56 protein-coding genes and 3 tRNA genes (1 of these 59 running past the window's edge) are annotated in these 54,105 nt (G+C 63.0%); 24 read left to right on the plus strand and 35 right to left on the minus strand.

Going from position 1 to position 54,105, the window contains the following annotated elements:
* From AC25M7_RS21925 to AC25M7_RS21975, 11 genes are all read left to right on the plus strand, one after another.
* Positions 1–650 carry the 3' portion of an HrpJ domain-containing protein gene (locus AC25M7_RS21925; RefSeq protein ID WP_028692485.1) on the plus strand. Its footprint begins 193 nt before the window's first position, so only the last 650 of its 843 coding nucleotides appear in the window; its start codon lies beyond the left edge, outside the window; its stop codon occupies positions 648–650.
* Positions 631–915 (plus strand): TyeA family type III secretion system gatekeeper subunit, encoded by a 285-nt coding sequence (locus AC25M7_RS21930; RefSeq protein ID WP_028692484.1) that lies wholly within the window; start codon positions 631–633, stop codon positions 913–915. Before AC25M7_RS21925 ends, AC25M7_RS21930 begins: the two co-directional genes overlap by 20 nt.
* 2 nt (positions 916–917) lie before the next feature.
* Entirely contained in the window at positions 918–1,289 is a 372-nt protein-coding gene (locus tag AC25M7_RS21935; RefSeq protein ID WP_051555750.1) for a type III secretion system chaperone family protein, read from the plus strand.
* Positions 1,286–1,642 (plus strand): type III secretion apparatus assembly protein SctX, encoded by a 357-nt coding sequence (gene sctX / locus AC25M7_RS21940; RefSeq protein ID WP_062361126.1) that lies wholly within the window; start codon positions 1,286–1,288, stop codon positions 1,640–1,642. Before AC25M7_RS21935 ends, sctX begins: the two co-directional genes overlap by 4 nt.
* Before the next feature lie 4 nt (positions 1,643–1,646).
* The gene (sctY, locus tag AC25M7_RS21945) at positions 1,647–1,976 is read left to right on the plus strand and encodes a type III secretion apparatus assembly chaperone SctY (RefSeq protein WP_028692481.1); all 330 of its coding nucleotides are present in this window, start codon (positions 1,647–1,649) and stop codon (positions 1,974–1,976) included.
* Positions 1,973–4,072, plus strand: coding sequence for a type III secretion system export apparatus subunit SctV (gene sctV / locus AC25M7_RS21950; RefSeq protein ID WP_028692480.1), 2,100 nt, complete (start codon positions 1,973–1,975; stop codon positions 4,070–4,072). The genes sctY and sctV overlap by 4 nt, the downstream gene beginning before the upstream one ends.
* 135 nt (positions 4,073–4,207) lie before the next feature.
* Positions 4,208–5,179, plus strand: a complete 972-nt coding sequence (locus tag AC25M7_RS21955) for a virulence-associated V antigen (protein WP_186595502.1) — start codon at positions 4,208–4,210, stop codon at positions 5,177–5,179.
* A gap of 8 nt (positions 5,180–5,187) precedes the next feature.
* Positions 5,188–5,694, plus strand: coding sequence for a SycD/LcrH family type III secretion system chaperone (locus tag AC25M7_RS21960; RefSeq protein ID WP_081791636.1), 507 nt, complete (start codon positions 5,188–5,190; stop codon positions 5,692–5,694).
* The gene (gene sctE, locus AC25M7_RS21965) at positions 5,684–6,844 is read left to right on the plus strand and encodes a type III secretion system translocon subunit SseC family protein (RefSeq protein WP_158216128.1); all 1,161 of its coding nucleotides are present in this window, start codon (positions 5,684–5,686) and stop codon (positions 6,842–6,844) included. The genes AC25M7_RS21960 and sctE overlap by 11 nt, the downstream gene beginning before the upstream one ends.
* 14 nt (positions 6,845–6,858) lie before the next feature.
* Positions 6,859–7,680, plus strand: coding sequence for a hypothetical protein (locus tag AC25M7_RS21970; protein WP_139121072.1), 822 nt, complete (start codon positions 6,859–6,861; stop codon positions 7,678–7,680).
* Between the two features lie 255 nt (positions 7,681–7,935).
* Complete coding sequence (locus tag AC25M7_RS21975) at positions 7,936–9,168, plus strand: hypothetical protein (protein ID WP_028692476.1); 1,233 nt, start codon at positions 7,936–7,938, stop codon at positions 9,166–9,168.
* Positions 9,169–9,222: 54 nt separating this feature from the next.
* Here AC25M7_RS21975 and AC25M7_RS21980 read toward each other — a convergent pair whose 3' ends face one another.
* The 5 genes from AC25M7_RS21980 to trhP form a co-directional block, all read right to left on the minus strand.
* Positions 9,223–9,660, minus strand: a complete 438-nt coding sequence (locus AC25M7_RS21980; protein ID WP_028692475.1) for a YqaA family protein — start codon at positions 9,658–9,660, stop codon at positions 9,223–9,225.
* A complete protein-coding gene (locus tag AC25M7_RS21985) occupies positions 9,660–10,088 on the minus strand; it encodes a DUF411 domain-containing protein (RefSeq protein ID WP_028692474.1) in 429 nt (142 codons plus the stop codon). The genes AC25M7_RS21980 and AC25M7_RS21985 overlap by 1 nt, the downstream gene beginning before the upstream one ends.
* Before the next feature lie 66 nt (positions 10,089–10,154).
* Complete coding sequence (locus tag AC25M7_RS21990) at positions 10,155–11,060, minus strand: copper resistance protein B (RefSeq protein WP_182323359.1); 906 nt, start codon at positions 11,058–11,060, stop codon at positions 10,155–10,157.
* Complete coding sequence (locus tag AC25M7_RS21995; protein ID WP_486971465.1) at positions 11,053–12,789, minus strand: copper resistance system multicopper oxidase; 1,737 nt, start codon at positions 12,787–12,789, stop codon at positions 11,053–11,055. The genes AC25M7_RS21990 and AC25M7_RS21995 overlap by 8 nt, the downstream gene beginning before the upstream one ends.
* Before the next feature lie 79 nt (positions 12,790–12,868).
* Positions 12,869–14,203: a prephenate-dependent tRNA uridine(34) hydroxylase TrhP gene (gene trhP / locus AC25M7_RS22000; protein WP_486971466.1), complete on the minus strand. Its 1,335-nt coding sequence runs from the start codon at positions 14,201–14,203 to the stop codon at positions 12,869–12,871.
* 124 nt (positions 14,204–14,327) lie between these two features.
* Here trhP and AC25M7_RS22005 point away from each other — a divergent pair, with 124 nt between their 5' ends.
* Positions 14,328–15,392: an AI-2E family transporter gene (locus AC25M7_RS22005; RefSeq protein WP_486971467.1), complete on the plus strand. Its 1,065-nt coding sequence runs from the start codon at positions 14,328–14,330 to the stop codon at positions 15,390–15,392.
* Between the two features lie 44 nt (positions 15,393–15,436).
* On the opposite strand, the gene AC25M7_RS22010 is transcribed toward AC25M7_RS22005, so the two are convergent.
* The 17 genes from AC25M7_RS22010 to AC25M7_RS22090 all read right to left on the minus strand — a co-directional run bounded on the left by AC25M7_RS22010 (position 15,437) and on the right by AC25M7_RS22090 (position 36,494).
* Positions 15,437–17,488 carry a TonB-dependent receptor family protein gene (locus AC25M7_RS22010; RefSeq protein ID WP_486971468.1) on the minus strand — a complete coding sequence of 684 codons (2,052 nt, stop codon included), beginning with the start codon at positions 17,486–17,488 and terminating at the stop codon, positions 15,437–15,439.
* A gap of 151 nt (positions 17,489–17,639) precedes the next feature.
* The gene (gene nuoN / locus AC25M7_RS22015; RefSeq protein WP_028692468.1) at positions 17,640–19,109 is read right to left on the minus strand and encodes an NADH-quinone oxidoreductase subunit NuoN; all 1,470 of its coding nucleotides are present in this window, start codon (positions 19,107–19,109) and stop codon (positions 17,640–17,642) included.
* A 7-nt stretch (positions 19,110–19,116) separates the two neighbouring features.
* Positions 19,117–20,649 carry an NADH-quinone oxidoreductase subunit M gene (nuoM, locus tag AC25M7_RS22020; protein WP_028692467.1) on the minus strand — a complete coding sequence of 511 codons (1,533 nt, stop codon included), beginning with the start codon at positions 20,647–20,649 and terminating at the stop codon, positions 19,117–19,119.
* Between the two features lie 40 nt (positions 20,650–20,689).
* Positions 20,690–22,543 (minus strand): NADH-quinone oxidoreductase subunit L, encoded by a 1,854-nt coding sequence (gene nuoL / locus AC25M7_RS22025; protein WP_028692466.1) that lies wholly within the window; start codon positions 22,541–22,543, stop codon positions 20,690–20,692.
* Positions 22,540–22,848, minus strand: coding sequence for an NADH-quinone oxidoreductase subunit NuoK (nuoK, locus tag AC25M7_RS22030; protein ID WP_008096201.1), 309 nt, complete (start codon positions 22,846–22,848; stop codon positions 22,540–22,542). The genes nuoL and nuoK overlap by 4 nt, the downstream gene beginning before the upstream one ends.
* Before the next feature lie 3 nt (positions 22,849–22,851).
* The gene (gene nuoJ / locus AC25M7_RS22035) at positions 22,852–23,352 is read right to left on the minus strand and encodes an NADH-quinone oxidoreductase subunit J (protein WP_023631348.1); all 501 of its coding nucleotides are present in this window, start codon (positions 23,350–23,352) and stop codon (positions 22,852–22,854) included.
* Positions 23,353–23,362: 10 nt separating this feature from the next.
* Entirely contained in the window at positions 23,363–23,911 is a 549-nt protein-coding gene (gene nuoI / locus AC25M7_RS22040; protein ID WP_003251442.1) for an NADH-quinone oxidoreductase subunit NuoI, read from the minus strand.
* 11 nt (positions 23,912–23,922) lie between these two features.
* A complete protein-coding gene (gene nuoH / locus AC25M7_RS22045) occupies positions 23,923–24,930 on the minus strand; it encodes an NADH-quinone oxidoreductase subunit NuoH (protein WP_028692465.1) in 1,008 nt (335 codons plus the stop codon).
* Positions 24,927–27,641, minus strand: a complete 2,715-nt coding sequence (gene nuoG / locus AC25M7_RS22050; RefSeq protein ID WP_062361143.1) for an NADH-quinone oxidoreductase subunit NuoG — start codon at positions 27,639–27,641, stop codon at positions 24,927–24,929. The genes nuoH and nuoG overlap by 4 nt, the downstream gene beginning before the upstream one ends.
* Positions 27,642–27,773: 132 nt before the next feature.
* Positions 27,774–29,141, minus strand: coding sequence for an NADH-quinone oxidoreductase subunit NuoF (nuoF, locus tag AC25M7_RS22055; protein WP_028692463.1), 1,368 nt, complete (start codon positions 29,139–29,141; stop codon positions 27,774–27,776).
* Positions 29,138–29,635 carry an NADH-quinone oxidoreductase subunit NuoE gene (gene nuoE, locus AC25M7_RS22060; protein WP_012313767.1) on the minus strand — a complete coding sequence of 166 codons (498 nt, stop codon included), beginning with the start codon at positions 29,633–29,635 and terminating at the stop codon, positions 29,138–29,140. Before nuoE ends, nuoF begins: the two co-directional genes overlap by 4 nt.
* A gap of 2 nt (positions 29,636–29,637) precedes the next feature.
* The gene (gene nuoC, locus AC25M7_RS22065; protein WP_486971469.1) at positions 29,638–31,419 is read right to left on the minus strand and encodes an NADH-quinone oxidoreductase subunit C/D; all 1,782 of its coding nucleotides are present in this window, start codon (positions 31,417–31,419) and stop codon (positions 29,638–29,640) included.
* A gap of 79 nt (positions 31,420–31,498) precedes the next feature.
* The gene (locus tag AC25M7_RS22070) at positions 31,499–32,176 is read right to left on the minus strand and encodes a NuoB/complex I 20 kDa subunit family protein (RefSeq protein ID WP_008096180.1); all 678 of its coding nucleotides are present in this window, start codon (positions 32,174–32,176) and stop codon (positions 31,499–31,501) included.
* A 9-nt stretch (positions 32,177–32,185) separates the two neighbouring features.
* Entirely contained in the window at positions 32,186–32,599 is a 414-nt protein-coding gene (locus tag AC25M7_RS22075) for an NADH-quinone oxidoreductase subunit A (RefSeq protein WP_028692461.1), read from the minus strand.
* Positions 32,600–32,980: 381 nt separating this feature from the next.
* Entirely contained in the window at positions 32,981–33,643 is a 663-nt protein-coding gene (locus AC25M7_RS22080) for a lysoplasmalogenase (RefSeq protein WP_088851789.1), read from the minus strand.
* 266 nt (positions 33,644–33,909) lie between these two features.
* The gene (gene aceA, locus AC25M7_RS22085) at positions 33,910–35,235 is read right to left on the minus strand and encodes an isocitrate lyase (protein WP_050706488.1); all 1,326 of its coding nucleotides are present in this window, start codon (positions 35,233–35,235) and stop codon (positions 33,910–33,912) included.
* Positions 35,236–35,729: 494 nt separating this feature from the next.
* On the minus strand, positions 35,730–36,494 hold the full coding sequence (locus tag AC25M7_RS22090) for a secretin N-terminal domain-containing protein (RefSeq protein ID WP_232108948.1): 765 nt from the start codon (positions 36,492–36,494) through the stop codon (positions 35,730–35,732).
* Positions 36,495–36,636: 142 nt separating this feature from the next.
* On the opposite strand from AC25M7_RS22090, the gene AC25M7_RS22095 reads away from it, so the two are divergent.
* From AC25M7_RS22095 to AC25M7_RS22105, 3 genes are all read left to right on the plus strand, one after another.
* Complete coding sequence (locus tag AC25M7_RS22095) at positions 36,637–38,079, plus strand: SulP family inorganic anion transporter (protein WP_307944948.1); 1,443 nt, start codon at positions 36,637–36,639, stop codon at positions 38,077–38,079.
* A gap of 158 nt (positions 38,080–38,237) precedes the next feature.
* A tRNA-Val gene (locus AC25M7_RS22100) sits at positions 38,238–38,314 on the plus strand.
* A gap of 155 nt (positions 38,315–38,469) precedes the next feature.
* Complete coding sequence (locus AC25M7_RS22105; protein ID WP_028692457.1) at positions 38,470–39,039, plus strand: SPOR domain-containing protein; 570 nt, start codon at positions 38,470–38,472, stop codon at positions 39,037–39,039.
* 56 nt (positions 39,040–39,095) lie between these two features.
* Here the strand turns inward: AC25M7_RS22105 and AC25M7_RS22110 are convergent, their stop codons facing one another.
* Complete coding sequence (locus AC25M7_RS22110; protein ID WP_486971470.1) at positions 39,096–40,115, minus strand: PAS domain-containing protein; 1,020 nt, start codon at positions 40,113–40,115, stop codon at positions 39,096–39,098.
* 136 nt (positions 40,116–40,251) lie between these two features.
* On the opposite strand from AC25M7_RS22110, the gene AC25M7_RS22115 reads away from it, so the two are divergent.
* Positions 40,252–41,073 (plus strand): class I SAM-dependent methyltransferase, encoded by an 822-nt coding sequence (locus tag AC25M7_RS22115; RefSeq protein ID WP_028692456.1) that lies wholly within the window; start codon positions 40,252–40,254, stop codon positions 41,071–41,073.
* Positions 41,074–41,128: 55 nt separating this feature from the next.
* On the opposite strand, the gene AC25M7_RS22120 is transcribed toward AC25M7_RS22115, so the two are convergent.
* From AC25M7_RS22120 to AC25M7_RS22135, 4 genes are all read right to left on the minus strand, one after another.
* A complete protein-coding gene (locus AC25M7_RS22120) occupies positions 41,129–41,896 on the minus strand; it encodes an SDR family oxidoreductase (protein ID WP_028692455.1) in 768 nt (255 codons plus the stop codon).
* A gap of 27 nt (positions 41,897–41,923) precedes the next feature.
* Positions 41,924–42,991, minus strand: coding sequence for a phosphotransferase family protein (locus tag AC25M7_RS22125; RefSeq protein WP_028692454.1), 1,068 nt, complete (start codon positions 42,989–42,991; stop codon positions 41,924–41,926).
* Between the two features lie 196 nt (positions 42,992–43,187).
* Positions 43,188–43,505 carry an SCP2 sterol-binding domain-containing protein gene (locus AC25M7_RS22130; protein ID WP_028692453.1) on the minus strand — a complete coding sequence of 106 codons (318 nt, stop codon included), beginning with the start codon at positions 43,503–43,505 and terminating at the stop codon, positions 43,188–43,190.
* A gap of 54 nt (positions 43,506–43,559) precedes the next feature.
* Positions 43,560–44,273 (minus strand): histidine phosphatase family protein, encoded by a 714-nt coding sequence (locus AC25M7_RS22135; RefSeq protein ID WP_486971471.1) that lies wholly within the window; start codon positions 44,271–44,273, stop codon positions 43,560–43,562.
* 199 nt (positions 44,274–44,472) lie between these two features.
* Here AC25M7_RS22135 and sohB point away from each other — a divergent pair, with 199 nt between their 5' ends.
* The 3 genes from sohB (at position 44,473) to AC25M7_RS22150 (ending at position 46,084) form a co-directional block, all read left to right on the plus strand.
* Positions 44,473–45,489, plus strand: coding sequence for a protease SohB (gene sohB / locus AC25M7_RS22140; RefSeq protein WP_028692451.1), 1,017 nt, complete (start codon positions 44,473–44,475; stop codon positions 45,487–45,489).
* Positions 45,490–45,633: 144 nt separating this feature from the next.
* Positions 45,634–45,707 (plus strand) — tRNA-Cys (locus tag AC25M7_RS22145).
* 161 nt (positions 45,708–45,868) lie between these two features.
* Complete coding sequence (locus AC25M7_RS22150) at positions 45,869–46,084, plus strand: hypothetical protein (protein WP_028692450.1); 216 nt, start codon at positions 45,869–45,871, stop codon at positions 46,082–46,084.
* 69 nt (positions 46,085–46,153) lie between these two features.
* Here the strand turns inward: AC25M7_RS22150 and AC25M7_RS22155 are convergent, their stop codons facing one another.
* On the minus strand, positions 46,154–46,360 hold the full coding sequence (locus tag AC25M7_RS22155; protein ID WP_486971472.1) for a DUF6434 domain-containing protein: 207 nt from the start codon (positions 46,358–46,360) through the stop codon (positions 46,154–46,156).
* Positions 46,361–46,448: 88 nt separating this feature from the next.
* Positions 46,449–47,345 (minus strand): LysR family transcriptional regulator, encoded by an 897-nt coding sequence (locus AC25M7_RS22160; protein WP_062361159.1) that lies wholly within the window; start codon positions 47,343–47,345, stop codon positions 46,449–46,451.
* 258 nt (positions 47,346–47,603) lie between these two features.
* Between AC25M7_RS22160 and AC25M7_RS22165 the strand changes: the two genes are divergently transcribed.
* Together AC25M7_RS22165 and AC25M7_RS22170 are read left to right on the plus strand one after the other, a co-directional pair.
* Positions 47,604–48,107: a DsbA family protein gene (locus AC25M7_RS22165; RefSeq protein ID WP_486971473.1), complete on the plus strand. Its 504-nt coding sequence runs from the start codon at positions 47,604–47,606 to the stop codon at positions 48,105–48,107.
* On the plus strand, positions 48,104–48,496 hold the full coding sequence (locus tag AC25M7_RS22170; protein WP_028692446.1) for a nuclear transport factor 2 family protein: 393 nt from the start codon (positions 48,104–48,106) through the stop codon (positions 48,494–48,496). Before AC25M7_RS22165 ends, AC25M7_RS22170 begins: the two co-directional genes overlap by 4 nt.
* Before the next feature lie 66 nt (positions 48,497–48,562).
* Here AC25M7_RS22170 and AC25M7_RS22175 read toward each other — a convergent pair whose 3' ends face one another.
* Together AC25M7_RS22175 and AC25M7_RS22180 are read right to left on the minus strand one after the other, a co-directional pair.
* Positions 48,563–49,282 carry a DUF4377 domain-containing protein gene (locus tag AC25M7_RS22175; RefSeq protein WP_486971474.1) on the minus strand — a complete coding sequence of 240 codons (720 nt, stop codon included), beginning with the start codon at positions 49,280–49,282 and terminating at the stop codon, positions 48,563–48,565.
* 336 nt (positions 49,283–49,618) lie between these two features.
* Positions 49,619–49,975 (minus strand): hypothetical protein, encoded by a 357-nt coding sequence (locus AC25M7_RS22180; protein WP_028692444.1) that lies wholly within the window; start codon positions 49,973–49,975, stop codon positions 49,619–49,621.
* A 184-nt stretch (positions 49,976–50,159) separates the two neighbouring features.
* On the opposite strand from AC25M7_RS22180, the gene AC25M7_RS22185 reads away from it, so the two are divergent.
* Entirely contained in the window at positions 50,160–50,585 is a 426-nt protein-coding gene (locus tag AC25M7_RS22185) for an anti-virulence regulator CigR family protein (RefSeq protein WP_028692443.1), read from the plus strand.
* 233 nt (positions 50,586–50,818) lie between these two features.
* Here AC25M7_RS22185 and AC25M7_RS22190 read toward each other — a convergent pair whose 3' ends face one another.
* A complete protein-coding gene (locus AC25M7_RS22190) occupies positions 50,819–51,250 on the minus strand; it encodes a hypothetical protein (RefSeq protein WP_062361166.1) in 432 nt (143 codons plus the stop codon).
* Between the two features lie 144 nt (positions 51,251–51,394).
* Positions 51,395–52,069 (minus strand): polysaccharide lyase family 7 protein, encoded by a 675-nt coding sequence (locus AC25M7_RS22195; protein WP_207852484.1) that lies wholly within the window; start codon positions 52,067–52,069, stop codon positions 51,395–51,397.
* Positions 52,070–52,307: 238 nt separating this feature from the next.
* Between AC25M7_RS22195 and AC25M7_RS22200 the strand changes: the two genes are divergently transcribed.
* A complete protein-coding gene (locus tag AC25M7_RS22200; protein WP_486971475.1) occupies positions 52,308–52,496 on the plus strand; it encodes a hypothetical protein in 189 nt (62 codons plus the stop codon).
* A 17-nt stretch (positions 52,497–52,513) separates the two neighbouring features.
* Here the strand turns inward: AC25M7_RS22200 and AC25M7_RS22205 are convergent, their stop codons facing one another.
* Together AC25M7_RS22205 and AC25M7_RS22210 are read right to left on the minus strand one after the other, a co-directional pair.
* On the minus strand, positions 52,514–52,927 hold the full coding sequence (locus AC25M7_RS22205) for a DoxX family protein (protein ID WP_028692439.1): 414 nt from the start codon (positions 52,925–52,927) through the stop codon (positions 52,514–52,516).
* Between the two features lie 500 nt (positions 52,928–53,427).
* A tRNA-Leu gene (locus AC25M7_RS22210) sits at positions 53,428–53,512 on the minus strand.
* A 73-nt stretch (positions 53,513–53,585) separates the two neighbouring features.
* Between AC25M7_RS22210 and AC25M7_RS22215 the strand changes: the two genes are divergently transcribed.
* Positions 53,586–54,041, plus strand: a complete 456-nt coding sequence (locus AC25M7_RS22215; protein WP_486971476.1) for a hypothetical protein — start codon at positions 53,586–53,588, stop codon at positions 54,039–54,041.
* Positions 54,042–54,105 lie beyond the last annotated feature (64 nt).

The raw sequence follows: 54,105 nt of genomic DNA on the forward strand, positions 1-54,105 counted from the left end.
CGCGCCAGCATGGCTTGCAGGCAGGCCAGGCGGCCGAGGAGATGCTGGCCAAGGTGCCGGATGTGCAGCGTCGTGCCCTGGATGAACTGGTGGCCTGGTTGCGCCAGCATCCCGATCTGACGCCGGGAGAGTTGCAAGCACGGCTGGATGGGTTTTCAGGCGAAGCCTGCCATCGCTACCTGGCCTTGGCCTATGCCCGTGCCGCATTGGGCAATATGGCTGATGACAGCGGCTTGCCTGGGAAGCTAGATCAGGCCATGGCGGGCATGGCGCAGGCGCAGGGCCGGATGATCGAGCTGGGAATCGAGATCGGTCCGCTGGCCCAGGCTACCCAGGAACAGGGGGTCGCCGAAGTGGCCGCGCTGCGTGGGGTGTACTGCGATTTTTTGTGTGGTTATCGCGGTCTCAAGCACGCCTGGGACGAGCTGCGCGCACGCTTCGGTGACGCGGCCATCGGCGATGTCGCCCAGTTCATGCTCAACGGCCTGGCCAGTCATATCAGCGGGCCGTCCTCGCACCTGGACAGCAATCAGCTGCAGCAGGTCATCGGCGACATGAAACTGGTGCAGGCCCTGAAGAAACTGGAAAGCGACACTACCGCGCTGTTCCGCCAGCTTGCCGGAGAGCCCAGTGGCGTACGGGCCTTCTGATCTGGTCAGCGACCTCTTGGCGCTGATCGACAAACGCTGGGCCGGCGAGCAGGACATCCTGCGCCTGCTGGCCGTGCTGCCGCTTGCTCCTGGCGGGCAACGCATCCACTGCCTGCGTGAACTGCAGCGCATCTTCCGGCTGTTGCCTCTGCAGGTTTTCAGCGATGAGACCCAGCGCGAGCACCTGCTGATGGTCTGTCAGTTGACCATGGACCGGCTCATCGAAGATGAGGAAGCGTCGCTGCGTGGCGTGCGGGAGGAATGAGCATGGACCCTTGTAGCGAGGCCATCGTCCGGTTCTGCCGCGATCAAGGCGTGGTACTGGCGCATCTGCCGGAAACACGGCTACGCCTGGATCTTCCGGATATCGGTGTCCTGCAGTTCGAGCGGCTGGCGGGCCAGGTGACGCTTTGGCTGAGCTTTGCCGTGCAGGGCGCATTGTTCGAGCATGCCATGTCGAGTGCGCTCAGGCATGTCCAGGACCACCAGGTACCTGGGCAGCTGTTGCGATGCGGCCTGCTGCCTGACGAACGTCTGGTGTTGCTGGTCAGTCTCGATGAACGTCGCGTGACGAAACAGGTATTGCACGAGGCTTACCAGTTGCTGTCGCGTATGCGCGTCGAAGTGCTTGCGGCATGAGCCTGATAGAACGAGGCGGGCAGCTCCATGCCCCGTGGCTGCAATCCTTGGCAGCCGACACCGTGTTCCCCCGATCGGTTGGCGAACCGCTGCCGATGCCTGGGCAACCTGTGCAGGCACACCTGCGTGAGCTGTACCCGCAGTATCGGATGGTAAGCCTGCGGCTGTCGTACGCCAGTCCCGAACAGGAGCTGCGTGCCCTGTACGACCCACATCGCTTCGCCATGACGCTGGGCTCCCTGGCAAAGCAACTGCTGAGCGCCAAGGAGCGCCAGGCGGCGGTACTGCTGCAAGCGTTGCTGGCCGACCGGCACGCGCTGGCGTGCTACGCGAACCTTCTGCTCAAGGTATGAACAGATGCAATTGACGATCGAACAGTGTGATGTCCTGCAACTGTTGGCCTGGCTTCATCTGCGATGTGGACGACCTGACGGTGCGCAAACATTGCTGGAGGTGCTGTTGCGGGTTGATCCCGATCACCTCGCCGGGCGGCGCGCTTCGGTAGTGGCCGCCCTCGAGCTGGGCGACTGGGCGCGCGCCGAGCAGCAGTGCCTGACGCTGCGTGACGCCGGCGAGCAGCAGGCATCCTTATGGCTGTGCTTGAGCCAGGCGCAGCAGATGGCGGGCCGCCTGGAGCAGGCGCAGGCCACCTTCGCCGAGTACCTGCGACTCAAGGATCAGTCATGAACACCTTGACCCGGATGCTCGGCCATGTCGGCGCGCGCAAGGACCTGATGCTGGCGGTGATGCTGCTGGCAGTGGTGTTCATGATGATCCTGCCGTTGCCGCCGCTGTTGCTGGACCTGCTGATCGCCCTGAACATTACCATCGCCGTGGTGTTGATGATGATGTCGGTGTACGTTGTCTCGCCGCTACATTTCTCGGTGTTCCCGTCGGTGCTGCTGGTCACCACGCTGTTTCGCCTGGCGCTGTCGATCAGCACCACGCGGATGATCCTGCTGGAGGCCGACGCCGGGCAGATCGTGCAGACCTTTGGCGACTTCGTGGTCGGCGGCAACCTGGTGGTGGGCTGCATCCTGTTCCTGATCATCACCATCGTGCAGTTCCTGGTGATCACCAAGGGTGCCGAGCGGGTGGCGGAGGTCAGCGCGCGGTTTTCCCTCGATGCCATGCCGGGCAAGCAGATGAGCATCGACGGCGACCTGCGCGCCGGGGTCATCGACGTCAACGAGGCCCGTTCGCGCCGTGGCGAAGTGGAAAAGGCCAGCCAGATGTACGGGGCCATGGACGGGGCGATGAAGTTCGTCAAGGGCGATGCCATCGCCGGGTTGGTGATCATCGTGGTCAACTTGCTGGCTGGGCTGGCCATTGGCGTGATGCAGAAGGGCATGACGGCGGCCGACGCCTTGCAGCTCTACGCGGTACTCACCGTGGGCGACGGCATGGTCAGCCAAGTGCCGGCGCTGCTCATCGCCATCACCGCGGGCATCATCGTCACCCGCGACGGTGAAGGTGCCCGCGACCTGGGGGCGAACATCGGCAGCCAGGTGATGGCGCAGCCCAAGGCCTTATTGATCGGCGGCGCGCTGCTGGCATTGTTCGGTATTATCCCAGGGTTTCCGACGTTTACTTTCTTCAGCCTGGCGCTGTTGGTTGGCGGCGGTGGCTGGTGGGTAATCCGCCAGCGACGCATCGAGGAGGACGGCCGGCAGCAGAGCGGTGGCCTGCCGGCGCTGTTGGCCAACGGCGCCGGCGCGCCTACGCTCAAACCAACCGGCAGGGCGAAGTTGGCCGGTGATACACAAGCTTTTGCTCTGACCGTGCCCTTGCTCATCGATGTGGACAGTGGCCTGCAAGCCGCCCTTGAAGCCGTCTCGCTGAACGACGAGCTGGCGCGGGTGCGCCAGGCGCTGTACCTGGATCATGGCGTGCCGTTTCCCGGCATCCGCCTGCGTTTTACCAGCGCGCTTGGCCCCGGCGAGTACCGCATCCTGTTGCAGGAAGTGCCGGTGGCGCGTGGGCGGCTCATGCCGGAACGGCTACTGGTGCAGGAAAAACCCAGCCAGTTGGCGCTTGTCGGCGTGTCCTATGAGGAAGGCGAAGCCCTGCAGCCGGGGCGTGTGGCGCTATGGGTGGAGCAGGCGCAGCGTGAGCGCCTGGAGCGCGCCGGGTGCGCCTTCCTGGCGATCGACCAGGTGCTCGCCTGGCATCTTTCGCAGGTTTTGTGCGAGTACGCCGGGGATTTCATCGGCATCCAGGAGACCCGCTACCTGCTGGAGCAGATGGAGCAGGGCTATGGGGAACTGGTCAAGGAGGTGCAGCGCATCCTGCCGTTGCAGCGCATCACCGAGGTCTTCCAGCGGCTGGTGGGCGAGGGCATCTCGATCCGCAACATGCGCTCGATTCTCGAGGCTCTCGTGGAGTGGGGGCAGAAGGAAAAGGATGTGGTGCAGTTGGCCGAATACGTGCGCAGCAGCCTCAAGCGCTACATCTGCTACAAGTACGCCAGCGGCCACAACCTGCTGCCGGCCTATCTGCTGGACCCTGCGGTCGAGGAGATGATCCGCAGTGGCATCCGCCAGACCAGCGCCGGCAGCTACCTGGCGTTGGAGCCGGCGCAGAGCGACGCCTTTCTCGCCCAGGTGAAAGCCGTGGTGGGCGACCTGCAGGATGTTCAAGCCAGGCCCGTGCTGGTGGTGTCGATGGATATCCGCCGCTATGTACGCAAGCTGGTCGAGGGCATCTATTTCGAGCTGCCGGTGCTGTCGTTCCAGGAACTCACCACGCAGATCAACATCCAGCCGCTGGGGCGAATCGGCTGACGCTCATCGGGTGTCAGAAAGCGTTATCCGGAAACTACAAAATCGCGGCCGGGCCTGACGGAGCGGTTGTTCGCCCTTCAATAGACTCATCTGCATGTACCCCAAGAAGGGTACCTGGCCAACCGGATACAGATGATGAGCAGTTCTATTGAAGCAAGTAGTCGCCCTGTCCCATTGCCGTATGTAGACCGTGTCGCGCCGCCGGACACCTGGCAAGACATAAGGCGCCTGGAGGAGATCCTGGATCAACACGGGATCATGGCCATGGGCGGCCAGGGGCAGCCGCTGGACCTGGTACATCGAGCGCAGGCCATCGAGCAGTTGTTGGGCCCCGAGGGGCAGGCGCGCCTGGCGCAGAGTCGTCCCTATTTCGAGGGGTTGCTGGCGCGACCGCTGCCTGAGCAGCATGTCGATGCGCTTTGCCAGTTGCTCGAGGCTTATGCCGGCTGGTTGCCGGGAGCTCCCTTGCAGTTGCAGAACCTGGGTGAGCGCTTGCGCATGGACGAGCTGGTGATGGCGGCGATGGGCCTGCGCATGCGCAAGCAGAAGGCCGAACGCACCGAGCTTAGCGAGCAGCTCAGGTGCCTCACGGCGGAGCTGAAGATCTTCAGCGTGATCCAGTCGAAGGTCAACGTGGTGATGGCTGACAAGGGCACCTTCAAGCTGGAAGACGGTAGTTTCAACCTCTTCGACCGCAAGCTCTATGACCTCGATGCGGACAGTTGGGAGAAGAGTTTCGAGCGCCGACTGCTCTCGAGCCTGGACACGTTCAAGCCCACCTTCAACGGCTCTGGGGTCGTCACGGTGCGGCATTTTCTCGAGGGCACGCAATCCGTCACTGCGTCGAGTGCAAGCGGTAGCCGCCTGCACAAGGTCAGTGGGCCGATGACCGATCTGAAAGCGCAGTACGCCTGGGACAAGGACAACAACCCGTTGGCCAATTTCTCCCAGGCATTGAGCGACCGCACCCGCATCGTCAACGACAAGGTGACCGAACAGACCACCCTGCTCAACGACGTGGGTTCGCGCTACACCACCTCCACCGAGGTGATGATGAAGTTCGTCGAGACCTGGTTCTCGATGCTGTCCAAGATTCTGCAGAACTGAGGTAGGAGATGACAGTAGTACAACAGATGGCCGGCGGCGATGCTGATGCCAACAACGTCGATGCGATCGAGCGCTTCTTCGGCGATGGCGGCACATTCGCCATGCTGCGCGGGGTTTGCGTGGCACAACTGGAAACGCTTTATGCCCAGGCGTTCAACTTCTACCAGGCGGGACGGCTGGAGGATGCGCTGACGATGTTCAAGGGGCTGGCGGCACTCAACCACTACGATCCCCGGGCGTTTCTGGGCGTGGCAGGTGCCTACCAGGCCCTTGAGCGCTACCAGGATGCATTGCCGGCCTATGCCTATGGCGCGATGCTCGCGCCGCAGGACCCGCGTTTCACCTTCCATGCCGCTCAATGCCACCAGCACCTGGGCGACCTTGCCTCGGCGCGCAGCGGTTACGAACAGGCGCAGATCCTGGCGGTGGACAGCGAACATGCCGGTCTGGCAGGTCAGGCACAGGTGCTGCTCGAGGCCCTGCAGCAGAAGGAGGGCGCACGTCATGCGAGCTGAACTTCTTCCTGTGGAGCAGCCGCTCCTGATGCCGGCTGAAATCGAATCGGAACCGCGTCTGCCGGGTGCGGCGATCCAGTTGCCCGGCGAGACCGGCACACCGTCCAGAATCGCAACGATCAAGCAGGACATGAATGTCCGGCTGGATCCTCCGGCGCCACTGGCGACGGGACAGCTACAGGGGCAGGTAGTCGACAAGCTGTTCGACGCCGAAGGCCTCATGCAACCGGTGCTGGTCGCGGTACCCGATGTCGGGGCACTGATACTTGGGCAGCTCGCCGGGGACATCTCCGACGCTGAGTTGGATATTCGCCTCACCGAACTGCTGAGCCAGTTGGGTGCTCGGCAGACCGAGCTGAATCTGCAGCAGGTACGTCAGCTCACCGAGCAGAACCGCCAGCAGATGGCGCTCAACGCGCAAAAGATGGAGGAGGTGGCCCAGCGACACCGGGATGCTGGCACGGCGAGCGTGTTCGCCAAGGTTTTTGGCTGGGCCGCCGCCATCGTCTCCATCGTGGTGGGGACCGTCATGGTCGCCACCGGCCTGGGCGCCGTCGCGGGCGCGCTGATGATCGCCGGTGGCGTCATGGGCGTGGTGTCCATGTCGTTGAACCAGGCCGCCGAGGACGGACACATCTCCAAGGAGGTAATGAAGTACCTCGGGCCGGTGCTGATGGCGGTGGAAGTCGCCCTGGCGCTGGCCTCGGTGGTGCTGACCTGCGGCGGTAGCCTCGCGGTGGTCGCTGCCCGGGTGGCCGGCAAGGTGAGTGGCAAGGTCGCTCAGGCGGTCCTGTCGGTGGGCCAGAAGATCCAGAGCGTCGCCTCCACCGGTGTCATCTCGACCGCCAGCGCGGGCACCCAGGCCAAGCTACAGATGACCCTGACAGGCGCCAGCATGGCGACCACCACGCTGTCCAGCGCCGGGCAGGCGGCCAGTTCGATCATGCAGGGGCTGGCGTTGCGCAGCGAGGCCCAGCTGGCGGAGATGCGCCTGCTGCTGGACCAGGGACACAGTTTTCTCGAGCAGTTGGCCAAGGCGCTGGAACAACTGCTCGCGGGGAAGGAGCAACGCTTCGAACAACTGCTGGAACTGTTGAACAACCGCAGCAAAGCCTGCGCCGATATTGCTTGCCGAAACGTCATTGCCTGATCAAGGAGTCAATCATGAGTCTGTCTATTTCCACTATTGATCATTCGTCCCACGTGAATGCCCAACTGCCGGTCACCGAGGGGCAGAAGGTTGGGCAGCCGCTGTGGGCGATGCTGGCCATGCCCGGTGCAGCGACGAGCGCGGCATTTGCCGAGAAGCAAGGGCGGGTAAGCCTGGATACGCCGCAGGCTACGCCCTGCAGCCAGGACCTGGAGAGCCTGCTGGCGATTCTCCGAGCCGCCATGCAGGTGCGCGATGGCAATGCGCAGGGGCGCAGGACCCAGGCCGAAGTCAGCGTGCTGGCGAGCAAGGAACAGATCGGCTGGATGAGAACCGCCAGCAATGCGCTGTTCGCCTCGGCGGCTGTCAGCGGTGCATTGGGTATGTTCACCCTGGTCAGCGGTACCACCGGGATGCTCAAAAATCTGGGGGATGCGCGGACTATCAAGGGAGTGGAGCAAGCCAGTCATGCTGCCGAGTTTGCCAAGCCCGGTGAGGTGACGATGGCCTCAAAGAAGCTGATCGCCGAGAACCGTATCGAGGTCAAGCATCTGCAGAACGGCATCGACACCCGCAATACCACATTGCACACGCTCAATGGCGTGGCCCAGAGTGGCGCAGCCTTCGGCACGGGCATCGCCCATGCCATCAAGTCGTTGCAGGATGTCTGGGCCAAGGAGCAGGAGCTTGAGGCGGCGGTTGCCGGTAACCAGAAGGAGTTGTTCCAGCGCTGTACCGATGATTTGGCGAAGATGATCGACCAGGTGCGTCAGCTGATCCAGGAAATCCTGCGCAATGACAACCAGGGGCTCAGGGCTGCTGGCATCATGGCCTGAGAAGACCCGGTTTCTTGAAGGATGTTAGACGCCGCAAGGGTCCAGGCTCTTGCGGCTTTTTCATGCTTGCGTATCAACCAATACCGTGCCATCACACCAACGCCGAAAAGTGCAAAAAAGGCGATAAGGGCTGATGGGGCCTGATGTGCAGCGCCAGTATCGTTTGCTCAGCTTCCACCATGCTGGAGGCAAATTACTGCGGAGAAGACTTTTGTTCTTGCTGGAGTGAGAGCGGTCTTTTCCACAAGTTAAACGATGCTGCAAGAAGAGGTTTGCACGATGATTGAATCGGTTTCAACCAGTTGGGTGTGTGGCGCCGACCTGGACCCCGTCAACGCGGGCAGTGACTGCAAAGAGGTAAAAACCAGCGAAACGGCGCAGCGCCTGGCACGTCACGAGGAACCGCAGAAGCATGGCATCCTGATGCGCCTATTCATCGCGATTGCCGAGTTCCTCGGCTTTCGTTCCAGTGTGGCGACGGGGGGCGCGCAGGCCGCGGATTCGACGTCGGACGTGATGCGCTCTTTGAACGAGCAGGTGGCCAAGGGGCTGCCGGATGTCATGAGGTCGCAGGCCAACGGGATACTGGCGAAGCAGGAGCATCTGCCCACCGAGCAGTTCATGACCAGTTACACGGAACAGCTCACGGGTAGCAATATCATGCGTAACGCCAACTGCCTGTTGTCGAATATCGACATGCTGGGCAAGCTTGTGCCTGAGCTTAAGGTCGAGACAAGTATTAACAAGGTCGATATTGTCGGTGGGTACACCCTGATTGCAGCCCAGTCTCCGGACAGTATCGCGCTTATGCAGAACGACTCGATGGCTGCCGCCAAGGTGCTCGATGCGTTAATTTTCCTGGCCTCGCGATTTGCCGAGTTTCCGGATCCCGAGCAAGTGGGGGCTGAAGCGGTGGTGGAGTTTGTCAAAGAGGTCGATGCCGAGTTCATCGAACGGTTCGCCCAGAAGCCTGATCCAGTGGCGCCAGTTGTCGTGGGGGATGCAAGCGACCATACCCATCCGGTGGTGGCCGGCACATTAGCCCAAGCGAGCGCGGCACGGCCTGTGGAGCCTGAAGTGGCTTATCACGCGACGACCATCGAACAGTCTGATCCGGTAACGTCGCTCCAGGCCGTCAAGCTCGACTTTGTCAAGATTGATGATGAGGTCGCTCTGCCTACGCGTAATGACTTCAACGCGACCATCCATTCGCTACAGCGGCCGGCTAGTCCGCTCTCGCAGTCGTTCGAGCACCTGGAGCATCTTGCCGAAAAGGGCAGTGCTGCCGAAAAGGCAATCGCTTCAATGGTCCTGGACCACACGGCGGTGGGGCAGTCCCACTCCTTCGGCGACCTCTTCGGGCAGCGTAAACTGGAGCCCAATCTGTTGCAGTTCCACACCGCGCAATCGTTCATGGACACGTTGCAGAATAAGCTGGACAAGGCAGGGCGCCTACTTGGCAACCTGCAGGCTGCCAACGCGGCTTGAGCGTAACACTGGCTGAGGCCTTCGGGCTTCAGCCAGCCCTTCGAATCCCTCCGATCACCCTGTGTGAAACCCGCCCAGGGTGATCATTGCCACCACGATATAGCGCCCGCCCTTGGCCAGGGTGACCAGCAGTACGAAACGCCAGAACGGCTCGCGCATGATCCCGGCGATCAAAGTCAGCGGGTCGCCGATCACCGGCATCCAGCTCAGCAGCAGCGACCACTGGCCCCAGCGCTGGTAGCGTTGCTGGGCGCGTTCCAGCTGGCTGGCGCTGAACGGAAACCAGCGGCGTTCGCGCAGGTGATCGACGGCCCGGCCCAGCAGCCAGTTGACGATGGAACCGAGCACATTGCCGAGGGTGGCCACCAGCAGCAGAGTTGCCCAGGCACTCGGTTCGCGAATCAGCAGTCCGACCAGCACCGCTTCGGACTGCAGCGGCAACAAGGTGGCGGCGCCGAAGGCGCTGAGGAACAGCGCCCCAAGGCTGAGCATCAGTAGCTGGCGACCACGGTATCCTGGCCATCCAGGGTCACGCCGATGACTTGGTAGGCGTCCTTATGGTCACCCATCTCCATGCCCGGCGAACCCATGGGCATGCCCGGTACCGCGATACCCTTGAGGTCGTTGCGCCTGGCCAGCAGGCGTACCTGTTCGGCCGGCACATGGCCTTCGACGAACTTGCCGTCGATCACCCCGGTGTGGCACGACGCCAGGCGTGGCTCGACGCCCAGGCGTTGCTTGACCGCGCTCATGTTCGGTTCGACATGGTCGTTGACGGTGAAACCGTTGTCGCTCAGGTGCTTGATCCATTCCTTGCAGCAACCGCAGTTGGGATCGCGGTAGACATCGATGGTCTCGGCGGCCTGGGCCAGGCCGGTGACGGCCAGCAGGCCGAGGGTGAGCAGGTGTTTGCGCAGCATGGTGGAGCTCCTATGAAACAGCATGATTCATTGGCCAGGTGGCGGCCTGGTGGGAGCGCGTGTGCTTCAGAAGCGCAGGCGTAACCCCACCACCAGCCGAGTCTGGCCGATGTCCTCGCCATTCTCCCGGGCCTGGTCTGCACGGTCGCCGTGCAGGCGGTTGAAGCTGACGCCGACATAGGGCGCGAACGCGCGGGTGATCTCGTAGCGCAGGCGCAGGCCCACTTCGCTTTCGGCCAGCCCCGAGCCTTGCTCGCGCCCGGCATCATTGCGCCCGAAGAAGTTGGCTTCGACGGTCGGTTCGAGGATCCAGCGATTGGTCAGCAGCATAGCGTAACCGGCCTCCAGGCGCAGCGCGGTCTGCTGTCGCTCGCCGGCGTAGGCGGTGGCTTCCAGCTCCAGGCCGTAGAGCGGCGTGCCCTGGATGCCGAAGGCGGCCCAGCCCTGGCCGCTGGCGGGCTGGAAGTCCTGGCGTACACCGCCGACCAGTTCCCACCAGGGGCTGATGGCATGGCCCCAGAGGGCCTGCAGCTCGGCCTTGTGGGTCTTGCCTTGTTCCCGCTCACCCTCGGTGCGCAGCCATAGGCGGTCGATATCGCCGCCGACCCAGGCAGTGGCGTTCCAGTTCAGGGCGCCGCTGCTTTCGAAGTTCTGGTATTCCAGCTGGTCGACGATCACCGCCCAGTTGGTCGCCTGGTCGTGCACCTGATGCCCCGGAAGCGGCGGGAAAGCGGCACGGCGGTCGGCGTCGGTGATCACCGGAAGCGGTGTGCGCGGTTGGCTGGGGGGCGTCGCCGTGTGGTTCATCTGGCTGTGGTCCATGGGCATGCTGTCATGGTTCATTTGGCCGTGGTCCATCGGCATGGTGCCATGGTTCATGTGGTCCATGCCCGCGGCCAGGGCCCGTTCACTGGCCAGCAAGGCCATAAGCGCGACACCGGTGACGATGTGGCGGTTGCGGTTCTCATTCATCGACCCGTACCTCGCGGAACATGCCGGTCTCCATGTGGTAGAGCAGGTGGCAGTGGTAAGCCCAACGGCCCAGGGCGTCGGCGCTGACGCGGTAGCTGCGCCGGCTTCCGGGTGGCATGTCGATGGTGTGCTTGCGCACCAGGAAGCGCCCTTGTTCATCCTCCAGGTCGCTCCACATGCCGTGCAGGTGGATGGGATGGGTCATCATGGTGTCGTTGACCAGGATGATGCGCACCCGCTCGCCGTATTTCAGGCGCAGGGGCTCGGCATCGCTGAACTTGATGCCGTCGAACGACCAGGCGAAGCGTTCCATGTGGCCAGTCAGGTGCAGCTCGATGTTGCGCGACGGTTCGCGCCCGTCCGGATCGGGGTAGGGGCTGCGCAGGTCGGCGTAGGTCAGCACTCGGCGGCCGTTGCCGCGCAGGCCAATACCAGGATCGGCCAGGTTGGCGCGGGGGGCCATGGTCTGCATGTCCACCAGCGGGTTGTCGATCTCGCTGGCGGGGTGGCCTTGCATCATGGCCATACCGGCCATGTTCGAGTGGTCCATGCCCGCCATGTTGGCGTGGTTCATCGCTGGTATATTCGAATGCTCCATCCCACCCATGTCGCCGTGCCCCATGTCGTCCATGGTCAGCACCGGGCGCGGGTCCGGCTCGGGTACGGGGGCCTGCAAGCCCGCTGCACGGGCCAGGGTGCCACGGGCGAAGCCGGTGCGGTCCATGCTCTGGGCGTACAGCGTGTAGGCGGGCAGGTCGCCCACGGTGACCAGCACGTCGTAGGTTTCGGCCACGGCGATGCGTAGCTCGTCCACGCTCACCGGTGTCACTGGCAGGCCGTCGGCGGCGATTACCGAGAGTTTCAGGCCTGGAATGCGGAAGTCGAAGTAGGTCATCGCCGAGGCGTTGATCAGGCGCAGGCGCACGGTCTCGCCGGGCTGGAACAGGCAGGTGAAGTTGCCGTCCGGGGGCTGGCCGTTGAGCAGGTAGGTGTAGCTGGCGGCGCTGATGTCGGCCAGGTCGGTCGGGCTCATGCGCATTTTCGCCCAGGTCCAGCGGTTGTCGACGGCCTTGCCCCAGCCGTTTTGCGCGACATCGTCGACGAAGTCGCCGACCGTGCGCTTGTGGTAGTTGAAGGCGTCGGACTGCTTCTTCAGGGTGGCCATCAGCGCTTCTGGCGCCTGGTCCGACCAGTCGCTGAACAGCAGCACATGGTCGCGCTGGTACTGATGCGGTTCAGGCTCGCGGGGCTCGATGACGATGGCGCCGTACACGCCGGCCTGCTCCTGCAGCCCGGAGTGGCTGTGGTACCAGTAGGTGCCGCTCTGGCGCAGGGTGAACTGGTAGAGGTAGTCGCCGCCGGGTTCGATGCCAGCGAAGCTCAGGCCCGGCACGCCGTCCATGTTGGCCGGCAGGATGATGCCGTGCCAATGGATCGAGGTGGGCTGGTCCAGGCGGTTGCGCACGCGCAGGGTCACGGTGTCGCCCTCGCGCCAGCGCAGCTGCGGGCCGGGCAGGCTGGCGTTGATGGTCTGCGCGGTGCGCGGCCGGCCTGTGATGTTGACCGGGGTCTGGCCGATGAACAGGTCGAACTGCTGGCCGCTCAGCTCGTGCAGCGGCAGGCGGCCCTCGGCGGCCTGGGCCAGCGGGCGCCAGAGGCCGAGGCCGGCCAGGGCGCTGGCGGCACCCAGGCCCTTGACGAAGGTGCGGCGGGTTGGAGTCGGTGGCATGGCGTGCTCTCGCTACGGAACTGCCACGATCCTCGCCGCCCGCGCCTGTCAGCCACCTGAGGCGCGGATTACAGATTTGTCAGGCAGCGGCCTCGCCACTCTCCAGGTCGCGCATCAACAGGCCGAACTCCAGCGAGACCTGCTCGGGAATCGGCAGGTACACCACATGGCCGTCGCCCGGCGCCACCTCGATGGCCTGCTGCTGGCGGTCGCACAGGCGGTGCAGGTCGAAGTGGTAATTGCCGCGCGGGGTCATCAGCTCCAGGTGGTCACCCACGGCGAAGCGGTTCTTCACCTTCACTTCGGCCAGGCCGTCCACGCGCACTCCGGTCAGTTCGCCGACGAACTGCTGGCGCTCGGACACCGAGTTGCCGCGCTGGTAGTTCTGGTACTCGTCGTGCACGTGGCGGCGCAGGAAACCTTCGGTGTAGCCGCGCTGGGCGAGGGACTCGAGGTTACTCATCAGGCCGCGGTCGAACGGCCGCCCGGCCACGGCGTCGTCGATGGCCTGGCGGTAGGACTGCACGGCGCGGGCACAGTAGAAGTGCGACTTGGTGCGGCCCTCGATCTTCAGCGAGTGCACGCCCATCCGGGCCAGGCGCTCGACGTGCTGGATGGCGCGCAGGTCCTTGGCGTTCATGATGTAGGTGCCGTGCTCGTCCTCGAAGGCCGGCATCTCTTCGCCGGGGCGGTTGGACTCCTGGAGCAGGAACACCTGCTCGGTCGGCGCGCCGAGGCCCAGGGTCGGCTCGCACTCACGGACGATATCGCCGGTGGCATTCTCGGTGGCCGGGGTAGCCTGGTACTTCCAGCGGCAGGCATTGGTGCAGGTGCCCTGGTTGGCGTCACGCTTGTTCATGTAGCCCGACAGCAGGCAGCGCCCGGAATAGGCCATGCACAACGCGCCGTGCACGAACACTTCCAGCTCCATCTCTGGCACCTGCTGGCGGATCTGCTCGATCTCTTCCAACGACAGCTCCCGCGACAGGATCACCCGGGTCAGTCCCAGGCCTTGCCAGAACTGCACGCTGGCCCAGTTCACCGTGTTGGCCTGCACCGACAGGTGGATGGGCATCTGCGGGAAGTGCTGGCGTACCAGCATGATCAGTCCCGGGTCGGACATGATCAGTGCATCCGGGCCCATTTCGATCACCGGCGTCAAGTCCTTGAGGAAGGTCTTGAGCTTGGCGTTGTGCGGGGCGATGTTGACCACTACGTAGAAACGCTTGCCCTGGGCCTGGGCCTCCTGGATGCCGAGGGCCAGGTTGGCGTGGTCGAACTCGTTGTTGCGCACCCGCAGGCTGTAGCGCGGCTGGCCGGCGTAGACCGCGTCGGCGCCGTAGGCGAAGGCGTAGCGCATGGTCTTGAGGGTGCCGGCGGGGGCGAGCAGTTCGGGCTTGGCGAGAGGGGTCATGGTGCGCACCGGGGGCAAAAGGCGCGGATGCTAAGACGGAGGCGATGTTCAGGTATTGATCTGGATCAACGGCACTTTTGCCGGCGCGCGGGGCACTAAATTGTTGAGCCCTCGAGGAATGCCCATGAACGAAACCTTATTGCAGAACAAAGCCCTGACCGTGCTGCTGGCACTGGTGACCATCGCCTTCATCTGGATCCTGTTGCCGTACTCCGGCGCGATCTTCTGGGCGGTGATCCTCGGGATTCTTTTCGCGCCTCTGCAACGCCAGCTGTTGCTGCGCTTTGGTGGGCGGCGCAACCTGGCCACGGCGATGGCGCTGGTCACCTGCCTGCTGATCGCTGTATTGCCGGTGATCGTCATCGGCACCCTGCTGGTGCAGGAGGGCGCGACGCTGTACCAGCGCATCGAAAGCGGCCAGCTGGATATCGCCGGCTATATCGAGCGCGGCAAGGACATGCTGCCGGCCTACGCCCAGCATTTCCTCGACCGCATGGGTATGGGCAACCTCGATGGCCTGCGTGACAAGATCACCAAGTGGGCGACCCAGGGCAGCCAGTTCCTCGCTGGGCAGGCGTTCAGCTTCGGCCAGGGCACCTTCGAGTTCCTGGTGAGCTTCGGCATCATGCTCTATTTGCTGTTCTTCTTCCTGCGCGAGGGCGCGGAGGTGGCGCGCAAGGTGCGCCAGGCGGTGCCGCTGCCCGAGCAGCAGAAGCGCCGCCTGCAGTTGAAGTTCAAGCGCGTGGTACGGGCCACGGTCAAGGGCAACCTGCTGGTGGCGATCACCCAGGGTGCGCTGGGCGGGCTGATCTTCTGGGTGCTGGGCATTCCCAGCGTGCTGGTGTGGGCGGTGCTGATGGCGTTCCTGTCGTTGCTGCCGGCGGTGGGCGCGGGGATCGTCTGGGGGCCGGTGGCGTTGTACTTCCTGCTGACCGGGGCGATCTGGCAGGGGATCGTGCTGACCGCGTTCGGTGTGCTGGTGATCGGATTGGTGGACAACCTACTGCGGCCAATCCTGGTGGGCAAGGATACGCGGATGCCGGATTACCTGGTGCTGGTGTCGACACTCGGTGGGCTGGCGGTGTTCGGGCTCAATGGCTTCGTGATCGGGCCGTTGATCGCGGCGTTGTTCATCTCCAGCTGGGCGATCTTTGCCTCGACCAAGCCGCAGGTGCAGTTGCCTTCATGAGGACCATCGTGGGGCAAGTCGCATCGGCGCACCGCCATTGGCGATTATCGGAAGCTGTAGGAAACCCCCGCATACACCCCAAACCCTTCACCCGGCGTCGAGCGGGCGATGTCTTGCCCGGCATCGTTGTACCCCGGCGTCACCGTCGCCGCGTAACGTTTGTTGGTCAGGTTGCGCAGGTCGAGCCAGGTCTGCCAATCCCGTTTCGGCGAATCCCAGCCCAGGCGCGCGCCGAGCAGGGCGTAGGCGTCGGCGTGGTAGCTGTTGGCGTAGTCCACCTGCACCTTGGAGGCCATCTGCGTGTTAACCCCGGCATGGAAGCCGCTCGGCCAGTCGTAGCGCAGTTCGGCCTGGTAGTAGTGCATGGGGATGCCGGGCAGGCGGTTGTCGCCGAACGTGTCGTCGTCGCGGTAGTGGAAGTCGCTGAAGGTGTAGGCCTGGCGCAAGCTGAGCTTGCCGGTGCCCGGTTGTTCCCAGAGGAGGCTGTCCAGGCCGGCCTCGATGCCCTGGTGCACGGTGGGGCTGGCGTTGAACTCCTTGAACGGCAAGCCTTGCACGACTTCCACGTTTAACAGTTCGTGGCGTACCTGGGCGTAGTACCAGGCCAGGTCCCAGCGTCCCAGTGCCGAATCGCCGCGGGCGCCTAGTTCCAGGGTGGCGGCGGTCTGGTTCTGCATCTTCATGGGTTGGTTGGCGACTGGCGCACTCCAGACCAGCGACCACGGGTGCGGCGGCTCCACCGAGCGACTGAGGTTGCCGTAGACCTGCAGGTCCGGGCGGAGGTCGTAACGCAGGCCCAGGCGTGGGGCGTAGTCCCAGTCATGCTGACTGACCTTGCCGCCACTGGTTGGGTAGGTGACGTCGCTTTCGCGGCGGGTGTAGATCATCGCCAGGCCCATGGTCAGCCACAGGTCCGGAATCAGCTCCAGGTCGTTGCCTGCATGCAGCACGGTGTCCGAACCCTGGTAGCTGAAATCGCGGGTGCGGGCACCGAAATTGTCGCCGCCGGGGCGAGCGAACTGCGAAGCGCCGCTGTTGGGCAGGTGCTTGGTGGTGCGCCAGCCGAGGGTGGTCTTGCTCTCATGACCGAACAGCGTGTCGCGACGCAAGTAGTTCAGCGTGCCACTGACATCGGTGTAGGCGACCTTAAGGCGCATCGGGCCTTCGCGCAGGTCCATGGGGTAGTCGTGATAGACCAGCCCCGCCTCCAGGCGCGAATCGTCATCCAGGAAGAAGGTGGTCTTGTTGCCCACCCAGGTGCTGCCCGGTTGAGGGCGTCTGTCGTCGCGGGCCAGGTAGGCTGGATTGGCGGCACGGGGATGGTGCTTGATCTGGTCCTTGGTCAGGCGTCCGGCCAGGTCGTTTTCGGTTTCCCGGTAGCGCAGGTAGAAGCGCGTCTCCAGGTTCGGGTTGAAGCGGTAGCCGACGTTGGCGGCGATGCCCTTGGCGCTGCCGCTGCTGTGGTCCTGATAGCCGTCGTACTCGGCATCGGTCAGGGCCACGTAGTAGTCGAGGTTGCCCAGCACCTGTCCGGTACTGATGTGCCGGCGCTGGTAGCCACGGCTGCCGACTTCGTAGCGCACCTGCAAGGGCGCGGCATCGTGACCGGTGTGGGTCACATAGTTGATCGCGCCACCCAGGGCCAGCGAGCCCTGGTCGAAGCCATTGGCGCCGCGCAGCACCTCGGCGCGGCTCAGCCACAGCGGTTCGAACAGTTCATAGGGCGTGCCGCCCGGGCCGGTCAGCGGCAGGCCGTCGAACATCGTGTACACGCCCGAGCCGTGGGCGCCCGGCGCGCGGTTGATGCCCGAACCACGGATCGACAGCTTGATGCCGTCGTTGCCCGCCGACTGGGCGAACACCCCCGGCTGATAGGCCAGCACGTCCTGGTTGCTGGCCACCCGGCCCTGGCCCACCTTGCCCATGTCCACCAGGTTGCTGGCGCCGGGGATTTCGCGCAGCTGGTCGGCGGCGGCTTCCAGTTCGGATTGCTGCCGGTCCTGGATCAGCACCTGGTCGAGTTCGACGCGATTGGCGGCCTGGGCGGTGCCTGCGACGAACAGGGCCAGCAGGGAGTAGGGGAGGGTGGGGCGCATGGGTACGGGGTTCCAGATCGAATGCGGGAGTCTGACGCTGCAAAGGGCAGACGAAGCACAGTGGTCGATCGGTAATGGCCATGGGGCCGCAAAGCGGCCCCAAAAAAGAACACCCCGCCGAGGCGGGGTGTCTTGTGACACAGTCAGCCGATCAGCCGATCAGTTGCAGACCCGCCTGCTGCACCATCTCCAGCAGCGGCTGCGGGTACACACCGAGCACGAAGGCGAGGATGGCGATGGCCAGCAGCATCACGCCGCCGGTGCGCTGTTCCCACTTCAGCGGAGCGTCGTGGCGACGCAGGTTCGGCTCGACCAGGTACAGGGTGACCATGACGCGCAGGTAGTAGTACACGCCGATGGCGCTGCCGATCACCAGGGCGCCGACCAGCCACCACAGGTGCGACTCGACGCCGGTGGCGATGATGTAGAACTTGCCGATGAAGCCCGCGGTCAGCGGGATACCGGCCAGCGACAGCATCATCACGGTCAGTACCGCGGTCAGGTACGGACGGCGCCAGAACAGGCCGCGGTACTCGTACAGGGCGTCGGCGTCACGGCCGGCATACGGCGAGGACATCAGGGTGATCACGCCGAAGGCGCCCAGGCTGGTGATCACGTAGGTGACCAGGTACACGCCCATGGCTTCCAGGGCCAGGCCCTTGCTGGCGACCAGGGCGATGACCAGGTAGCCGAAGTGGGCGATGGACGAGTAACCGAGCAGACGCTTGAGGTTGCTCTGAGTCAGCGCCAGCAGGTTGCCAATGATGATCGAGGCAACCGCGATCACCGCCAGCACGGTGCTCAGCACGCCGCTGCTGGCGGCAGGGGAGAGCATGAACAGGCGCACGACCACGGCGAACACCGCGACCTTGCTGGCGGTGGCCAGGAACGCGGCGACCGGCGCCGGGGCGCCTTCGTACACGTCTGGGGTCCACAGGTGGAACGGCACCAGCGACAGCTTGAAGGCCAGGCCGACCAGCATCATGCCCAGGCCCAGTTGCGCCAGCAGGCTCGGCATGCTGGTGGCGGCCAGGGCCTTGCCCAGCTGGTCGAAGGTCAAGCTGCCTGCGTCAGCGTACAGCAGCGCCATGCCGAACAGCAGGAAGGCGGAGCCGGCGGCCGACAGCACCATGTACTTGATGCCGGCTTCCAGCGAGCGCTTGTTGAAGAAGGCGTACGCCACCAGGCCGTAGACCGGCACCGACAGCAGCTCAAGGCCAATGAACAGGCCAGCCAGGTGGTTGGCGCTGACCAGCACCAGACCGCCCAGTGCCGACATCAGCAGCAGCAGGTACAGTTCTTCACGGTTGCCCGGGAAGCCCTTGGAGCCTTCGCCCAGGTAGGCGTGGGCGAGGGTGACGCAGGCCAGCGTCGCCACCAGGATGATCGCCATATACAGGCAGGCGAACTTGTCGATGGTCACAAGCGAGGTGACTGCCAGCGGCGCGACCTTGAGCGCCGGCAGGATCGACAGCAGGGCCAGGTTCAGGCCCACGGTGGACAGCAGGAAGGTCTGCGAGTGGTTGCGCTTCCAGGCGATCGCCAGCATCACCACCACCGTGGTGAGCGTGGTGATCAGCATCGGCGCCAATGCGATGAAGTGTTGAGTGGTGAATTCCATAGCGCTCTTACCGGGCCGAAGCGAGTTGAGTGAAAGCGGAACCGAGCCACTGCTGCACACCGCTCATGGTGGCGGCAGATGTGTCCAGGAACGGCTGCGGATACACGCCCAGCAGGATCAGCAGGCCCGCCAGGCCCAGCACCATGATCAGCTCGCGACCGTCCATGCCGGCCAGCACGGTGTCGGCCTTGGCCGGACCGAAGTAGGCACGGTGGATCATGATTAGCGAGTACACCGAGCCGAAGACCAGGCCGGTGGTGGCGATCACGGTGATCCATGGGACGTGGGCGAAGCTGCCGATCAGGATCAGGAATTCGCCGACGAAGTTGCCGGTGCCCGGCAGGCCCAGCGATGCGGCGGCGAAGAACAGGCTGATGGCCGGAAGATAAGCGATGCGGTGCCACAGGCCACCCATCTCGCGCATGTCGCGGGTGTGCAGGCGCTCGTACAGCTGGCCGGCCAGGATGAACAGCGCGGCGGCCGACAGGCCGTGGGCCAGCATCTGGATCACCGCGCCCTGCAGGGCCTGCTGGCTGCCGGAGTAGATGCCGATCAGCACGAAGCCCATGTGCGAGACGCTGGAGAACGCCACCAGGCGCTTGATGTCGGTCTGGGCGAAGGCCAGGAAGGCTCCGTAGAAGATGCCGATCAGGCCCAGGGTCATGGCGATCGGCGCGAACTCGGCCGAGGCGTTCGGGAACAGCGGCAGGGCGAAGCGCAGCAGGCCGTAGGCCGCGGTCTTCAGCAGGATGCCCGCCAGGTCCACGGAACCTGCGGTCGGCGCCTGGGCGTGAGCGTCAGGCAGCCAGGAGTGGAACGGCACCACCGGCAGCTTCACCGCGAAGGCGATGAAGAAGCCCAGCATCAGGAGGTACTCGACGCCGGCCGGCAGTTCGGCCTTGAGCAGGTCGCTGTAGTTGAAGGTGATCACGCCAGTGCTGTTGTAGTTGACCAGCACCAGGCCGAGGATCGCCACCAGCATGATCAGGCCGCTGGCCTGGGTGAAGATGAAGAACTTGGTCGCCGCGTAGATGCGGGTCTTCTTGCCGTCGGAGGAGCTGTGACCCCAGAGCGCGATGAGGAAGTACATCGGCACCAGCATCATTTCCCAGAAGAAGAAGAACAGGAACAGGTCCAGGGCCAGGAACACGCCGACCACGCCGCCGAGGATCCACATCAGGTTGAGGTGGAAGAAGCCGACGTGGCGCTGGATCTCTTTCCACGAGCACAGCACCGACAGCACGCCGAGCAGGCCGGTGAGCAGGATCATCAGCAGCGACAGGCCGTCGAGGGCCAGGTGGATGCTGATGCCGAAGCGCTTGATCCACTCGACCTTGTATTCGAGGGCCCAGGCGGGCTCCGCGCCAGGGGCGGGAGCCAGGGTGTAGTTGCCGTTCGCCCACAGCCACAGGCCGATGCCGAGCAGCAGGGACATGGTCAGCAGCGCGATCCAGCGCGGCAGGGTGGCGCCGAAGCGCTCACCCAACCAGCACAGGAAGCCGCCGATGAAGGGGATCAGGATCAGCCAAGGCAAAATCATGACGGGTTGGTTTCCTTTGGCAAAGTCGCAAGATTCATAGTCATACCGCGGCCACTACCACGGCACCGAGCACCAGCACGGCACCCACGGCGATCGAGGCGGTGTACCAGCGCAGCTGGCCGGTCTCGGTCTTGCTCATGGCGACGTGACCGCCGCGAGCCAGGCGAGGAATGAGGCCGATGCTGCGGTCAACCGGGTCCTTGCGCAGGATGTGGCTGATCAGCAGGTAAGGTTTGACGAAGAGCTTGTCGTAGATCCAGTCGAAGCCCCAGGCGGCGAACCACCAGGCTGACAGGACGCGACCGATACCGCTGTTGGCAACTGCGGTGACGAAGCGGCGCTTGCCCAGGAACAGCAGGGCCGAGAGCAGGATACCGGCGATGGCGATGGCGCCCGAGGCGATCTCCAGCGAGTGCTTGGCTTCGCCACCGGCGTGGCCTGCGCTTTCAGGCAGCACGCCTGCCAGCGGCGGGTGGATCCAGGCGCCGATGAAGGTCGACAGCACGATCAGCACGCCCAGCGGCAGCCAGTGGCTGATGCCGTGGCCGGCGTGGGCTTCGGTCTTGGCTTCGCCGTGGAAGGCGATGAAGATCAGACGGAAAGTGTACAGCGAGGTCATGAACGCACCGACCAGGCCGGCGTACAGCAGGCCGCTGTTGCCGCTGGCGAAGGCTTCCCAGAGGATCTCGTCCTTGGAGTAGAAGCCCACGGTCAGGATCGGCAGGGCGGCCAGGGCGGCGCCACCGACCACGAAGCTGGCGTAGGCCAGCGGCAGTTTCTTCCACAGGCCGCCCATCTTGAAGATGTTCTGCTCGTGGTGGCAGGCGACGATCACCGCACCGGAGGCAAGGAACAGCAGGGCCTTGAAGAAGGCGTGGGTCATCAGGTGGAAGATCGCCGCGTCCCAGGCGCCGACGCCCAGGGCCAGGAACATGTAGCCGATCTGGCTCATGGTCGAGTAGGCCAGGATACGCTTGATATCGGTCTGTACCAGGGCGGCGAAGCCGGCCAGGACCAGGGTCACGCCACCCACGACGCCGACCAGGTGCAGGACGTCCGGCGCCAGCAGGAACAGGCCGTTGGTACGGGCGATCAGGTACACGCCCGCAGTCACCATGGTGGCCGCGTGGATCAGTGCCGAAACAGGAGTCGGGCCGGCCATCGCGTCGGCCAGCCAGGTCTGCAGCGGCAGCTGGGCCGATTTACCGACCGCGCCACCCAGCAGCATCAGGGTGGCCAGTACCATCCAGGTGTCACCTGCCTGGAACTTCTGCGGTGCCAGCACCAGCAGTTCCTGCACGTTCAGGGTACCCAGCTGGACGAACAGGATGAACAGGCCGATGGCCATGAACACGTCGCCGATGCGGGTGACGATGAACGCCTTGAGCGCCGCGTTACCGTTGTTGCGGTTGCTGTAGTAGAAACCGATCAACAGGTACGAGCACAGGCCCACGCCTTCCCAGCCGAAGTAGATGAACAGCAGGTTGTCGCCCAGCACCAGGAACAGCATGCTGGCGATGAACAGGTTGGTGTACGAGAAGAAGCGCGAATAGCCGGCTTCGCCACGCATGTACCAGGAAGCGAACAGGTGGATCAGGAAGCCCACGCCGGTGACCACGCCCAGCATGGTGACCGACAGGCCATCCACATACAGGGTGAAGTTCGGCGCGAAGCCGTCCACCGACATCCACTGCCACAGCAGCTGGCTGTACGCGCCGCCTTCAGGCGGGGCGACGTTGAACTGCCAGATCACATAGGCGGCGGTGGCCGCCGACAGACCGACCGAGCCGACGCCGATCAGCGCCGACAGGTTCTCGGACCAGCGGCCGCGCGAGAACGACAGCAGCAGGAAGCCGATCAGGGGGAATACGAACGTCAGGAAGATAAGGTTCATCCGCGCATCTCACTGGCAGCATCGATGTCGAGAGTGTGGAAGCGGCGATACAGCTGCAGCAGGATCGCCAGGCCAATGCTGGCCTCGGCGGCTGCCAGGCTGATCACCAGAATGAACATCACCTGGCCGTCGGGCTGGACCCAACGGGCACCGGCGACGATGAACGCCAGTGCGGAGGCGTTCATCATGACTTCCAGGCTCATGAGCACGAAGAGGATGTTGCGGCGGACCATCAGGCCAACCAGACCTAAGCAGAACAGGATGCCGGCGACCGCCAGACCATGCTCGAGAGGGATAGCACCCATGATTTACTCCTTCGCCTCGTTGCGGCCCAGGTGGAAGGCGGTGACGGCTGCCGCGAGCAGCAGCATCGAGGCCAGTTCGACCACCAGCAGGTAAGGGCCGAACAGGCTGATGCCGACTTCCTTGGCGCTGACGGTGGTACCGCTGATGGCGGCGCCCGACGGGGTGACGAACAGCACGTACAGCAGCTCCAGCAGCAGCAGGGCGGCGAGGATCACCGGCCCCGCCCAGATGCCGGGCTTGAGCCAGCCGCGCTCCTGGGCGACCGAAGCCGGTCCGAGGTTGAGCATCATCACCACGAACACGAACAGCACCATGATGGCGCCGGCGTAGGCGATCACTTCCAGGGCGCCGGCGAATGGCGCACCGAGGGAGAAGAAGATCATCGCCACGGAGATCAGCGAAATGATCAGGTAGAGCAGGGCGTGCACCGGGTTGGTGCCGGTCACCACGCGCAGCGTGGAGACGACGGCGACACCGGATGCGAAGTAGAAAGCGAATTCCATCTTTCTGTCCTTATGGGAGCAAGCTCTTCACGTTGATCGGCTCGGCTTCGTTCTGCGCAGAGCCTTTCGGCTTGCCAGCGATCGCCATGCCCGCAACACGGTAGAAGTTGTAGTCAGGGTTCTTGCCGGGGCCGGAGATCAGCAGATCTTCTTTCTCGTACACCAGGTCCTGACGCTTGAACTCGGCCATTTCGAAATCCGGAGTCAGCTGGATCGCGGTGGTCGGGCACGCCTCTTCGCACAGGCCGCAGAAGATGCAGCGCGAGAAGTTGATGCGGAAGAACTCGGGGTACCAACGGCCGTCCTCGGTCTCGGCCTTCTGCAGCGAGATACAGCCGACCGGGCAGGCCACCGCGCAGAGGTTGCACGCCACGCAGCGCTCCTCGCCGTCGGGGTCGCGGGTGAGGACGATGCGGCCACGGTAGCGCGGCGGCAGGTACACGGGTTCTTCGGGGTACTGCAGGGTGTCGCGCTTGCGGAACCCGTGGGAGAACACCATGGCCAGGCTGCGCAGCTGTGTGCCGGTGCCCTTAACGATGTCGCCGATATACTTGAACATGGGTCAAATCCTCACTGGGCCGCGACGGCTGGCGTGTTGTAGAGCACGATCGCAGCGGTCACCAGCAAATTGATCAGGGTCAGCGGCAGGCAGAACTTCCAGCTGAAGTCCATCACCTGGTCATAGCGTGGGCGCGGGATCGAGGCGCGCAGCAGGATGAACAGCATGATGAAGAACGCGGTCTTCAGGGCGAACCACAGGAACGGTACTTGCGGCAGGATACCGAACGGACCGTGCCAGCCACCGAAGAACAGGGTTACCAGCAGCGCCGAGATCAGGATGATGCCGATGTACTCACCCACGAAGAACATGCCCCATTTCATGCCGGCATATTCGATGTGGTAGCCGTCGGCCAGTTCCTGTTCCGCTTCCGGCTGGTCGAACGGGTGACGGTGAGTCACGGCGACGCCAGCGATGAAGAAGGTGCAGAAGCCGAAGAACTGCGGAATGATGAACCACAGGTTCTGGGCCTGATAATCAACGATGTCGCGCATGTTGAACGAGCCCACCTGCACCACCACGCCCATCAGCGCCAGGCCCAGGAACACTTCGTACGACACGGTCTGTGCCGAAGCCCGCAGGCTGCCCAGAAGGGCGTACTTGTTGTTCGACGACCAGCCGGCGAACAGCACGGCGTAGACCGACAGACCGGCCATGGCGAAGAAGAACAGCAGGCCGATGTTCAGGTCGGCCACGCCCCAGCCCGGGGTGATCGGGATGATCGAGAAGCCGATCAGCAGGGCGCTCATGGCCACGACCGGTGCCAGGGTGAAGATCATCTTGTCGACGAAGGGCGGGTTCCAGTCTTCCTTGAAGAACATCTTCAGCATGTCGGCTGCGATCTGGAACATGCCGAACGGGCCGACACGGTTCGGACCGTAGCGGTCCTGCCACCAGCCCAGCAAGCGTCGTTCGACGAAGCTGAGCAGCGCGCCGCAGACCACCACGGCCAGCAGCACCACGATGGCCTTGACGACCTGAATGATCACATCGATCACTTCGGGGGTGAACCAGCTCATTGTGCTGCCTCCTGCAGGCCTTCGACGGCTGCACCGAAGATGGCGGGCGGAATGCCGGCCAGGCCTTTGGGCAACGCAACCAGGCCAGCGCCCAGTTCTTCATTGATACGCAGCGGCAGACGCAGCGACACGCCGGCCACGTTCAGGCTCAGCAGCGCGCCGTCGTTGACGCCCAGGCGGTCGGCCTCGGACTTGGCCAGGGCGACGTAGGCGGCCGGGATGCGTTCCTGCACCGGGGCGGCGCGCGAGGAGGACTCTTCGCTGCCGAACAGGTGGAAGAACGGTACGGCGGTCCAGGTACCGCGGGCCGGGTTGAACGCGCCCGGAATGGCGGTGAACCAGTTCAGGCGGTCGCCCTGCGACTCGATCAGGCGCACGCCCGGGTCACCGGCACGCAGGTGGCCACCCACTTCGTCCTGGAACTTGTTCCAGGCTTGCGGCGAGTTCCAGCCCGGCGACCAGGCGAACGGCACTTGCTGGCGCGGCTCGGCCGAGCCCGAGTAGCCTTCCATGGAAAAGGCGAACGCGGTGTCCTTGTCCTGTGGGGTACGCGGCTCGTGCACGCTGATGTTGGCGCGCATGGCGGTGCGGCCCGAGTAGCGCAGCGGCTCACGGGCCAGCTTCATGCCCTTGATGCGGAATGCGGCGCTTGGTGCGGCGTTGACGATGCCGGCCAGTTGCGGGGCGGCTTCGGCGCAGGCGCTGGTGACGTGGTCCAGCTGGGTCCAGTCCACCGGCTTGTTGAGCAGGGTGGCACGCAGGGCGTGCATCCAGCGCCAGCCTTCGTGAATCTGGATGCTGCTGTCCAGGTACTGCGGGTCGAACACCTGGAAGAAGCGCTGGGCACGGCCTTCCTGGCTGACCAGGGTGCCGTCGCCTTCGGCGAAGGAGGCGGCCGGCAGCACCAAGTGGGCACGGTCGAGGGTCGGGGTCTTGGAGTGGTCGGCAACGATCACTACCTTGGCGGCGGCCAGGGCGGCGTCGACCTTGGCAGCCGGTACGCGGGCGTACAGGTCGTTTTCCAGCACGACGATGGCGTCGGCCTTGCCGCTGATGACCGCGTCCAGGGCGGCGTCGACGGACTCGCCGCCCATCATCGCCATGCCGAGGCTGTTGGCCTCAGGCACGACCAGGCTCAGCGAACCGTTCTTCTCGCGCAGCTTGAGGGCCTTGGCGATGTTGGCGGCGGCTTCGATCAGCGCTGGATCCGCCAGGGAGGTGCCGGCGACCACCAGAGGGCGGTTGGCGGCGACCAGGGCGTCGGCGATGCGCTGGGCCAGGGCCTTGGCTTCCTCGTCCAGGCCGGCGACGGCAGGCGCGCTCGGGTCGATGGCGTGGGCCACGGCGAAACCGATGCGGGCGAGGTCAGCGGGAGCGGCGTGTACACACTCTTCGGCGACGTCGTCCAGCTTGGTTTCAGCCAAGGATGCGATGAACAGCGGGTACAGCGCGTGCTGGCCGATGTTCTTCACCGCGGCGTCCAGCCAAGGCTGTACGCGCATGGCGTCGGCCATGGCCTCGGCCTTGCCCTTGGTGGCCTGGCGCACGGCCAGGGCGAGGCGGGCGGCGGTCTGGGTCAGGTCTTCGCCGAGCACGAACACGGCGTCGTGGTCTTCGATGTCGCGCAGGGTCGGGACCGGCAGCGGGCTGTCATTCAGCACGTTCAGCGCCAGTCTCACGCGGGCCAGTTCGCCAGCTTCCATGCCCGAGTAGAAGTACTCGGCGCCGACCAGCTCACGCAGGCCGTAGTTGCTCTCGAGGCTGGCGCGTGGCGAGCCGATGCCGACGATGGTGCGGCCGCGCAGCAGGTCGGCGGCCTTGTCCAGGGCGGCGTCCAGGCTCAGCTTGCTGCCATCGGCGAGGAACGGCTGGCGTGGACGGTCCTTGCGGTTGACGTAGCCATAACCGAAGCGGCCACGGTCGCACAGGAAGTATTGGTTCACCGAGCCGTTGAAGCGGTTCTCGATGCGGCGCAGTTCGCCGTAGCGCTCGCCGGGGCTGATGTTGCAGCCGCTGGAGCAGCCATGGCAGATGCTCGGGGCGAACTGCATGTCCCACTTGCGGTTGTAGCGCTCGGAGTGGGTCTTGTCGGTGAACACACCGGTCGGGCAGACCTCGGTGAGGTTGCCGGAGAACTCGCTTTCCAGCACGCCGTCTTCGACGCGACCGAAATACACGTTGTCGTGGGCGCCATACACGCCCAGGTCGGTGCCGCCAGCGTAGTCCTTGTAGTAGCGCACGCAGCGGTAGCAGGCGATGCAGCGGTTCATCTCATGAGCGATGAACGGGCCGAGGTCCTGGTTCTGGTGGGTACGCTTGGTGAAACGGTAGCGGCGCTCGTTGTGGCCGGTCATTACCGTCATGTCCTGCAGGTGGCAGTGACCGCCTTCCTCGCACACCGGGCAGTCGTGCGGGTGGTTGGTCATCAGCCATTCGACGACGCTGGCGCGAAACGCCTTGGACTCTTCATCGTCGATGGAAATCCAGGTGCCGTCGGAGGCAGGGGTCATGCAGGACATGACGATACGACCACGGGTGTCGTTCTCGTCGGTGTACTGCTTGACCGCGCACTGCCGGCAGGCGCCGACGCTACCGAGCGCCGGGTGCCAGCAGAAATAGGGGATGTCGAGGCCGAGCGACAGACAGGCCTGTAACAGGTTGTCCGCACCGTTGACTTCGAGCGCTTTGCCGTCTACGTGGATAGTGGCCATTGTTCAAAGTTCTTCGTTGGCCCGCGTGGGCGGGCGTGGCTAATGGAAATCGGTGAGCTCGCGGCCAGCCACGAATCGTTCGGGCCGGCCGGCGAGCTGGCGGATGGCACGGACCATCCGCTGTTCATCTTGTTATGCGCCGACCACGATCGGCTTCGCCAGGTTCGGGCGCAGGGCTTCGCTACCAGCACTGGCTGGGGCTACACCGGCCTCGAATTCCGAGCGGAAATATTTGATGGCACTGCCCAATGGCTCGACGGCACCTGGTGCGTGAGCACAGAAGGTGCGGCCTGGGCCGAGGAAGTTGACCAGACCCAGCAGGGTCTCGATGTCTTCGGCGCGGCCCTGGCCTTTCTCCAGGGCGCGCAGCATCTTCACGCTCCACGGCAGGCCGTCGCGGCACGGCGTGCACCAGCCGCAGGATTCGCGGGCGAAGAACTCTTCCATGTTGCGCAGCAGCGAGACCATGTTGATGCTGTCGTCGACCGCCATGGCCAGGCCCGTACCCATGCGGGTACCGACCTTGGCGATACCACCGGCATACATTTGTGCATCGAGGTGCTCGGGCAGCAGGAAGCCGGTACCGGCGCCGCCTGGCTGCCAGCACTTGAGCTTGAAGCCGTCGCGCATGCCGCCGGCGTAGTCTTCGAACAGCTCGCGGGCGGTGACGCCGAACGGCAGTTCCCACAGGCCGGGGTTCTTCACCTTGCCGGAGAAGCCCATCAGCTTGGTGCCGTGGTCCTCGCTGCCTTCACGGGCCAGCGACTTGTACCAGTCGTTGCCATTGGCGACGATGGCCGGCACGTTGCACAGGGTCTCGACGTTGTTGACGCAAGTCGGCTTGCCCCACACGCCGACCGCGGCAGGGAAGGGCGGCTTGGAGCGTGGGTTGGCGCGGCGGCCTTCCAGCGAGTTGATCAGCGCGGTTTCTTCACCGCAGATATAGCGGCCGGCGCCGGTGTGCACGAACAGCTCGAAGTCGAAGCCCGAACCGAGGATGTTCTTGCCCAAAAGGCCTGCCGCCTTGGCTTCGTCGATGGCGCGGTTGAGGTTCTTTGCCGCGGTGGTGTATTCGCCACGCAGGAAGATGTAGCCGCGGTAGGCTTTCAGCGCACGGGCGCTGATCAGCATGCCCTCGACCAGCAGATGGGGCTGTTGCTCCATCAGCATGCGGTCTTTCCAGGTGTTGGGCTCCATTTCATCCGCGTTGCACAGCAGGTAGCGGATGTTCATGGATTCATCTTTGGGCATCAGGCCCCACTTCACGCCAGTGGGGAAGCCCGCGCCGCCACGGCCCTTGAGGCCGGAGTCCTTGACGCTCTGCACGATGTCGTCGGCGGACATGTCGGCCAGCGCCTTGCGCGCGGCGGCGTAGCCGTTCTTGGACTCGTACTCGGCAAGCCAGACCGGCTCGCCGTCGTCACGCAGGCGCCAGGTCAGCGGGTGGGTTTCGGCGGTACGCGCAATGCGGTTGGCCGGGCCGAAGGAAGTGATGGTCATACGTAACCCTCCAGCAGCTTGGAGACGCCGGCAGGCTGCACGTCGCCAAAGGTGTCGTCGTCGATCATCAGCGCCGGGGCCTTGTCGCAGTTGCCCAGGCAGCATACCGGCAGCAGGGTGAAACGGCCGTCTGCGGTGGTCTGGCCGAGGCCGATGCCCAGCTCGCTCTGGATCTGGCTGACCACCGATTCATGGCCGCCGATGTAGCAGACCATGCTGTCGCACACGCGGATGATGTGGCGACCGACTGGCTGGCGGAAGATCTGGCTGTAGAAAGTGGCCACGCCCTCGACGTCGCTGGCGGGGATGCCCAGCACTTCGCCAATGGCGTAGATGGCGCCGTCTGGCACCCAGCCGCGCTCTTTCTGGACGATCTTCAGGGCCTCGATGGACGCCGCGCGCGGGTCCTCGTAGTGGTGCATCTCGTGCTCGATGGCCGAGCGCTCGGTTTCGCTCAGGGCGAAACGGTCGGTTTGGATAAGCGTGCTGTTCATGCTTAGCGGTCCACGTCAGCCATAACGAAGTCGATACTGCCCAGGTACGCGATCAGGTCCGCGACCATGCTGCCTTTGATCACCGAAGGGATCTGCTGCAGGTGCGGGTAGCTCGGGGTACGGATCCGGGTGCGGTAGCTCATGGTGCCGCCGTCGCTCGTCAGGTAATAACTGTTGATGCCCTTGGTCGCCTCGATCATCTGGAACGACTCGTTGGCCGGCATGACCGGGCCCCACGAGACTTGCAAGAAGTGGGTGATCAGGGTCTCGATGTGCTGCAGGGTGCGCTCTTTCGGCGGCGGCGTGGTCAGCGGATGGTCCGCCTTGTACGGGCCTTCCGGCATGTTGCGCAGGCACTGGTCGATGATGCGGATACTCTGGCGCATCTCCTCGACGCGGACCATGCAGCGATCGTAGGCATCGCCGTTGTGGGCCAGCGGCACTTCGAACTCGAAGTTCTCGTAGCCGGAGTAGGGGCGCGCCTTGCGCAGGTCGAAGTCGCAGCCGGTGGCTCGCAGGCCGGCACCGGTGGTACCCCATTCCAGGGCTTCCTTGGTGTTGTACGCGGCGACGCCGATGGTACGACCCTTGAGGATGCTGTTCTTGAGCGCGGCCTTCTCGTACTCGTCGAGGCGCTTGGGCAGCCATTCGACGAAGTCCTTGACCAGCTTGTCCCAGCCGCGCGGCAGGTCGTGGGCGACACCACCGATGCGGTACCAGGCCGGGTGCAGGCGGAAACCGGTGATCGCCTCGATCACGGTGTAGGCGCGCTGGCGGTCGGTGAAGGTGAAGAACACCGGGGTCATGGCGCCGACGTCCTGGATGTAGGTACCCAGGAACAGCAGGTGGCTGGTGATACGGAAGAATTCGGCGAGCATGATGCGAATCACGTCGACTTTCTGCGGCACCTTGATGCCGGCCAGCTTTTCCACCGCCAGTACGTACGGCAGGTTGTTCATCACCCCGCCGAGGTAGTCGATTCGGTCGGTGTAGGGGATGAAGCTATGCCAGGACTGACGCTCGGCCATCTTCTCGGCACCACGGTGGTGGTAGCCGATGTCCGGTACGCAGTCGACGATCTCTTCGCCGTCCAGTTGCAGGACGATGCGGAAGGCACCGTGGGCCGAAGGGTGGTTCGGGCCGAGGTTGAGGAACATGTAGTCCTCGTTGGCGCCGTGACGCTTCATGCCCCAGGCTTCGGGGTTGAAGCGCGCCGATTCCTCTTCAAGCTGCTGCTTGGCCAGGGTCAGGCTGTAGGGGTCGAACTCGGTGGCGCGGGCCGGGTAGTCCTTACGCAGCGGGTGGCCTTCCCAGGTCGGCGGCATCATGATGCGGCTCAGGTGCGGGTGGCCGGCAAAATCGATGCCGAACATGTCCCAGACTTCGCGCTCGTACCAGTTGGCGTTCGGCCAGATGCCGGTCACGGTCGGCAGGTTCAGGTCGCCCTCGCTGAGCGACACCTTGATCATCACGTCGCTGTTACGCTCGACCGACAGCAGGTGGTAGAACACGCTGAAATCGGCGGCGGGCAGGCCACGGCGCTGGGTGCGCAGGCGCTCGTCGACGGCGTGCAGGTCGTACAGCATGCTGTACGGCTTGGCGACGCCGCGCAGGAAGCTGAGCACTTCCTTGAGCTGGGCACGTTTTACCCACAGTACCGGCATGCCGGTGCGGGTTTCCTGGGCGACGAACGCGTCGGCGCCAAAACGGTTGTGCAGTTCGACGACCACATCCTGGTCGTCAGCCTTGTAGGGCGGAATATAAATAGCGTTGTCCGCTGTCATGGTCTCGGTCGCTTTGGGTCAGCGTTAAGAATGAAGCCAGGCCGCCGGCTCCTTCGGGAGCGGGCGGCAGGTCGCTGGATCAGACTTCGTCGGGGCTGCGCAGGTTGGTTACCGCAATGCGCTGTTCGCGACGCAAGTCTTTCTGGGCGGGCATCTCGGCACGGTAGATGCCTTGATCACCAACCACCCAGGAAAGCGGGCGTCGTTCTTGGCCGATCGACTCCTGCAGCAGCATCAAGCCTTGCAGGAATGCCTCGGGGCGCGGCGGGCAGCCAGGCACATAGACGTCCACGGGGAGGAACTTGTCGACCCCCTGAACGACCGAGTAGATGTCGTACATGCCGCCGGAGTTGGCGCACGAACCCATGGAGATGACCCACTTGGGCTCGAGCATCTGCTCGTACAGGCGCTGGATGATCGGCGCCATTTTGACGAAGCAGGTACCGGCGATGACCATGAAGTCGGCCTGGCGCGGCGAGGCCCGGATGACTTCGGCGCCGAAGCGGGCGATGTCGTGGGGTGCCGTGAAGGCCGTGGTCATTTCCACGTAGCAGCAGGAAAGGCCGAAGTTATACGGCCAGAGGGAGTTCTTGCGACCCCAGTTGACCGCGCCACGCAGCACATCTTCGAGTTTCCCCATGTAGATGTTCTTGTGGACCTGGTCTTCCAGCAGTTGATCGGTGACGGTTTCCCGCTCACCGACCGGATACTGCTCGTTGGGTGCGTCCGGATCGATTCTGGTGAGATTGTATTGCATGCCAAAGCCTCATTGTTTCAGCTTCGCTTGCCGCTTGCGGCGACCTTCGGGAGCCCAATCGAGCGCCCCGACGCGCCATAGGTAGACAAGACCTGCCAACAGAATTGCTATGAAAATGAGAGCTTCGACGAATCCGGTCCAGCCGCTTTCGCGGACGGACACAGACCATGCATACAGGAAGAGGGCTTCGATATCGAAGATCACGAACAGCATCGCGACCAGATAGAATTTGGCGGACAGGCGCAGGCGGGCGCTGCCGACGGGCAGCATGCCGGATTCGAAGGGTTCGTTCTTGGCGCGACCCCAGGCCTTGCTACCGAGCAGGCTGGACAGGCCGAGCATGAAGGCACACAGGCCGACGACACCCAGGAGGAAGATGGCAAAGCCCCAGTTGTGGGCGATGAGTCCTGCCGAATCGGACATGCTAGAAATCCTTATACAGAGACCCAGCTCTGCAGTCTGAAATAAAGTAGAGCGGCGACGTGGTGTCGCAGACGCAGTGACCAAATGTCGCAGCTGAATCAATCGCGCTGATTTTATGGGTAAACCCAGTGCAAGTAAAATTTCCGTTGCAAATTTATTCGTAGGTTTAAGAACAAAAATCTTTCGTAACTGGCTGAAACCCTTGAGTTTCGGGCATTGGGCGCGGATTTGTTAATTATGTTTCTTGCCCCGCGTAATGACGGGCTAGTTGCGTAATGATAATTAATATCATTTGATCTGGCCTGTAATGTTTTTGCTGTTCTGACCCTTGCAAAGTTCATCTGCCGAGCGCCCCTCTTGCAAATGCGAAAAACTCTCGTTCTAGCAGCTTCCGGCGCTGCGCGTACCGCTCTGGATCAATACTTTGTCGCTTGCGTCGCGGCTGACCGACGCGGCGATCAGCCACTGGCCGAGCCAGTAGAAGAGGATGATCAGGTACTCGGCGGCGGCGAACGGGCTGACGAAGCGGTCGATGCCGATCAGGCCGTCGGAGAACACGAAGGCGCAGGCGCCCAGCGCGGCCAGGCCACCACAGGCCAGGGCGCGCCAGAGCATGGCGCCGATGGTCAGGGCGTAGAGTACCACCGGGATCAGCAGTGGACCCAGGCCATGGCCGGCGAGCAGGCCGAACAGCGAACCGCCGATCAGCACGGCGAAGGCCAGGGCCGGGTAGGCCGGGCGCCATGTGAGGCTGCAATAGCCGCGCAGGTAGGCCAGGTGGGCGCAAAGAAACGCCGCGAGGCCGAACACGAACAGGTCACGGGGAATGGCCAGGAGTATGTCGCCAAGCACTGAGAAGGCCAGGCCGACGATGATCCAGCGACGATAGGGTGTGACGGGGGTGGTGCTCAGCCAGGCAATCAGGGCGAGCACCGGAATGGGTTTGACCAGCAGGCCGAGCAGGGCGTTGTCGCTGGTCAGCGCATATAGATAGACGGCGGCGGCTGCGACGGCGAGGGTGAGCAGGTGGCCAGGGCGGGGCATGGGCAGTCCTTGCTGTGGGGTAGCCACAAGCTTAGACCTGATCCTGGGTTTTGCTGGTAATGCGGTCCCTGTAGGAGCTGCCTTGTGTCGCGAAAGGGGCGCGGAGCGGCCCCAGGGTTTCAGCGTTGACGCAAAGATCGCCGGGGCCGCTTTGCGGCCCTTTCGCGACACAAGGCCGCTCCTACAGGGGGGCGTTTGGCCTGAAAACAATGAAGAAGGCCCGGAATCCTCGCGAATCCCGGGCCTTGCTCAACAGCTCACTGCACTCAGTGGAACTGCTCTTCCTCGGTCGAACCGGTCAGTGCGGTCACCGACGAGGCGCCACCCTGGATCACGGTGGTCATGTCGTCGAAGTAGCCGGTACCGACTTCCTGCTGGTGCGCCACGAAGGTGTAGCCTTTGCTCGCGTCGGCGAATTCCTGCTCCTGCAGCTTCACGTAGGCGGTCATGTCGTTGCGGGCGTAGTCGTGCGCCAGGTTGAACATGCCGTGCCACATGTTGTGGATGCCGGCCAGGGTGATGAACTGGTGCTTGTAGCCCATGGCCGACAGCTCGCGCTGGAACTTGGCGATGGTGGCGTCGTCCAGGTTCTTCTTCCAGTTGAAGGAAGGCGAGCAGTTGTACGACAGGATCTGGTCCGGGTATTCCTTCTTGATCGCCTCGGCGAAGCGACGGGCTTCTTCCAGGTCCGGCTTGGCGGTTTCACACCAGATCAGGTCGGCGTACGGGGCGTAGGCCAGGCCGCGGGCGATGGCTTGGTCGAGGCCGGCGCGCACCTTGTAGAAGCCTTCACGTGTACGCTCGCCGATCACGAACGGCTGGTCGTACGGGTCGCAGTCGCTGGTCAGCAGGTCGGCGGCGTTGGCGTCGGTACGGGCCAGGATGATGGTCGGCACACCCGAGACGTCGGCGGCCAGACGCGCTGCAACCAGCTTCTGCACGGCTTCCTGGGTCGGCACCAGGACCTTGCCGCCCATGTGGCCGCATTTTTTCACCGAGGCCAGCTGGTCTTCGAAGTGCACGCCGGCGGCGCCCGCTTCAATCATGTTCTTCATCAGCTCGTAGGCGTTCAGCACGCCGCCGAAACCGGCTTCGGCGTCAGCCACGATCGGTGCGAAGTAGTCGATGTAGCCATCGTCGCCCGGGTTCTTGCCGGCTTTCCACTGGATCTGGTCGGCGCGGCGGAAGGCGTTGTTGATGCGCTTGACTACGGTTGGTACCGAGTCGACCGGGTACAGCGACTGGTCGGGGTACATCGACTCGGCCGAGTTGTTGTCGGCGGCAACTTGCCAGCCGGACAGGTAGATGGCCTGGATGCCAGCTTTTACCTGCTGCACTGCCTGGCCACCGGTCAGGGCGCCCATGCAGTTGACGAAATCTTTTTCTGGGCGGAAGGATGGGTGGGCACCTTCGGTGACCAGCTTCCACAGTTTTTCTGCGCCTTGGCGAGCAAAGGTGTGCTCTGGCTGCAGCGAGCCACGCAGGCGAACGACATCAGCGGCGGTGTAGGTACGGGTCACGCCTTTCCAGCGCGGGTTTTCGGCCCAGTCTTTCTCGAGGGCTGCAATTTGCTGTTCGCGTGTCAGTGCCATGGAAATAAACCTCGTCGCATCGATCTTGAGTGTAATTGTGCTGATGCTCGGATACGCGGATCAGAAGCCAGGCGGCTGTCCTGTCCGGGGGCGTGCGGCGGCTAACGCAGAAGGCTCGAAGGGGGAAGGGGTGTGCGGCCAGGCGAAGGTGTGCCCTGCAGGTCGGCTCGTGGTTGCCTTGCTGCGGTGCGACGCGATTGCCAGAACTGCGGTGATGCGCTTCCGTCCCTCGGGACAACTTCTTCGTTGCAGTCGCAATCCCGTCGAACCGCCTTGTGGGCCGTATGGACACGAGGTGCCTCCACGGTGGGAGGAGCGCACCTCGAAGACCCTTGCCAGGGCCTCTGATTAGCGGGAGCGAGGCCATCATGCCCTTGGCGAAAAGAGCCTGTCAAATGTTTTGTAGTGCTTTTTTAGGCTTACTACATCTTTGGTCTAATGCGACTTGGCGGTCAGTTTCAAGGCCTTTGGTCGAGGCCTTGAATTGCCTGGGTTCAGTCGAGAAGGTCGACTTTGACGCGCAGAGTCATGTTTTCACCGCGCTGGGTGCTGTAACTGAGGCTTGAAGCGCTGCGTTCGGATTGGCTCTGCTGGTTGAACCCGGCCAGGTTGATCCACTCGCCGAGCTTGCCGGTGACGGTTGTGTCGGTGCTTTGCACTTTCACTACATCGGCACGCTCCTGGCTCATTCGATCATTATTGGTGCTGATTTGCAGACGAACCGTGTCGCCGCTCAGGCGTGGCGTGACGTAGAAGCCTTGGGTGACATTGCGGTATTCGGTGTTGCTCTGGAGGCGCCCGTAACCATCGGTGGCGGTGCTGGTGACGGGAATGCTCTGGCCCACCTGGATCAGTGCCGGCTGCCCGTCGCTGGCCTGCACCTGCTGCATGCCGCCTTCGCGATTGGCTGTGCCGTAGCGGATCACGCGGGCGTTGCCGTGGTTGTCCTGGAAGTTGCTGTCGTTGTTGTCGACGCTGATCAGCAGGCGCTTGGGCGCGGTGTCGAGCTGTTGCAGCAGGGCGCGCAGATCGTCGATGCGTTCCTGGCTGGCGTTGACGATCAGCTTGTCCTCGAAGGTGCTGACGCTGCCGTCCTTGCCCAGGAACGACTGGGCGGCGGGCAGCAGTTCGGCGCTGCTGCGGTGTTGCAGGGGGATGACCTCGGTGGCGGCCTGGGCGGTGAGGCTGGCGGCCAGCAGCAGGGAGGCGAGCAGGGGGCGTAGCGGCATGTCCATGATCTCCGCGGGTGGAATGGACATGATGGCAAATTTGCGTGCAACTTGCCGTGCGGATTGGCGGTGGCTGCTGTCAGACAAAATCCGTAACATCGCGCCCTCGATTTTCAGGCTCATTACTCAAGTCTCCACAGCGTGGGAGCTTGAGGTTGTCTACAGGACCTCCATGAAACCCGCCCGACTACGCGCCGACCTGCTCGCCGGCCTCACCACTTCGTTCGCCTTGGTGCCGGAGTGCATCGCCTTTGCCCTGGTGGCACACCTCAACCCGCTCATGGGGCTGTATGGTGCCTTCATTATCTGTACCCTGACCGCCTTGTTCGGCGGTCGTCCCGGCATGATCTCCGGCGCCGCCGGCTCCATGGCGGTGGTGATCGTCGCCCTGGTGGTGCAGCACGGCGCCCAGTATCTGCTGGCCACGGTGCTGCTCGGCGGTGTGGTGATGATCCTGTTCGGCGCGCTGCGCCTGGGCAAGCTGGTGCGACTGGTGCCTTACCCGGTGATGCTCGGCTTCGTCAACGGCCTGGCCATCGTCATCGCCCTGGCCCAGCTGGAGCACTTCAAGGACGGCGAGCACTGGCTTGGCGGGACGCCGCTGTACCTGATGATCGGCTTGGTGGCGCTGACCATGCTGGTGGTCTACGTCCTGCCAAAGCTGACTCGTACGGTGCCACCGGCGTTGGTCGCGATCCTCGGTGTCGGTCTGCTGGTCTATCTGCTCGGCCTGCCGACCCGTACCCTCGGCGACATGGCGCACATCGCCGGCGGCCTGCCGATCCTGGCCCTGCCGCAGGTGCCATGGAATCTGGAAACCCTCAAGATCATTGCTCCCTATGCAGTGCTGATGGCCATGGTCGGCCTGCTGGAAACCCTGCTGACCCTCAACCTCACCGACGAGATCACCGAGAGCCGCGGCTATCCGGACCGCGAGTGTGTGGCGCTGGGCGCGGCCAACATGGTCTCGGGCCTGTGCGGTGGCATGGGCGGCTGCGCGATGATCGGCCAGACCGTGATCAACCTCAGTTCCAATGGCCGTGGGCGCCTGTCGGGCGTGGTGGCCGGGGTGATGATCCTGCTGTTCATCCTGTTCCTGTCGCCGCTGATCGAGCGCATTCCGCTGGCGGCGCTGGTGGGGGTGATGTTCGTGGTGGCCCAGCAGACCTTCGCCTGGGCCTCCCTGCGGGTGCTGCACAAGGTGCCGGTAAGTGATGTGCTGGCGATTATCGCCGTGACCGTGGTCACGGTGTTCACTGACCTGGCCACGGCGGTATTGTTCGGCATCGTCATCGCCGCGATCAACTTCGCCTGGCAGCATGCGCGGGAGTTGTATGCCGACAGTCATGTGGACGGCGAGGGCAGCAAGCATTACCAGGTCCATGGCACGCTGTTCTTCGCCTCGACCACGCCGTTTCTCAACCAGTTCGATCCGGCCAATGATCCGGCCAGGGTCACCCTGGACTGCCAGCACCTGAGCTTTGTTGATTATTCTGCGGTGGCGGCGCTGAAGACCTTGCGCGAGCGGTATGCCAAGGCAGGCAAGCAGTTGCGGGTGGTGCACTTGTCGGAGCGTTGCAGGAAGCTGCTCAGGCGTGCGGGGGAGCAGCACTGAGTGTGTGCTGGCGAGCAGGATTGTTGTAGAGGGTCTTGGGCCTGGGCACTGCGCGTCCAAGCAGAGGTCGCGTTAAGCTGATTCGCAAAGTTTTTGATTTTTTTGAAAAAACCGCTTTACAGACGCACGATCGATGACTAATATGCGCCCCACACGACAGGCACATAGCTCAGTTGGTTAGAGCACCACCTTGACATGGTGGGGGTCGTTGGTTCGAGTCCAATTGTGCCTACCAAACCTGAAGAGGGCGATCCGTAAGGATCGCCCTTTTTGCTTTGTGCCGTTCCACCGTTGCCGACATACGCTGCAACCTTCCACCTTCGCCTCATCCCTGCGGCCGAGCTGTCTGCTCATGTTAGAATCCGCCCCTTCGAATCTGGAGGTACAGGCGTGCGCAAACTGGCGGTGGTAATGGCGGTGTTGGCCCTGGCGGGCTGTAACAACGAGGTCGAAGGCGTACACAAACAGGTGGCCGAACACCTGAACAACCCCAAGACGGCCAAGTTCGCCAACGTGCGCTTCGACACCCAGGGCTCTATCTGCGGCCAGGTGCGTGGCAAGGACGACGCCGGGCAGTACGAAGCGTATCGCAGCTACGTGGCGATCAAGCATGATGGGCAATACGAAATCCTCATCGACGAGACCGGCAACAACCTGCGCATTCGTGAAGTCTGCGGGGGCGCCGACCTGCAGCGTCGCGCCGAGGCTCTGGCCGACCAGCCGGCGCCGGAGGGCTGGGACGTGGAGGTGATCCAGGGGCCGAACATGGGCGCCCTGACCGACATGACCGCGCGCCTGATCGAGAAGGGCATTCCGTCCTGGGTCGAATACCGCGAGGGCAAGCCGGTGGTGCTGATGGGGCCGTTCCCGGCCAAGGCCGATGCCGATGCGCGCAAGGCCGAAGTGATGGCCAAGCTGGGCACTGACTCGATCGTCATCCAGCACGGCGTCCAACGCTGATTGTCGACCGTGGCCTGGAGGTGTTGCCCAGGTTGCGGTGCGGACCGCTTCAACGGCTAGCGATCAGTGCTGATGTACTCGAACACGCTGATCAGATGCTGCGGTTGCCCATCTGCTCGGCGTTCCAGCGAGGTGCGCGCCCGCACCCAGATATAGTGCCCGTCCTTGTGGCGCACGCGTTTCTGCACCTCGTAACGGTCGATCTCGCCGGCCAGCATGCGCCTCAGTAGCGCCAGGTTGTCCGGCAGGTCGTCGGGGTGGGTGATCTGCTGGAAGGTCGTGCCGTACAGTTCGTCTTCACTGTACCCCAGCAGCTCGCAAAAACTGCCGTTGACCCGCTGCCAGCTGCCATCTGGGTCGATGTAGGCCAGCGCGCCCCAGGCCAGTTCGAAGATGGTGCGAAAACGCGCTTCGCTCTGGCGCAGCTCCTCTTCGGCCACCTTGCGCTCGGTGTTGTCCATGCTGATGCCGACCATTTTCACCGGGCGCCCGACACTGTCGCGCAATACCGTGGCGCGCGAGGCGATCCAGCGCTGGCCGCCGTCGGGGCGGGTGATGCGAAAATCGCATTCGCAGCCGGTGCCGTTGGCCACCGCCTGGGCATACATGCCCTGCATGTGCTGGGCGTCATCGACATGGATGTGTTCCCAGAAGTCCTCGTTACGACGCAACGGCCAGCCATACACCGCCTCGACGTTGGGCGAGTAGGTCACTTCGTCGGTGACCAGGTTCCATTCCCAGGTGACGATGCGCGCGCCCTCCTGGGCCAGCTTCATGCGCGTCTCGCTTTCCATGATCTCGGCGGTGTAGCGGCGGCGCACGTCGGTCATCGGCAGCTCGACCACCTCGGCCTGCTGCACGCTGTGCAGGGCCTCCTCGCCGTAGCGCAGCCAGATCCAGTTGACCTTGAGCAGGTCGGCCAGGCGGCGCAGGTTGTCGTAGTCGATCTCGCCGCCGCGGGTCCACTTGTGCACCGCGGTGCGCGAGATTCCCAGCGCCGTGCCCACGGCTTGCAGGGTCAGCTTGTGGTGTTCGAGCAGTTCCTTGAGGCGAAAGGCGAAGCTGTTTTCGGTCATGGGCGCTGGATCCTTGGGCGGGCACGAAGGGGGCAGTATACCCGAGCTGTCAACTTGAGGTTGACGGGGTGGTTGCCGGGCATGTCGGGGCCGGTTAACGTGGCGCCTGACTCACTCAGGACAGGGAAGCACCGCAATGAGCCGATCACTGGAACTCAACCGCGCCAGCTGGGACGAGCGCGCGCCCCTGCACGCCGCCTCCGGGGACTACGAAGTCGAGCGCTTCGTCGCCGAGCCCGGGCATCTGTCCGAGGTGGTGCGTTTCGACCTGCCGCGTCTGGGCGATATCCACGGCCTGCGCGCCGTGCACCTGCAATGCCATATCGGTACCGACACCCTGTCGCTGGCGCGCCTGGGCGCCGAGGTCTGCGGCCTGGACTTCTCCGCGGCCTCCCTGGCTCAGGCGCGCCAACTGGCCGAGCGCTGTGGTGCGGGCATCGGGTATGTCGAATCGGACGTCTATCAGGCCGCGCAGGTACTGCCTGCTGAGGCATTCGACCTGGTCTACACCGGCATCGGCGCGCTGTGCTGGCTGCCGTGCATCGAGCGCTGGGCGCAGACCGTGGCGGCTTTGCTCAAGCCGGGCGGGCGGCTGTTCCTGCGCGACGGCCACCCGATGCTGATGGCCGTGAACGAGGACCATCAGGACCGCCTGCAACTGGAGTATCCGTACTTCGAGCGCGAGGCGCCGACGGTGTGGCACAGCGACGAGACCTACGTCGAGACCGACCAGGCCCTGACCCAGACCGAAACTCATGAGTGGAACCATGGCTTGGGCGAGGTGATCACCGCGTTGCTGAACAATGGCCTGCGCATTACCGGCCTGGAAGAGCACCAGAGCATTCCCTGGGAAGCGCTGCCGGGGCAGATGACGCTGGGCGATGACGGCGAGTGGCGCCTGAACGAGGCGCCGTGGCGGTTGCCGCTGAGCTATACGCTGCAGGCGGTGAAGGGGTAGGCGCGCGGACCTATGGCATGCGTCACCACCCCTTAGGCGCGTGCATGAATCCGGATCAGGACAGGAATCCACCGTCGACATTGAGCGCGGTGCCGGTGGTATAGCTGGAGGCATCACTGGCCAGGTACAGCACCGCGCCTGCCATCTCGCTCGGGTCGGCCACGCGCTTGAGCGGGATCTGCTGCAGCGCGGCGTTGCGGATGCTGTCGTTCTTCACCAGCGCCGAGGCGAACTTGGTGTCGGTCAGCCCCGGCAGCAGGGCGTTGCAGCGGATGCCGAACTGCGCGCACTCCTTGGCGAAGACCTTGGTCATGTTGATCACCGCCGCCTTGGTCACCGAGTAGATGCCCTGGAACAATCCGGGCGAGACGCCATTGATCGAGGCCACGTTGATAATGCTGCCGCCGCCGTGCTCGCGCATCAGCTTGCCGGCTTCCACCGACATGAAGAAGTAACCGCGGATATTGACGTCGACGGTCTTCTGGAACGCCCCCAGGTCGGTGTCCAGGACGTTGCAGAACTGCGGGTTGGTGGCGGCGTTGTTGACCAGGATGTCGAGGCGGCCGAACTGTTCGCGGATGGCGGCGAACACCTGCTGGATCTGCTCCATCTCGCCAATGTGACAGGCCATCGCGGTGGCCTTGCCGCCGGCGGCGACGATCGCCTCGGCCACCTGCTGACAGCCGTCGAGCTTGCGGCTGGAAACGATCACATGGGCACCTTGCTGGGCCAGCAGGTGGGCGATGGCTTCGCCGATGCCGCGGCTGGCGCCGGAAACGAAGGCGATCTTGCCGTCGAGGTCGAACAGGTGGGTCTTGGACATGCGCATATTCCTTGTTGTCTGCCGAAGTTACAGGCTGGATTTGCCGATCAGTTGCAGGCTCATCTGCTCCAGCAGCCGGTTCATGTGGATGAACTGGGCGAAGCGCTTGTCCTGGGTCTGGCCGTGGAAGAAGCGGTAGTAGATCTGCTGGACGATGCCGGCCAGGCGGAACAGGCCGTAGCAATAATAGAAGTCGAAGTTGTCGATGCGGATGCCGGCGCGCTCGGCGTAATAGTCGACGAACTGCTGGCGAGTGAGCATGCCGGGGGCGTTGCTCGGCTGGCGGCGCATCAGTTGCACCGGCGCCGGGTCGCCCGCCTCGATCCAGTAGGCCAGGCTGTTGCCCAGGTCCATCAGCGGGTCGCCGATGGTGGCCATCTCCCAGTCCAGCACGCCGATGATGCGCATCGGATTGGCGCTGTCGAGGATGACGTTGTCGAAGCGGTAGTCGTTGTGCACGATGCCCGGGCGCGGATGGTCGGTGGGCATCTTCTCGCGCAGCCAGGCGATCACCTGCTCCCAGCGCGGCGCGTCGGGCGTCAGGGCTTTTTCATAGCGGCTGGCCCAGCCTTCGATCTGGCGCTGCACATAGCCTTCCGGCTTGCCCAGGTCAGCCAGGCCGCAGGCCTGGTAGTCGACCTGGTGCAGCTCGACCAGGCGATCGATGAAGCTCTTGCACAAGGCTTCGGTGCGGCCAGCATCCAGGTCCAGTTCGGCAGGGATGTCCGAACGCAGGATGATGCCGTTGACCCGTTCCATTACATAGAACTCGCCGCCGATCAGCGATTCGTTGGTGCAGTGCACGTAGGCCTTGGGGCAATAGGGGAAGCCGGCGTTGAGCTGGTTGAGGATGCGAAACTCACGGCCCATGTCGTGGGCCGACTTGGCCTTGTGACCGAACGGTGGGCGACGCAGCACGAATTCACGATCCGGGTAGCTGACCAGGTAGGTCAGGTTGGAGGCGCCGCCGGGGAACTGGCTGATGCTCGGCGTGCCGTCGAGGTCGGGAATGTGATCCTTCAGGTACGGATCGATGACGGCCGCGTCGAGTTCTTCGCCGGGGCGTACCTGGGTGGACTGGTCGGTGAGCGTCATGCGATTTCCTTATGATCGGTAGCAAGGACTATTGGCTAATCTAATTTCCCGTCAAAGCTGGTACAAGCGTGCCAGACGTTTATTGGCCTGGGTGTTGCCGGACGATCAATCGCCCTGATGGATGGGCCTAGCGGCGGGCGAAAAAAAACCGAAGCCCGTCAGGCTTCGGTTTTTCATTGGCGATTCGCCGCGCCGATCAGGATGGGAACAGCTCGCTGAGCTTCATCGACAGCATCATGTCGCCTTCGACGCGCAGCTTGCCACCCATGAAGGCTTGCATGCCGTCGGTTTCACCGCTGACGATGCCCTTGAGGGTCTCGCTGTCCATCACCAGGGTGCAGTTGGCGTCGGCATTCTCGCCTTCCTGGATCTCGCAGGTGCCATCCTTGACCAGCAGGGCGTAGTGCTTGTCTTCATCGGTGATGTTGAAGCCGAACACCAGGTCCAGGCCGGCGGCAGCGGATGGGTTGAATTTTGCCTTCATCGCCTCGACGGCTTTAGCTACATCGCTCATGGTGTATTCCTTGTTAAGTGATATTCGCGTCCGCAAGGACACAACAGACCGGGCTCATCGGTAGGTGACGAGCTCCGGCAACCGCAACAGCCGCACATGGGCTTGGCTGTTGAAGGAAGCCAGGGTGACGTCGCGGCCCCGGAATTTCAGGTGGCTGAGCGACGTGTTGATGATCTGCCAGTTCAGGGTGAACGCCTGAGCCGGCGTGATTCCGCTCACCAGGTGAAGCAGGGCAGCGATGGTGCCGCCGGAGGTGAACAGGGCGATGTTGTCGCCGCTGGCGGCGCTGTCGAGCAGCCGTCGCAGACCATCGCCGACCCGGCCGGTGAAGGCCTGCCAGGTTTCCAGGTGTTCATCGTGGGCATGCTCGCCGTCGTGCCAGCGCTGCACCATCAGGGCGAACAGACGTTGGAACTCGCCGCTGTGCTGGGCGCCATTGCGCAGTACATGCAGGGCCTCGGGCTCTTCGGGCAGCAGGGCAGGGAGCAGGGCACGGATCACGCCGTCGGCGTCGAACTCGTTGAAGGCCGCGTCGGTCTCAATGGTCGGGACTGCCTCGCCATGTGCCTGCAGCGCGTCGAGGGCCAGGCGGGCGGTGTCCTGCTGGCGACGCAGGGTGCCGGCCAGGCAACGGTCCAGGCGCACGCCCAGCTGAGCGAGGTGCTCGCCCAGTGCCCGGCTCTGACGCTCACCGACCGGCGAGAGCACGTCGTAGTCAGCGGCACCGAAGGAGGCTTGGCCATGTCGGATCAGGTAGAGATTGCCCACGTTGAAGTCCGGCCCGGTTGGAGGTTGTTGCGAGGTTAGGTTGCCCCAGGCGGGCTGTCAACGAAAAAACATACAAGCGTTTGAAAAGGTCGTTTGAACTGTGTTGCCAGCATTTTCACCGGCTGGCAGCGGCTCTGGCGCCCCGGTATGCTTGCATCCAGTTCGCGCCGTTGCGGCGCTGGTTTATCAAGGAGTCAATGTGGAGTTTCTTGCCGAATACGCAAGCTTTCTCGCCAAAACCGCCACCCTGGTGATCGCCATCCTGGTGGTGCTGTCGGCCATCGCCGGCCTGCGTGGCAAAGGGCGGCGCAAGCCGGGCGGGCAGTTGCAGGTCACCCGTCTCAACGAGTTCTACAAGGAGCTGCGCGAGCGCCTGGAATCGGGCCTGCTCGACAAGACCCAGCTCAAGGCCCTGCGCAAGCAGCAGGCCAAGGCGGAAAAACAGCAGAAGAAAAAGCCCGAGGACAAGCGCCGGGTGTTCGTCCTCGACTTCGACGGTGACATCAAGGCCTCTGCCACCGAGAGCCTGCGCAACGAGATCACCGCGCTGCTGACACTGGCCACCCCGCGTGACGAGGTGGTGCTGCGTCTGGAGAGCGGCGGCGGTATGGTGCACAGCTACGGTCTGGCTTCCTCGCAGCTGGCGCGTATCCGCGAGGCCGGCATCCCGCTGACCATCTGCATCGACAAAGTCGCCGCCAGCGGCGGCTACATGATGGCCTGCATCGGCGAGAAGATCGTCAGTGCACCGTTCGCGGTGCTGGGCTCGATCGGCGTGGTGGCGCAGATGCCCAACGTCAACCGGCTGCTGAAGAAGCACGACATCGATTTCGAAGTGCTCACCGCCGGTGAGTACAAACGCACCCTGACCGTGTTCGGCGAGAATACCGACAAGGGCCGGGAGAAGTTCCAGGAAGACCTGGACATTACCCACCAGCTGTTCAAGGACTTCGTTGCCCGCTACCGTCCGCAGCTTCATATAGACGAAGTGGCGACCGGCGAGGTCTGGCTCGGCATCGCCGCGCTCAATCGCCAGTTGGTCGATGAGCTGGGCACCAGTGACGAGTACCTGAGCCGCAGCGCCCGCGAGGCCAATGTGTTCCACCTGCGCTTCGCCGAGCGCAAGAGCCTGCAGGAGCGCATCGGCGTGGCCGCCAGTGGGGCGGTGGAGAACACCCTGGTAGGCTTGTGGAGCAAACTCGGGCGTCTGCGCTAACACCTTGAACCCCTTGAAGATTTTTTTCTTCAAGGGGGTTGCAAGGTCCATCGAATGCCGACATAATGGCGTCCATCGAAACGCAGCTGACTTGAAAAAGCCCAGCGGTTTCAAGGGGATAGCGAAAGCTGGCTCCGACTTTGAGGCCGAGTAGCAAAGTGGTTATGCTCCGGATTGCAAATCCGTCTACGCCGGTTCGATTCCGACCTCGGCCTCCACTATTCGAAACCCCGCAGACCGCAGGTCTGCGGGGTTTTTTAATGCCTGCGAATTATTCGTCGTCCCACTATCTGGGACAAATCGTGGGACACTAAGGAAAGTGTGTGACCACCAGTAAATCCGCGGTGATCTTCTACTGGTTATTCAAGGATGAAACGCAATGAAGAAGCTCAAAGAGCTGGACGCAGCCGCCACCCGTTACCTGAGCAGGTACTCCCGCAAGCAGTTTTTCTCGATTTTCGTTGTGATTACGGCGATCAACTATTGGTGCGCCTACAACGTAGAGGGATACAAATCGATCTGGCTGGCAATGATTGGCGGCTGGTTCTTCGGTATGACCTTCGCGCCGTTCCACGCTAAAAAGGGCCAATCCTGAAGGCAGCTACTGGGTAGTGGTCTTGGGTGGTAGCAAGGGCGGCCAACGTTGGACAGCGAACCGCCTTGATCAGCCGCGTCTGCGCAGCCACTCATCCGCGACGTCCCCCATGGTGGCAGGCGCAGCGCTCTTGATCCAGGCCATGAAGGTACGGTTGAACTTGAAGGCCTCGCCACATTCACTAACCAGGAACTGTCGGACCTTCTGCGTATTCCGGTAGTGCCTGTCCAGCGGGGTGGTGCGGGTGATCGGCCCAGCGTGCCAGTCGAAGCTCATCTTCATTCCCTTGGATGGCCATGATCCTCGGAGCGTAGCACTGTCTGCGGCTGTGCGGGCGTGCGCTCACCTGATGGTCAGTGCCGTCTCATTGAGCCAGGCGGCTTGCCAGAAGCTCGACAAACGCCCGCACCTTGACCGGTCGAAAGCGAGCCGTTGGAAAGACTGCATGGATCTCGCCTCGGGGTAGCGACCATTGCGGCAGCACCTCGATCAGCCGGCCTGCTTGCAGGTCAGGTTCCGCCACATAGTCCGGAAGGACCGATAGCCCGGCCCCGAGCAGCGTGGCTTCGCGCACTGCCAAGGTGGCGTTGAGCGACAGGCTGGCTCTCATCTCAACCGTTTCGCGCTGTGAGGTGTCCTTGGCAAATACCCAGCGGGTTGGTTCTCGCAGCGCCAGGTTCGCCACGATCGGCAACTCGGCCAGCTCCGCTGGGGTCTGCAGTTTGCCTACCCGCGCTTGCCACTGAGGGGCGGCCACCAATCGTTGCGCAAACTGGCCGATTCGTCGGGCCTGCAGATGTTGCTCGGTAATCCAGCCAACGCGAATGGAAAGGTCCAGATCGTTGGCGCCCAGATCCAGGGTTTGGTCGCTGAAATGGGCCTCGACCTTGCACTGCGGATATCGCTGCGAGAATGCGGTGATGGCCGGCACCACGACACCGATGCCGTAATCGAAAGGGGCGGTCAGGCGTAGGGTGCCCGTCGGCTCACTGGCGGCCTCGGACAATTCTTCGAAAGCCTCTTCCGCCTCTTTGAGGATCAGAGCACAGCGGTGGTAGAACTGTTGGCCTGCCTCGGTGGTGCGGACTTTTCGCGTGCTGCGCACCAGCAGTGTGGTGCGACAGTCGCTTTCCAGCCGCGCTACCTGCTGACTGACCACGGCCTTGGTGATGCCGAGGCGTTCGGCAGCGGCGGTGAAGGAGCCGGTCTCGACCACTGCGGTGAAGTACGCAAGCCTGTTCAGGCTAGAAGCGCCGGTCATTGATAGATCCTCAATGTATGTTTATAGCATACGGTGTGTTTATTTCGTATATATTTAAATGTCAATGCCTGCGCGGTAGGATTTGAGGCATTCCATTTAAGGCGATCTACTATGAGCAGGACTCTGGTTTACCTCTTCGATCCACTGTGCGGCTGGTGCTACGGCGCAGCTGGACCGCTGCCTCAGGTCCTCGAGTCCACTGGCCTTGCGTTGCGCCTGATACCGACGGGGCTGTTTTCCGGTAGCGGTGCGCGCGTCATGGATGACGACTTTGCGGCCTATGCCTGGAGCAACGACCAGCGTATCGAACGCCTGACCGGGCAAGTCTTCAGTGAACGCTATCGCGACCATGTACTCGCCGACCGTCTTCAGGCGTTCGACAGCGGCCCATCTACCCTGGCGCTCAGTGCAGTGAACCTGACAGCGCCTGAGCGCGAGTTCGAAGCGCTCAAGGCGATCCAGGCGGCGCGCTATGTCGATGGCCTGGACGTGACTCGAGTGGAGACGTTGACCGCTGTCCTGGCAAACCTGGGCTTGGATACCGCCGCCGAGCGCCTGACGCGCCCGGATTCGGCCTTGCTGCAGGTCAACGACGATCGTGTGGGGCAGGGGCGTGCCTTGCTGCGTCGTGTGGGCGGCCAAGGCGTACCGACATTCGTTCTGCAACAAGCGGACGATGCCCTGCAGTTGTTGCCTGGCAGCGCTATCTTTTCAGATCCACGGGCCTTCATTCGCGAGCTGAACGCGGGGGTAAAATCATGAGCAAGGGCAACCTGGACATCATCCGAGCCTCGTACGAAGGCTCAGCCGAACAGAATGGCCAGAATCTGCTGGCGGCGTTGGCTGCGGACGTGACCTGGACCGAGGCGGCCGGCTTTCCTTATGCCGGTACCTATGTCGGCCCCCAGGCGATCATGGAGGGTGTGTTCCATCGCCTGGCCACCGAATGGGATGGCTACCAGGCCAAGGTGCATACCTATGTGGCCGAGGACGACCGAGTTGCCGCCTTTGGCGTTTACTCAGGTACCTATCGCAAGACCGGGAAAGCGATGACCGCAACCTTTGCCCATCTGTACCGTTTGACGAACGGCAAAATTGTCAGCATGGAGCAATACGTCGACAGTGCGCAGGTCAACGCGGCGCTCACCTGAGCCGTTTCACGGTCGCCGTTGGCTTAAGGCGCAGGCCGCCGCAGAGCGGCCTGCGCCGACAGGCAATTACTTGCCCGAAGCGTCCTGCTCGACCACCAGGTCAAGCACATAGACCTGCGACGAGGCGTCGGCCGGCGGGTTCTTCCATTCGTATTGCTTCACGCGCAGCACGGTGCGCACGCCGTCGCGGTGCTCGTAGCCTTCGATGGATTGGTACAGCGGGTGCCAGCTGTCCTGGGTCGCCAGTTGCAGGCCGGCGTCGTCATAGCGACGCTCGCGCACTTGCAGGCACTGGTAGTTGGGGATCAGCGGGTGGCTGCACTTGACGGTCTTGGCGGCCACTTCCAGGAACTTGATCTCGCCCTTGCTGCCATAGCGGGTCTCTGGGATGGCTTCACCCTGGAATTTCAGCACCGAACCGTCCTGGGTGGTCAGTTGCAGCACCGGCTCCCCGGCATCGTCGGAGAAGGTGGTGCGCAGGTCGCCCTTGAACAGGCGCCCGACCTGGGCGTCCAACTCCATCAGGGGCTTATCGCAGGCCTTCAGGGTCGAGGCCAGTGATTGCACCTTCAATACGCCGTCCTTGTAGGAATAGCCGCCGAACTGGTTGTTGCAGCCGCCATTGATGTTCAGGTTACGCTCGGCGAAGTTCAGGCGCAGCTTGCCCTCGATGCCAGGCGCCATGGCGGCGATGGCCTTGCCCGACGCATCGTTGGCAGCGACCAAGTTCCAGTAGTAGGCCGAGAGTTTGGGCTGGGTTGCGGGAGAGGCGGCAGTAGCAGGCATGGAAGGCGTCCCTTCATGGGAAGTGGAAGCCGGAGCGCACGCCTGGAGCAGGGCGGCGCAGACGGCAACGAGGAGAATATTCTGTTTCATGGTTCGCTCTTTCAGCCTTGAAAAGTGGGGGGCGGCATCCTCGACAGGCGGGATGCGCGCGCCGGTAAACTGGGATATCGAGACCGTTTCAGGATCGCTTCGCGATGTGGACCTTGCCACGCCTGTGAGCGCTATCGGACGGCCTCGGCAGTAACCGATGGCAATGGGACAGCATCGATTCCATTGAGTTTCATCAACGGGGTGGCCTGCAAGTGTTGCCGGATTTTGCAGGAAAGCCAGCGCCCTCTAGACCTGCGGGCCTTTGCAGGGATATCCACTCATTTTCGCGGCCTGCAGCGCACGCTCCCTGGCCAAGGGCGTGAGTGCCCCTGCTGCATAGCCGTTCTTGATGTAAAGAAAATAGTTGCCCTGCAGGTCGTGGAAGATCCGGTAAACATCGGCAGCTCTATGGGGGGTTGGTAGCGTGACTTTATCGACCATCAGTTCGTAGCCGTCGATATCCAAACTGCCCAGCCTGGCCGTGAAGTCTGCCTCTAAGGCTGCGCGCCAGCGATTGCGCTCGTAGGTGCATGCCCAGAAGAGGGCGATCAGTACCAACAGTCCAGCGCACAGAAAGGCGATGTCGGTGAGCAGTTTCAGCATGTCGTTCCTTTGACCTATGGTCCTTCAATACCGGCCGTATGCCACTTTACCAAGTCGCAACGGGAGAGTGCGCATCCGCCGTGGTGTTGATATGCCTGATCGCTCAAGTAGGGGTATGAGAAAGCTTCTTGTCGTTGTCGTGGGCTAGGATTGCACAGACCCCAATCTGCAGAGGCAAGCAGCAATGAGCAAATACCGCACCGTCATTGCCACATTGACATCCATCGCACTGGTACTGGCGCCCTGCATATCCTTCGCCGACCCGGGGAATGGCAAGGGGAAATCCCAGCAGAACCATGGCAACCCGGGGGCGGGCAAGCACGATGGTGGTCATGGCGGCCCCGTGATCGACCGTGGCGATGTGCTCGGTATCCTGGGGGGGCACCGTGACTACTGGAGTCCTGGGCCAGCGCTTCCTCCGGGTATCCAGAAGAACCTGGCGCGTGGCAAGCCTCTGCCCCCTGGCATTGCAAAGAAGCTCGATGGCCGGCTGCTGGGCCAACTGCCGCGTTATGACGGTTACGAATGGATGCAGGCGGGTGTCGACCTGATTCTGGTGGCAGTCGCCACGGGGGTGATCTACGAAGTACTCAACGGTGCTTTCGACTAGCGCGCAGGCAAAGAAAAGGCCCGCTGGGGAGGGCGGGCCAAGTGTTTCACGGATGAGTCACTACCTTGGCACGGCAGACGTGAAAATGTTGTCAATTGCCGTGGCTTTCTCGTGATCGGAGCGCCCAAAAAAGAAAACCCGCCTAAAGAGGCGGGTTGAACAGAACGTATCGAAGCCAGGTCAGTCTGCCTACGCAGATGTCAGAATTTCGTGAAGGTCATGCTGGAAGGGGCTCAGTAACCGTTACTGAATTTTTCCTCGATCTTGCGCTTCTCCATCGCGTACTGCCTCGGATCGATCTCTTCCGCGATCAGCTTGTTGTCGAGCGTATCCATCTGGCTTTTCTTCATGCGCGAGACATGGGCACGGGTGGCCTGGTAGTTGATCGACTCGGCGGCGCTGTAGCCACTGACCGGGTCCCAGAGAATCGAGAGCGGCCACAGCAGCAGGTTGGCAACGCCATAACCATAGGCCCGGCCATAGAACGAGCCGCCGCCTGGCAGCAGGCCGAGTGCCGCAGCAGCGCCCGGGCTCTTTTCTCTGACCTCGAGGTTTTGCGCACGGTAGTAGCCGAGCTCCTGTTCCTGCACGGAGTTCAGGCCGCTGGCGCACCCCGTGGTCAGGACGACAAGGGCGGCGGCGATCAGGTGACGAGCGAATGGCATTGCGGATTCCTTGGAATTTCAGTGAATTACCTCGCAATCCAGGGCGAGGCGGTGGAATCCTACCTGACATGATGGCACTTTGCCTCGAAATATTACATTCAGATGAATGGGCGACCCTGCAGTCGCGTCTTGGTTGTCTGTTCATCATCGATGGTGCAGTTCGAGCTGGCTGATCACACAGACCGAGGCATCCTCTGGTGCTGTGCGGTCGCTGAAGTCCACCTGGTTGTAGACTCCGCCGTGGAAGTTGAAGGTGCGGCTGTTCCAGGTCTTGGCCATTTGCAGCAGCCCCGTACTGCCTGTGCGGCCGTTGCAGGTGGCTGAAACCAACGCGGCCCCTGCTGCAGAAACCTCCAGGGTAATGTCGAAGGGGGTGTGCAGGGGCACATTGGCCAGGACTTCGCTGTTGATCGGCGTCACCTGATCGAAGTCCCGGCGAAAGCCGAGGGTGATCCTGCCCTTGTTCCAGAACACCTTGATCGCCGGGCTGTCGTCGTCTTTCACATGCATCTGCGCGATCACCACCTTCTGCGCCGAGTTGACCTGCTCGAGCACCATGCGCTGGTGGCTGAAATGTCGGTTGGCACTGTTCATGGCCCAATAGGTGGCTTCCTTCCACTCGCAGCGAGTGCGATGTGTGCTCTTGCTCGACGCGCCCTTGGTCGGCGCGGTCATGCGTACCGCGCCATCGTCCAGGCGTCTGACCACCTGTGGCAGGGTGGCCAGGGCCTGTGCCCCGGTGACCTCTAGGGCCAGAGGGTCGCTAGCGGATTTGGCGAGCGGTGTGGTGATGATCAGCGTGTCGATGTTCACGGCCATACGGAAACCTCCTGGATAAAAAGATCCTGCACCTATGCGAGCAGTTGAACGGCGTCGGGTTCAGTGAGCCAGGGAGGTCCGGGCAAAAAAAGCCCGCCAGGGCGGCGGGCGAAGTGCGTTTTTGAAGGGAGAGCCTGTACCTTGCACCTTGTCGGTTAAGCTGAGGTTAAGTGCCGCGAGCATTGACCGCCCGCGCCGATGCGCCTATACAGGCGTGCCGTTGTTACCGGAGCCTGCAATGCACGACGAAGACGATCTGCCCGAACCCGAGCACGATCACCTGCTCGATCCCGAATTCAACGAAGACTACGACCCTGAGGCCGACGCTTACGGGGCGCTGGATGAAGTCGAAGAGGATGAAGAGTCACTCGACGACTTCGACGATGAGGACGACCACCCGGCCTGGCACGACGACTGCGACGATTGATGTCGCCGCCGTCACGCTCAGCGACGGTCGAGGGAGAAGCGCCCGGCGCCGGTGAGGGCCAGCAGCAGCAATCCGCCGACGATGGCGAGGTTCTTCAGGAACTGGGTCATGTTGGCGCTGCGCTCGGGCTCGACCATGTTCCAGAACGGGTGCCCGAGCAGCGCGGTACCCAGCACGAACAGGGCGAACAGCAACGCCAGCGGGCGGGTGTAGAAGCCCAGGATCAGCAGTATGCCGACCAGCAGCTCCATGATCACGGCGACGGCCGCCGCCAGCATGGGCGCGGGCGCGCCCAGGGAGGTCATGTAGCCGACCGTGCCTTCGAAACCGCTCAGTTTGCTCCAGCCGGAGAGCACGAACAGGATCATCAGCAGGATGCGAGCGAGCAGCAGGATGACGTCGCGTTGACCGTCGAGCAGGCTATAGCGCATGGCGGCGTTCCAGTGGACAGGGACAAGTTCCACTCTAGCAGTTGTGTGGCGGTTTTCCGGCGGGCATGAAAAAGGCGCCGCAAGGGCGCCTTGATCGACAGAAGATGGTGCGAGTGGCGGGACTCGAACCGGCAAGGCTCACGCCGACAGATTTTAAGTCATTCTGCCCCTCATTCCGCTTACGAGAGCTGTTGAGAGCTTACGAGAGCTGAACTCGGCTTACTTGAGCTTAAAAGCTTTGAGAATCAAGGTCTTGAGGTGAGTATTGCACCGCTGCCGAGGGCTTGTGAGAGCTGAGCAGGGCTGTTGGGTGCTGAGTTGAGCTGCCGGCGCAGCTACCAAGCCAGCTACCAAAAGCTACCAAGCTATCGAGTTGAATGAATTGATCGTTTTTTAGTCAGCTTTAAGGCATGTGAAGGCTCACATAGCTTAGGCACGAGAGACAGATCAGTAGGAATGTGGCGCTGATGGCCGGGTCTTGCGACGGAAGGGGTGTTTAGTGGTGCCCCGAGCCGGACTCGAACCGGCACACCTTTCGGCGGCGCATTTTAAGTGCGATGTGTCTACCAATTTCACCATCGGGGCGCGATGTGAGCTGGCGATTAGACACGAAAATCTTGCGGAAATCAACGGTTTAGAGCCAGGAAGGAGTGTGGGCGTGGCATTGAAGATCAATTTTACTAAAGATGCGCTTAGAGACCTGGTTTGCCCTGAGGGTAAGTCTGAGATTTATGTGTATGACACTCATACAAAAGGTTTGGCTGTACGCGTCACTAAGGCCGGTGGAAAAACCTTTTATGTCATCCGAAAGGTCAAGGGCAAAGATCAGCGGCGCAAGATTGACGTCTTCGACTACAAGTCTACGAAACTACCAGTTATCAGGGGGGTTGCGGAAAAGAGCTACGCTAACCTGGATGTGATTTTGGTTGAGGAGCATAAAAAGAGTCTGAGGGAAAGCATTACTGTTAATGAAGCCTTTGAATCGATGATTGCTAATAAAACTAAACTTGCTAAAAGCACTATTGGCGATTATACGAAAACCTACGATAACTACATCAGGCCAATGTATGGTGTGAATAGCCCCTGGTTTCGTAGACACCTCCAAGCCTCATAATGAGGCCCAAATAGGAGGTGCCATGAGTCGTCAGCGTTACCCCGAAGAATTCAAGATCGAAGCG

It is taken from the genome of Pseudomonas sp. P106(2024) (genome assembly GCF_057480815.1).

What these genes read in the sequence shown, in the direction of transcription:
- AC25M7_RS21935 (WP_051555750.1), top strand. Translation starts at nt 918, where the DNA reads ATGGACCCTTGTAGCGAGGCCATCGTCCGGTTCTGCCGCGATCAAGGC.
- sctX (WP_062361126.1), top strand. Translation starts at nt 1,286, where the DNA reads ATGAGCCTGATAGAACGAGGCGGGCAGCTCCATGCCCCGTGGCTGCAA.
- sctY (WP_028692481.1), top strand. Translation starts at nt 1,647, where the DNA reads ATGCAATTGACGATCGAACAGTGTGATGTCCTGCAACTGTTGGCCTGG.
- sctV (WP_028692480.1), top strand. Translation starts at nt 1,973, where the DNA reads ATGAACACCTTGACCCGGATGCTCGGCCATGTCGGCGCGCGCAAGGAC.
- AC25M7_RS21955 (WP_186595502.1), top strand. Translation starts at nt 4,208, where the DNA reads ATGAGCAGTTCTATTGAAGCAAGTAGTCGCCCTGTCCCATTGCCGTAT.
- AC25M7_RS21960 (WP_081791636.1), top strand. Translation starts at nt 5,188, where the DNA reads ATGACAGTAGTACAACAGATGGCCGGCGGCGATGCTGATGCCAACAAC.
- sctE (WP_158216128.1), top strand. Translation starts at nt 5,684, where the DNA reads ATGCGAGCTGAACTTCTTCCTGTGGAGCAGCCGCTCCTGATGCCGGCT.
- AC25M7_RS21970 (WP_139121072.1), top strand. Translation starts at nt 6,859, where the DNA reads ATGAGTCTGTCTATTTCCACTATTGATCATTCGTCCCACGTGAATGCC.
- AC25M7_RS21975 (WP_028692476.1), top strand. Translation starts at nt 7,936, where the DNA reads ATGCTGCAAGAAGAGGTTTGCACGATGATTGAATCGGTTTCAACCAGT.
- AC25M7_RS21980 (WP_028692475.1), bottom strand. Translation starts at nt 9,660, where the DNA reads ATGCTCAGCCTTGGGGCGCTGTTCCTCAGCGCCTTCGGCGCCGCCACC.
- AC25M7_RS21985 (WP_028692474.1), bottom strand. Translation starts at nt 10,088, where the DNA reads ATGCTGCGCAAACACCTGCTCACCCTCGGCCTGCTGGCCGTCACCGGC.
- AC25M7_RS21990 (WP_182323359.1), bottom strand. Translation starts at nt 11,060, where the DNA reads ATGAATGAGAACCGCAACCGCCACATCGTCACCGGTGTCGCGCTTATG.
- AC25M7_RS21995 (WP_486971465.1), bottom strand. Translation starts at nt 12,789, where the DNA reads ATGCCACCGACTCCAACCCGCCGCACCTTCGTCAAGGGCCTGGGTGCC.
- trhP (WP_486971466.1), bottom strand. Translation starts at nt 14,203, where the DNA reads ATGACCCCTCTCGCCAAGCCCGAACTGCTCGCCCCCGCCGGCACCCTC.
- AC25M7_RS22005 (WP_486971467.1), top strand. Translation starts at nt 14,328, where the DNA reads ATGAACGAAACCTTATTGCAGAACAAAGCCCTGACCGTGCTGCTGGCA.
- AC25M7_RS22010 (WP_486971468.1), bottom strand. Translation starts at nt 17,488, where the DNA reads ATGCGCCCCACCCTCCCCTACTCCCTGCTGGCCCTGTTCGTCGCAGGC.
- nuoN (WP_028692468.1), bottom strand. Translation starts at nt 19,109, where the DNA reads ATGGAATTCACCACTCAACACTTCATCGCATTGGCGCCGATGCTGATC.
- nuoM (WP_028692467.1), bottom strand. Translation starts at nt 20,649, where the DNA reads ATGATTTTGCCTTGGCTGATCCTGATCCCCTTCATCGGCGGCTTCCTG.
- nuoL (WP_028692466.1), bottom strand. Translation starts at nt 22,543, where the DNA reads ATGAACCTTATCTTCCTGACGTTCGTATTCCCCCTGATCGGCTTCCTG.
- nuoK (WP_008096201.1), bottom strand. Translation starts at nt 22,848, where the DNA reads ATGGGTGCTATCCCTCTCGAGCATGGTCTGGCGGTCGCCGGCATCCTG.
- nuoJ (WP_023631348.1), bottom strand. Translation starts at nt 23,352, where the DNA reads ATGGAATTCGCTTTCTACTTCGCATCCGGTGTCGCCGTCGTCTCCACG.
- nuoI (WP_003251442.1), bottom strand. Translation starts at nt 23,911, where the DNA reads ATGTTCAAGTATATCGGCGACATCGTTAAGGGCACCGGCACACAGCTG.
- nuoH (WP_028692465.1), bottom strand. Translation starts at nt 24,930, where the DNA reads ATGAGCTGGTTCACCCCCGAAGTGATCGATGTGATCATTCAGGTCGTC.
- nuoG (WP_062361143.1), bottom strand. Translation starts at nt 27,641, where the DNA reads ATGGCCACTATCCACGTAGACGGCAAAGCGCTCGAAGTCAACGGTGCG.
- nuoF (WP_028692463.1), bottom strand. Translation starts at nt 29,141, where the DNA reads ATGACCATCACTTCCTTCGGCCCGGCCAACCGCATTGCGCGTACCGCC.
- nuoE (WP_012313767.1), bottom strand. Translation starts at nt 29,635, where the DNA reads ATGAACAGCACGCTTATCCAAACCGACCGTTTCGCCCTGAGCGAAACC.
- nuoC (WP_486971469.1), bottom strand. Translation starts at nt 31,419, where the DNA reads ATGACAGCGGACAACGCTATTTATATTCCGCCCTACAAGGCTGACGAC.
- AC25M7_RS22070 (WP_008096180.1), bottom strand. Translation starts at nt 32,176, where the DNA reads ATGCAATACAATCTCACCAGAATCGATCCGGACGCACCCAACGAGCAG.
- AC25M7_RS22075 (WP_028692461.1), bottom strand. Translation starts at nt 32,599, where the DNA reads ATGTCCGATTCGGCAGGACTCATCGCCCACAACTGGGGCTTTGCCATC.
- AC25M7_RS22080 (WP_088851789.1), bottom strand. Translation starts at nt 33,643, where the DNA reads ATGCCCCGCCCTGGCCACCTGCTCACCCTCGCCGTCGCAGCCGCCGCC.
- aceA (WP_050706488.1), bottom strand. Translation starts at nt 35,235, where the DNA reads ATGGCACTGACACGCGAACAGCAAATTGCAGCCCTCGAGAAAGACTGG.
- AC25M7_RS22090 (WP_232108948.1), bottom strand. Translation starts at nt 36,494, where the DNA reads ATGTCCATTCCACCCGCGGAGATCATGGACATGCCGCTACGCCCCCTG.
- AC25M7_RS22095 (WP_307944948.1), top strand. Translation starts at nt 36,637, where the DNA reads ATGAAACCCGCCCGACTACGCGCCGACCTGCTCGCCGGCCTCACCACT.
- AC25M7_RS22110 (WP_486971470.1), bottom strand. Translation starts at nt 40,115, where the DNA reads ATGACCGAAAACAGCTTCGCCTTTCGCCTCAAGGAACTGCTCGAACAC.
- AC25M7_RS22115 (WP_028692456.1), top strand. Translation starts at nt 40,252, where the DNA reads ATGAGCCGATCACTGGAACTCAACCGCGCCAGCTGGGACGAGCGCGCG.
- AC25M7_RS22120 (WP_028692455.1), bottom strand. Translation starts at nt 41,896, where the DNA reads ATGTCCAAGACCCACCTGTTCGACCTCGACGGCAAGATCGCCTTCGTT.
- AC25M7_RS22125 (WP_028692454.1), bottom strand. Translation starts at nt 42,991, where the DNA reads ATGACGCTCACCGACCAGTCCACCCAGGTACGCCCCGGCGAAGAACTC.
- AC25M7_RS22130 (WP_028692453.1), bottom strand. Translation starts at nt 43,505, where the DNA reads ATGAGCGATGTAGCTAAAGCCGTCGAGGCGATGAAGGCAAAATTCAAC.
- AC25M7_RS22150 (WP_028692450.1), top strand. Translation starts at nt 45,869, where the DNA reads ATGAAGAAGCTCAAAGAGCTGGACGCAGCCGCCACCCGTTACCTGAGC.
- AC25M7_RS22155 (WP_486971472.1), bottom strand. Translation starts at nt 46,360, where the DNA reads ATGAGCTTCGACTGGCACGCTGGGCCGATCACCCGCACCACCCCGCTG.
- AC25M7_RS22160 (WP_062361159.1), bottom strand. Translation starts at nt 47,345, where the DNA reads ATGACCGGCGCTTCTAGCCTGAACAGGCTTGCGTACTTCACCGCAGTG.
- AC25M7_RS22165 (WP_486971473.1), top strand. Translation starts at nt 47,604, where the DNA reads ATGGATGACGACTTTGCGGCCTATGCCTGGAGCAACGACCAGCGTATC.
- AC25M7_RS22170 (WP_028692446.1), top strand. Translation starts at nt 48,104, where the DNA reads ATGAGCAAGGGCAACCTGGACATCATCCGAGCCTCGTACGAAGGCTCA.
- AC25M7_RS22175 (WP_486971474.1), bottom strand. Translation starts at nt 49,282, where the DNA reads ATGCCTGCTACTGCCGCCTCTCCCGCAACCCAGCCCAAACTCTCGGCC.
- AC25M7_RS22180 (WP_028692444.1), bottom strand. Translation starts at nt 49,975, where the DNA reads ATGCTGAAACTGCTCACCGACATCGCCTTTCTGTGCGCTGGACTGTTG.
- AC25M7_RS22185 (WP_028692443.1), top strand. Translation starts at nt 50,160, where the DNA reads ATGAGCAAATACCGCACCGTCATTGCCACATTGACATCCATCGCACTG.
- AC25M7_RS22190 (WP_062361166.1), bottom strand. Translation starts at nt 51,250, where the DNA reads ATGCCATTCGCTCGTCACCTGATCGCCGCCGCCCTTGTCGTCCTGACC.
- AC25M7_RS22195 (WP_207852484.1), bottom strand. Translation starts at nt 52,069, where the DNA reads ATGGCCGTGAACATCGACACGCTGATCATCACCACACCGCTCGCCAAA.
- AC25M7_RS22200 (WP_486971475.1), top strand. Translation starts at nt 52,308, where the DNA reads ATGCACGACGAAGACGATCTGCCCGAACCCGAGCACGATCACCTGCTC.
- AC25M7_RS22205 (WP_028692439.1), bottom strand. Translation starts at nt 52,927, where the DNA reads ATGCGCTATAGCCTGCTCGACGGTCAACGCGACGTCATCCTGCTGCTC.